Annotated in this window: 49 protein-coding genes and 1 tRNA gene (1 of these 50 running past the window's edge); 29 read left to right on the forward strand and 21 right to left on the reverse strand. The window is 63.2% G+C overall.

The features are described 5' to 3' along the window. The 3 genes in view from ACQRAG_RS08020 to ACQRAG_RS08030 are tightly spaced (at most 26 nt apart) and all read right to left on the reverse strand, a layout consistent with a single transcriptional unit that may run on beyond the window. A protein-coding gene (locus tag ACQRAG_RS08020; RefSeq protein ID WP_427804084.1) for a hypothetical protein crosses the window boundary here: on the reverse strand, positions 1-119 show its 5' portion. Its footprint begins 652 nt before the window's first position; 119 of the gene's 771 nt are visible here — the first part of the coding sequence; its start codon is at positions 117-119; its stop codon lies beyond the left edge, outside the window. 10 nt (positions 120-129) lie between these two features. Next, positions 130-444, reverse strand: a complete 315-nt coding sequence (locus ACQRAG_RS08025) for a hypothetical protein (RefSeq protein ID WP_427804085.1) — start codon at positions 442-444, stop codon at positions 130-132. Positions 445-470: 26 nt separating this feature from the next. Next, positions 471-1016 (reverse strand): hypothetical protein, encoded by a 546-nt coding sequence (locus ACQRAG_RS08030; protein WP_302556673.1) that lies wholly within the window; start codon positions 1014-1016, stop codon positions 471-473. 100 nt (positions 1017-1116) lie between these two features. Here ACQRAG_RS08030 and ACQRAG_RS08035 point away from each other — a divergent pair, with 100 nt between their 5' ends. The 9 genes from ACQRAG_RS08035 to ACQRAG_RS08075 all read left to right on the forward strand — a co-directional run bounded on the left by ACQRAG_RS08035 (position 1117) and on the right by ACQRAG_RS08075 (position 5224). Further along, positions 1117-1380 carry an XRE family transcriptional regulator gene (locus tag ACQRAG_RS08035; RefSeq protein WP_297231046.1) on the forward strand — a complete coding sequence of 88 codons (264 nt, stop codon included), beginning with the start codon at positions 1117-1119 and terminating at the stop codon, positions 1378-1380. 69 nt (positions 1381-1449) lie between these two features. Next, positions 1450-1926 (forward strand): phage regulatory CII family protein, encoded by a 477-nt coding sequence (locus ACQRAG_RS08040; protein WP_427804086.1) that lies wholly within the window; start codon positions 1450-1452, stop codon positions 1924-1926. A gap of 60 nt (positions 1927-1986) precedes the next feature. Then, a complete protein-coding gene (locus ACQRAG_RS08045) occupies positions 1987-2148 on the forward strand; it encodes a hypothetical protein (protein WP_204626380.1) in 162 nt (53 codons plus the stop codon). Between the two features lie 8 nt (positions 2149-2156). After that, entirely contained in the window at positions 2157-2672 is a 516-nt protein-coding gene (locus ACQRAG_RS08050) for a hypothetical protein (RefSeq protein ID WP_297231050.1), read from the forward strand. A gap of 2 nt (positions 2673-2674) precedes the next feature. Beyond that, a complete protein-coding gene (locus ACQRAG_RS08055) occupies positions 2675-2953 on the forward strand; it encodes a hypothetical protein (protein WP_329967881.1) in 279 nt (92 codons plus the stop codon). Between the two features lie 33 nt (positions 2954-2986). Continuing rightward, complete coding sequence (locus ACQRAG_RS08060; protein ID WP_329967883.1) at positions 2987-4162, forward strand: DNA cytosine methyltransferase; 1176 nt, start codon at positions 2987-2989, stop codon at positions 4160-4162. Between the two features lie 62 nt (positions 4163-4224). Further along, positions 4225-4533: a hypothetical protein gene (locus tag ACQRAG_RS08065; protein ID WP_297231051.1), complete on the forward strand. Its 309-nt coding sequence runs from the start codon at positions 4225-4227 to the stop codon at positions 4531-4533. After that, the gene (locus tag ACQRAG_RS08070) at positions 4530-4958 is read left to right on the forward strand and encodes a hypothetical protein (protein ID WP_297231054.1); all 429 of its coding nucleotides are present in this window, start codon (positions 4530-4532) and stop codon (positions 4956-4958) included. Before ACQRAG_RS08065 ends, ACQRAG_RS08070 begins: the two co-directional genes overlap by 4 nt. Next, positions 4955-5224 carry a hypothetical protein gene (locus tag ACQRAG_RS08075; protein ID WP_303898559.1) on the forward strand — a complete coding sequence of 90 codons (270 nt, stop codon included), beginning with the start codon at positions 4955-4957 and terminating at the stop codon, positions 5222-5224. The genes ACQRAG_RS08070 and ACQRAG_RS08075 overlap by 4 nt, the downstream gene beginning before the upstream one ends. Here ACQRAG_RS08075 and ACQRAG_RS08080 read toward each other — a convergent pair. Next, entirely contained in the window at positions 5202-6545 is a 1344-nt protein-coding gene (locus tag ACQRAG_RS08080; protein ID WP_418735640.1) for a tyrosine-type recombinase/integrase, read from the reverse strand. The two genes, ACQRAG_RS08075 and ACQRAG_RS08080, sit on opposite strands and share 23 nt — an antisense overlap. 896 nt (positions 6546-7441) lie before the next feature. Here ACQRAG_RS08080 and ACQRAG_RS08085 point away from each other — a divergent pair. Together ACQRAG_RS08085 and ACQRAG_RS08090 are read left to right on the forward strand one after the other, a co-directional pair. Beyond that, positions 7442-8455, forward strand: a complete 1014-nt coding sequence (locus tag ACQRAG_RS08085; protein ID WP_427804087.1) for a hypothetical protein — start codon at positions 7442-7444, stop codon at positions 8453-8455. A gap of 16 nt (positions 8456-8471) precedes the next feature. Beyond that, complete coding sequence (locus tag ACQRAG_RS08090; RefSeq protein ID WP_427804088.1) at positions 8472-10076, forward strand: hypothetical protein; 1605 nt, start codon at positions 8472-8474, stop codon at positions 10074-10076. 150 nt (positions 10077-10226) lie between these two features. On the opposite strand, the gene ACQRAG_RS08095 is transcribed toward ACQRAG_RS08090, so the two are convergent. Then, positions 10227-10673, reverse strand: a complete 447-nt coding sequence (locus ACQRAG_RS08095; RefSeq protein ID WP_302261929.1) for a hypothetical protein — start codon at positions 10671-10673, stop codon at positions 10227-10229. A gap of 232 nt (positions 10674-10905) precedes the next feature. Between ACQRAG_RS08095 and ACQRAG_RS08100 the strand changes: the two genes are divergently transcribed. The 3 genes from ACQRAG_RS08100 to ACQRAG_RS08110 all read left to right on the forward strand — a co-directional run bounded on the left by ACQRAG_RS08100 (position 10906) and on the right by ACQRAG_RS08110 (position 15151). After that, positions 10906-12189 carry a bifunctional folylpolyglutamate synthase/dihydrofolate synthase gene (locus ACQRAG_RS08100; protein ID WP_297160429.1) on the forward strand — a complete coding sequence of 428 codons (1284 nt, stop codon included), beginning with the start codon at positions 10906-10908 and terminating at the stop codon, positions 12187-12189. Then, positions 12186-13586, forward strand: a complete 1401-nt coding sequence (gene selA / locus ACQRAG_RS08105; RefSeq protein WP_204674831.1) for an L-seryl-tRNA(Sec) selenium transferase — start codon at positions 12186-12188, stop codon at positions 13584-13586. The genes ACQRAG_RS08100 and selA overlap by 4 nt, the downstream gene beginning before the upstream one ends. Before the next feature lie 167 nt (positions 13587-13753). Further along, the gene (locus ACQRAG_RS08110) at positions 13754-15151 is read left to right on the forward strand and encodes an aminopeptidase (protein WP_204626266.1); all 1398 of its coding nucleotides are present in this window, start codon (positions 13754-13756) and stop codon (positions 15149-15151) included. 619 nt (positions 15152-15770) lie between these two features. Here the strand turns inward: ACQRAG_RS08110 and ACQRAG_RS08115 are convergent. Then, the gene (locus tag ACQRAG_RS08115; RefSeq protein WP_168935674.1) at positions 15771-16922 is read right to left on the reverse strand and encodes an MltA domain-containing protein; all 1152 of its coding nucleotides are present in this window, start codon (positions 16920-16922) and stop codon (positions 15771-15773) included. On the opposite strand from ACQRAG_RS08115, the gene ACQRAG_RS08120 reads away from it, so the two are divergent. The 3 genes from ACQRAG_RS08120 (at position 16917) to ACQRAG_RS08130 (ending at position 19779) form a co-directional block, all read left to right on the forward strand. Next, positions 16917-17339, forward strand: coding sequence for an acyl-CoA thioesterase (locus ACQRAG_RS08120; RefSeq protein ID WP_168935673.1), 423 nt, complete (start codon positions 16917-16919; stop codon positions 17337-17339). The two genes, ACQRAG_RS08115 and ACQRAG_RS08120, sit on opposite strands and share 6 nt — an antisense overlap. Positions 17340-17392: 53 nt before the next feature. Further along, positions 17393-17644, forward strand: a complete 252-nt coding sequence (locus ACQRAG_RS08125) for a hypothetical protein (RefSeq protein ID WP_168935672.1) — start codon at positions 17393-17395, stop codon at positions 17642-17644. 71 nt (positions 17645-17715) lie between these two features. Next, the gene (locus tag ACQRAG_RS08130) at positions 17716-19779 is read left to right on the forward strand and encodes an elongation factor G (RefSeq protein ID WP_204626176.1); all 2064 of its coding nucleotides are present in this window, start codon (positions 17716-17718) and stop codon (positions 19777-19779) included. A 477-nt stretch (positions 19780-20256) separates the two neighbouring features. Here ACQRAG_RS08130 and ACQRAG_RS08135 read toward each other — a convergent pair whose 3' ends face one another. From ACQRAG_RS08135 to ftsH, 7 genes are all read right to left on the reverse strand, one after another. After that, complete coding sequence (locus ACQRAG_RS08135; RefSeq protein ID WP_168935670.1) at positions 20257-21789, reverse strand: DnaA ATPase domain-containing protein; 1533 nt, start codon at positions 21787-21789, stop codon at positions 20257-20259. A gap of 345 nt (positions 21790-22134) precedes the next feature. After that, entirely contained in the window at positions 22135-23007 is an 873-nt protein-coding gene (gene galU, locus ACQRAG_RS08140; RefSeq protein WP_168935669.1) for a UTP--glucose-1-phosphate uridylyltransferase GalU, read from the reverse strand. A gap of 126 nt (positions 23008-23133) precedes the next feature. Further along, a complete protein-coding gene (glmM, locus tag ACQRAG_RS08145; RefSeq protein ID WP_168935668.1) occupies positions 23134-24486 on the reverse strand; it encodes a phosphoglucosamine mutase in 1353 nt (450 codons plus the stop codon). 32 nt (positions 24487-24518) lie between these two features. After that, on the reverse strand, positions 24519-25448 hold the full coding sequence (locus ACQRAG_RS08150) for a CdaR family protein (RefSeq protein WP_006006470.1): 930 nt from the start codon (positions 25446-25448) through the stop codon (positions 24519-24521). Then, entirely contained in the window at positions 25435-26169 is a 735-nt protein-coding gene (cdaA, locus tag ACQRAG_RS08155; protein ID WP_168935667.1) for a diadenylate cyclase CdaA, read from the reverse strand. The genes ACQRAG_RS08150 and cdaA overlap by 14 nt, the downstream gene beginning before the upstream one ends. 162 nt (positions 26170-26331) lie before the next feature. Continuing rightward, complete coding sequence (gene folP / locus ACQRAG_RS08160; protein WP_427804170.1) at positions 26332-27216, reverse strand: dihydropteroate synthase; 885 nt, start codon at positions 27214-27216, stop codon at positions 26332-26334. Between the two features lie 4 nt (positions 27217-27220). Next, positions 27221-29191: an ATP-dependent zinc metalloprotease FtsH gene (ftsH, locus tag ACQRAG_RS08165; protein ID WP_304025723.1), complete on the reverse strand. Its 1971-nt coding sequence runs from the start codon at positions 29189-29191 to the stop codon at positions 27221-27223. Positions 29192-29483: 292 nt separating this feature from the next. Here ftsH and ACQRAG_RS08170 point away from each other — a divergent pair. The 12 genes from ACQRAG_RS08170 (at position 29484) to ACQRAG_RS08225 (ending at position 40538) form a co-directional block, all read left to right on the forward strand. Then, positions 29484-29577, forward strand: a tRNA-Sec gene (locus tag ACQRAG_RS08170). A 171-nt stretch (positions 29578-29748) separates the two neighbouring features. Further along, a complete protein-coding gene (locus ACQRAG_RS08175) occupies positions 29749-30483 on the forward strand; it encodes a 4'-phosphopantetheinyl transferase family protein (RefSeq protein WP_427804169.1) in 735 nt (244 codons plus the stop codon). A gap of 111 nt (positions 30484-30594) precedes the next feature. After that, positions 30595-31890, forward strand: coding sequence for a tRNA (guanosine(37)-N1)-methyltransferase TrmD (gene trmD, locus ACQRAG_RS08180; protein WP_204626173.1), 1296 nt, complete (start codon positions 30595-30597; stop codon positions 31888-31890). 61 nt (positions 31891-31951) lie between these two features. Further along, positions 31952-32299 (forward strand): 50S ribosomal protein L19, encoded by a 348-nt coding sequence (gene rplS / locus ACQRAG_RS08185; RefSeq protein ID WP_006006452.1) that lies wholly within the window; start codon positions 31952-31954, stop codon positions 32297-32299. Between the two features lie 135 nt (positions 32300-32434). Then, positions 32435-33154 (forward strand): ribonuclease HII, encoded by a 720-nt coding sequence (locus ACQRAG_RS08190; protein WP_414600848.1) that lies wholly within the window; start codon positions 32435-32437, stop codon positions 33152-33154. A 23-nt stretch (positions 33155-33177) separates the two neighbouring features. Continuing rightward, complete coding sequence (locus tag ACQRAG_RS08195) at positions 33178-33633, forward strand: YraN family protein (RefSeq protein ID WP_297138108.1); 456 nt, start codon at positions 33178-33180, stop codon at positions 33631-33633. After that, positions 33566-34414 (forward strand): 16S rRNA (cytidine(1402)-2'-O)-methyltransferase, encoded by an 849-nt coding sequence (gene rsmI / locus ACQRAG_RS08200; RefSeq protein WP_040369578.1) that lies wholly within the window; start codon positions 33566-33568, stop codon positions 34412-34414. The genes ACQRAG_RS08195 and rsmI overlap by 68 nt, the downstream gene beginning before the upstream one ends. A 46-nt stretch (positions 34415-34460) precedes the next feature. Continuing rightward, complete coding sequence (locus ACQRAG_RS08205; RefSeq protein WP_168935663.1) at positions 34461-35210, forward strand: PTS system mannose/fructose/sorbose family transporter subunit IID; 750 nt, start codon at positions 34461-34463, stop codon at positions 35208-35210. A gap of 195 nt (positions 35211-35405) precedes the next feature. Next, on the forward strand, positions 35406-35693 hold the full coding sequence (locus tag ACQRAG_RS08210; protein WP_168935662.1) for an HPr family phosphocarrier protein: 288 nt from the start codon (positions 35406-35408) through the stop codon (positions 35691-35693). Position 35694: 1 nt separating this feature from the next. Continuing rightward, a complete protein-coding gene (ptsP, locus tag ACQRAG_RS08215; protein ID WP_300645395.1) occupies positions 35695-37458 on the forward strand; it encodes a phosphoenolpyruvate--protein phosphotransferase in 1764 nt (587 codons plus the stop codon). 4 nt (positions 37459-37462) lie between these two features. Beyond that, positions 37463-37918, forward strand: coding sequence for an SsrA-binding protein SmpB (gene smpB / locus ACQRAG_RS08220; RefSeq protein WP_006006439.1), 456 nt, complete (start codon positions 37463-37465; stop codon positions 37916-37918). Between the two features lie 4 nt (positions 37919-37922). Then, entirely contained in the window at positions 37923-40538 is a 2616-nt protein-coding gene (locus ACQRAG_RS08225) for a ComEC/Rec2 family competence protein (protein ID WP_427804168.1), read from the forward strand. A gap of 516 nt (positions 40539-41054) precedes the next feature. On the opposite strand, the gene mutM is transcribed toward ACQRAG_RS08225, so the two are convergent. From mutM to priA, 8 genes are all read right to left on the reverse strand, one after another. Beyond that, entirely contained in the window at positions 41055-41903 is an 849-nt protein-coding gene (mutM, locus tag ACQRAG_RS08230; protein WP_337391975.1) for a bifunctional DNA-formamidopyrimidine glycosylase/DNA-(apurinic or apyrimidinic site) lyase, read from the reverse strand. A gap of 197 nt (positions 41904-42100) precedes the next feature. Beyond that, the gene (rimM, locus tag ACQRAG_RS08235; protein ID WP_168935658.1) at positions 42101-42634 is read right to left on the reverse strand and encodes a ribosome maturation factor RimM; all 534 of its coding nucleotides are present in this window, start codon (positions 42632-42634) and stop codon (positions 42101-42103) included. 6 nt (positions 42635-42640) lie between these two features. Further along, positions 42641-42871, reverse strand: a complete 231-nt coding sequence (locus ACQRAG_RS08240) for a KH domain-containing protein (protein WP_006006428.1) — start codon at positions 42869-42871, stop codon at positions 42641-42643. Between the two features lie 217 nt (positions 42872-43088). Next, positions 43089-43325 carry a 30S ribosomal protein S16 gene (rpsP, locus tag ACQRAG_RS08245; protein ID WP_072337376.1) on the reverse strand — a complete coding sequence of 79 codons (237 nt, stop codon included), beginning with the start codon at positions 43323-43325 and terminating at the stop codon, positions 43089-43091. Positions 43326-43527: 202 nt separating this feature from the next. Further along, on the reverse strand, positions 43528-45036 hold the full coding sequence (ffh, locus tag ACQRAG_RS08250; protein ID WP_427804167.1) for a signal recognition particle protein: 1509 nt from the start codon (positions 45034-45036) through the stop codon (positions 43528-43530). 292 nt (positions 45037-45328) lie between these two features. Further along, a complete protein-coding gene (locus tag ACQRAG_RS08255; protein ID WP_168935656.1) occupies positions 45329-45985 on the reverse strand; it encodes an outer membrane protein in 657 nt (218 codons plus the stop codon). A gap of 179 nt (positions 45986-46164) precedes the next feature. After that, positions 46165-47433 carry an OmpP1/FadL family transporter gene (locus ACQRAG_RS08260; protein WP_427804166.1) on the reverse strand — a complete coding sequence of 423 codons (1269 nt, stop codon included), beginning with the start codon at positions 47431-47433 and terminating at the stop codon, positions 46165-46167. 194 nt (positions 47434-47627) lie between these two features. After that, positions 47628-49964, reverse strand: a complete 2337-nt coding sequence (gene priA, locus ACQRAG_RS08265; protein WP_427805311.1) for a replication restart helicase PriA — start codon at positions 49962-49964, stop codon at positions 47628-47630. Between the last annotated feature and the right edge of the window lie 283 nt (positions 49965-50247).

A 50247-nucleotide genomic window follows, 5' to 3' on the forward strand; every position in this document is an offset into this window, starting at 1 on the left:
TGCTCCACGGCGGCTGCCATCTTTTGCATAAGCTGCTGGCCGTCGGTCTGGGCATGGCCAAGGCAGGGGAATAACAACAAAGAGACAGCCAACGCACAAATTTTCTTGAGCCTCATCATTTTCCCTCCCTTACTTGGAACGCAGGTACTGCAAGATGGCAGGCATGCCGAGAATCACGTCGCCCCAGACCCACAGCTTCAGCCCTGCTTCAAAAAGGATACGATTCTGCCTGCCCAGCTCGGGATGATCCCATGAGTTAATCATCGGCCCTATGTTGAAAAGAGCGTACAGCAGCATGAGGGCATTGAACAAAACGAACAGAAACCAGAACAGCTTCGCCCAGAAACGGCTCCGGGATGAGGTGATATGATAGCCACAGCGGGGACAGGTTCCTGCCTCGCTGCTGATCTCCCGCTTGCATTCCGGACAAAGGACAAGCGCCATTTTCCTCCCCTCCTACTGCCGCCACCCTACAAATGGGCAGCACTGTCGCCAATGCGGGCAGGCGCGGCCTTGGGGGCGCCTGCGTGCCCTTCCTTCTGCCTGGTCAGCAGCTCATCCTGCAACTGGATGATCTTTGCCTGCGCCGCCAGCAGCTTTTCCTGCAACTCCTGGATCTGGCGGCTGTCGGCCACCGGCTCCCGCTTCTCCCCTTCCGCCCGTGCGGCATCCACGATGTAGGTCAGCACATCGCCCCAGGTCCCGCCCGCTTCGGCGGCCATGGCTTCGGCCGCGGCCGCGATCTCCTGCAGGGGCACCGGCCTGTCCAGGGGCGTGCCGTGCCCGATAAGCATGGGGCCTTCGCCAAAATACAGCCATTGCCGCGACAGGCGCGGAAAGGCCTCCAGCATGGTGGGCAGCAGCGGCCACAGGTTGTGCTGGCGCTTGGCGCTCAGGTAGGCGTGGAAGGTGCGGTACTGGACCCCGATCATCTCCGCGAATGCGGGCAGGCCGCCGAAAAATTTTCCCGCCGCCGTAACACGCTCGTATAATTCAGAATTATTTGTTCTGTTCATTTTCATCTCTGAATCTGCGTTGACAAATATGTATGAATCATACATATTTTCCCCACATACATACACATTCAATATCCCCGCCGAACAAAAAGAGGATTTTATGCAGCAGTTTATCTTAACCCCCACAGGCAGGCAAGAGCAGCGCTTCCTCAAGCTCAAGGTCTGGATGCTGGAGCACGGCATCACCTTCGAATCTATTGGAAAATTCCTCGGCATATCTGGCCGTTCCGTCAGCAAGAGCTTGCGCAACGAGCGCATGCCCGTGCGGCATCACCGTGTCCTGCGCTACCGGCTGGACATCCCCGTGGAGCTCCTGCCCAGGGCCGAGGATGTGCCCACCGGCCCCAAGCCCCGCACGCGCTGATCCGCGTCATTGTCTCCGCATATCGCATTTTCGATGAATGAACCACGCAAACAATAACGAGATTTTCGCATGAACCGTCCTCCCTATCCTTCGCTGACGGCCGTAGTCCATGGCATGGTCAAGGCGGCCCCCTCTGGCCTGGATGCCCGCACTGTGGCGGACCTGGTGGGCAAGCCCTACCCCACCCTGATGAGCGAGCTCTCGCAGCAGCCCGGCCACAAGCTGGGTGCGGAGCTGCTCCTGCCGCTCATGGACGTCTGCGAGAGCGATCTGCCGCTGGTCTTCCTGGCCAGGCAGCGCGGCGGTGCATTCGTGTCCCTGCGCCTCCCGGATGACGGGCCGGTGCAGCTTGTCACGGGCCTGAGCGTCAGCATCCGCGAGTTCGGGGAATTCGCCGTGGCGGCGGCGGAGCAGATCGCGGACGGCAAGATCACGGCGGAAGAGCTGCAGGAGATGCGCCGCCTGAGCCACGAGGCCGTGGAGGCCATCATGCAGCTGGTGACGCTGGCGGGCGAGGTCCATGACCGCCAGCTATCCCCCGAATAACAAAAAAGGCCCCGGGCGCTGGTACCGCCCGAGGCCTGAACCCTCACAAAGGAGAGTGCTATGTCCCAAGAACTGTATGCAAAGCCCGCGGCCTCTGTCAAGACAGCCAGCTATCTGGTGCGCCTGCGTGGCCTGCCGCCCCAGCGCCTGAGCATGACCCATCGTGCCCTGCTGGCATTCCTGCAGCAGGCTGGACAGCGCCGGGCAGCAGCCGTGGCGTAGGAGGAAGTATGGGCGCTCTGTCTCCTGAAGAACGGGCAAAGCTGCGGGCCGTGGCGGATATGATCCCCGACCTGCCGGAACTGCGCCAGGCACAAAAGTGCAAGGTGGCCATCTCTGTCCTGTTCCATGTCCTGCGCCTCTGGAAGCCGATTTTTGAAAAGGCCGCTCCGGAGCAATACACCAAGATCTGCAAGTGGCTGGCAGTTGTGGCCACGGGGTACGCTGCCCGCGTCAAGAGGCGGCGCGAGGTCGAGTACGCGCTGGAAAAAATGGAGAACCGCCTGCGCCCCTACCTCAAAAAAACAGGGCTGCCGCCTGAGCGCCGAGCTTTTCTGGCCTGCGCCATGCTGGCGGCGGCCCTGACCCTTATGGACGATGCCAGAGCCACCTGTCCGCTCTATGCCCGCACGGGCGCATGGCGCTATGCCTGCCAGACAACGGACACACTGGTGACGGCTCTGATGCGTGCCTTCCCGGGCTGCGATGAGCGCGGGACGGAAATATATTTTGACCTTACGAGGTGAGTATGGACGACGATATCTCCCCCTTCATCGGCCAGAAACGCGCCGATATCCTGCGCGGCGTCAAGGAGTTCATGGATCGGGGCAAGCAGGAAGGCGCCCGCGGGATGATCTGCGTGATGATCGCCTTCGGGGATGCTGCAGGATCGCACCTGAGCTTCCGCTCCGCGTCCGGAGCGCTTTGTATGTCCGAGGTGGCGGAGTTCGGCGCGCTGGCCCTGGGCGAGATCGTGGCGCATCTCAAAAAAGCCCCTCTCGCCGACGATATCCTTCCCCGGCAGTAGGACTGCACAGTAAAGGCGTGGAGGAAGTCTGGCATGCGCTATCTCTCGCTATGTTCGGGCGTCGAGGCCGCAAGTGTGGCTTGGAAGGGTCTTGGCTGGACCCCGGTGGCATTCTCCGAGGTCGCGCCCTTCCCTTGCTCAGTCCTCAAGCATCATTTCCCAGATGTACCGAATCTGGGCGACATGACAAGAATAAGGGGGGAAGTTTGCCGTGGATCAGTTGACCTTCTGGTCGGTGGGACTCCTTGCCAAGGATTCTCCATCGCCGGGAAAAGAGGCGGACTGGCCGACATCCGCAGCGGACTGGCCATGCACTTTGTACGGCTTGTGGCAGAGATTAAGCCTAAGTGGTTTCTATGGGAAAACGTCCCCGGAGCTTTTTTCACTGCGGCTGGACGGGACTTCGGGACATTCATCCGGGCGCTGGATGGTGTCGGGTATCATCTCGCATGGAGAGTGCTTGACGCTCAATTCTTCGGAGTGCCCCAGCGCCGCCGTCGAGTCTTCCTTGTCGGACATTCTTCAGACTGGAGACATCCCGCAGCGGTTCTTTTTGAGCCCGGCTGCCTGCGCCGGGATTCTCCGACGGGCGGAAAAAAGAGGCAGGACGTTACCCAGGCCCTTACTGGATGCCTTGGAGCAGGTGGCGCTGACGATAACAGGGCACAAGCCGGATTCTATGTCCCGGAGATAGTAGGTCAGGCAATGAGCTGCAAATGGGCAAAAGGAACAAGCGGGCCAGCGGGGGACGAGTATCACAATCTCGTTTGTGTCCCGCTGACGACAAAGCCCTATGCTGACAACGACGCTCAGGAATCAAAGCTCGTAATTTCTCAGTATGGAGACAAGGCAGGGGCGCTGACGAGCGAAGGATATGATGCCTCTCCCTGTCCTGACAGAGGGCCGACCATAATCATGCGCCTGAGAGAGAGGAAACCAGGAGGGGGGAAAGGCCCTCTGCTATCCCAAGACAAAAGCCTCCCCCTGGCAACCTCGAATGACCAGACTCTGTTCTATGAGATGAAGGTGCGCCGCCTCACTCCGCTTGAATGCGAACGCCTTCAGGGATTCCCCGATGGCTGGACGGACGTTCCCCACAATGGGAAGCCTGCTTCTGATTCAGCGAGATACAAATCCCTCGGAAACAGCATGGCTGTGCCAGTCATGCGATGGATAGGGGAACGTATCCGGCAGGTGGAGGGGGCATGATGCGCAGAATGAACATGCAACGTATCGCCGGCGATACCCTTCCCCGGCAGTAGGAGGTCCGTATGTCTACCCTGTTGATGGATGCATCCCTCGCCAGGCAGGCCGTGCGCCATTTTGGTCTGGATGCCCAGCTGCAGATCCTGCAGGAAGAACTGGCCGAGGCCATCGTGGCCATCAGCCACCTGCGCCGCGGCCGCTGCGGCTCCCGTGAGGACCTGGTGGATGCCATCGGCGACGTGCTGGTGATGATCGACCAGTTGCGCACCGAGCCCTTCATGGCCGATGAACTCGACGCCAGCGTCGCGCTCAAGTGCGAACGGCTGCGCGCCCTTCTGCCAGCGGAGCCCGTCTCCGGAGAGGATCCGGCATGAACAGCGCTCCGGTGACCTGCCCCCGTCTGGGGCGCGTCATCAGCTCCGGGGAGTGCTGTGGCATCATCTGCAGCACTCCCTCCCGACAGGAGCTGGGGCTCTGCCTGGCCTGCCCCGTGGGGCAACGTCTGGCCATGACATGCCCCTTTTACACCAAGATGCACGCCGTCCCTGACCAGGGAGCGACCCGTCCTGCCGAGGCGGCCCTGCGCGAGGTTTTGCGCTTCGTCCTCCCCCGTTACAAGACGGATCGCAGCTTCGGTTTCAAGTTTTTGTCTGTTGTCGCCCAGGCACAGTTCCACTGGCACGGCCGCCCCGAAGATCTGGAGGGGGCCGCCCGCGACGCCGGGCTTACCATGCGCAAGCGCCCGTGGGGCATCGCCCGCGATGCGGCGCTGACGCGCTTTGTGGAGGTCAGATCATGAGTAATGTCACCCGGATTCCCGATCCACCCCAGCTTAAGGTGCTGGGTTGCTTCCTGGACCAGCTTCCTCCCATGATCGCCAGGAAGGAGGTCAAGTATTTCACCGGCGGTGCCATCAGCTCCAAGAGTGTCTCTAACGATGACTATCTGGGGAATGGCCCCAAGTTCCGCATGAAGATGGGCGACGCTGTCGTCTACCCGACGGCCTTCTTCCTCGCTTATCTCGAAGCCAAAGGAGTGACGCTCATTGTTCCCCCGTCCCTGTAACCAGCTTTTGCCGGGCCAGCTCTGCCTTGGCCAGAGCGGCCCGGCGCTTGTCCATGTCGCAGATATGGAGATAGATCTCCGTGGTCGTGACGCTGGCGTGGCCCATGAGCGTCTTCAGGGCATAAATGTCCAGCCCGGCCTCCAGCATCCGTGTGGCGAACGTGTGCCGCAGGGTATGCCAGACCACCCGGTTGCGCGGATCGGTGACACCATCGTTAAAGCCGAGCTTGTCCATGATGCGATGCATTGCACGCGGCAGGCTGAACGGAGAACGCACATGCCCGTCTGGACCAGGAAAAAGATAACCCGAAGGGATACGCTGCAGGCGTTCGCGCAGCATGGAGAGCGCCTCGGGGAAAAGACGCCCCGCATGGAGGATGCGTGTTTTTCCGCCTTTTGTGGACCGAGCGCTATCTTTTGCTCCGGTAAGCACGCGAATGGCTCCGGTCTCAGGATCGCAGCTTTCGCAGCGCAAGTTGAGAAGCTCCCCGGCGCGCAATCCCGTATCCAGGGAGAGCAAAATCATGTCGTGGATCTCCACGGACTCCCCACGTCGCCCCCTGTAACTAAGCAGCTCCGTGATCTCTGTATCGCTCAGGACGCGGAGTCGGCGGCTGTCCATTTTGGGGAGCATGATAGCGCGATTGCGGCGGCTCAAAATCGCCGGATTCGCGCCGCTGAACAGCATGATGCCTGGAGCGCCTGGGGCTGGCGTCTCCAATGCGTAATTGTAGACCTCCCGAACGGTTTTGAGGATGTGCAAAACCGTCTGGGGAGAAAGCCCGGCTGCGGGATTGTTTTTATTCCGTCCAGAAAGAGGCCGCTTGGCAGCGACAACTCGGCCAAGATCAGCCACGTCCTGCGGCGTGATCTCTCGTGCGAGACGATCTCCAAGGATGGGCAGGATATGAGTTGCCAGCAACTGGACGACCTTGGTATGACTGGCACGATGCGCTTGAGTCCACATGGTGTAATGCTCTGCCAGCTCTCGGAAGGTCAAATCGGCTATCTGTGCTCTACGGGCAAGCTGGGTCTCGCGCTGCTTCTGCTCCTCAGCCATGGATCGCATCTCGCGCAGGCTCTGCGGACGCTTTCCCGTGCGGATATTTTCCTTCAGCTCGCGCAGCAAGGCGACGGCTTTGGCGACCGTCCAGCCTTCGCTGGTCCAGCCCAGCGACTCATGGACACGCTTGCCCTCTCCAACCCTGTAACGGATCGAGAGGCAACGGTCAGGTCCACGGCCATGCTTCCGCGTGGGATGCTCGCGATACAGCACCCCCTCTTTCCCCGGCAACGTATGCCATCGCTGTTTGTCACCCATTTGTCACCCACCTTTTTAGATTCCATGGGCAGTTATGGGTATCTGCTATCACCCGCAAGACTTGAAAATCAAGGGGATAAGTGCTTAAAGGCACTCATGGGCACTACCGTCAGTATTCTTCTAAGCTCTTGGCCGGGGGTTCGAATCCTCCCGGGCGCGCCACCAGAAAAGTAAGACGGTCACGGGACTTCCTGTGACCGTCTTTTTCTTTTTCGTCCTCTGCTCATCCCGTCGACAGGCGTAAGCACCTTTTCCTGTGCCCAGCTTTTGAGAGTGCTCCATACCTCCCCCAATTGGAGATGATTCATACATACGGAAAAAGTCGCATAGGCTGCCATATTTTTCCATGTTATGGAACATCGATTTGCCATATCGCAATATCTGCAATGAACACACAACTATAATCATAGCACTATATTATCCATCATGCCCCATCAACTTGCTTGATTTCCAGAAAGCAATTATATAATTTATGAACAAGGATAATTATTTTTATATCCAACTTAAATAACAGTGCAAATTACATCAATATATACCAGTATGCCTAATTTCGAATGTACCCGTTGCGGTGCCTGTTGCAGCCATCTCAGAGCATTTGGCGACCTTTATTCTGACCTCGATAACGGACGAGGAGTTTGCAGATTTTATGATCAAAAGAGTCATCTTTGTTTATGCTATGAACATCGACCTCTCAAATGCCGCGTTCGTGAAGGCTATGTTTTCTTTAGCAAAACCATGTCGTTCGAGGAGTATATCCTCAAAACACGGCAAGGCTGCCTGTATCTGAGGGAATTATCAGGGCAGCTTCCCAGTGACCTTGAGAAGCATGAAGTCGACGACAGCATTTTTTCATCAAGCTGCATAACAGACGAAAACTATCAATAAGGAGGTACGCCATGCCACTGCCCCTCATTCCTGTTCTCATTGGTGGAGCCGCGCTGCTCGCCGGGGGATATGGTGTCAAAAAAGGGCTCGATGCCAAGGAAAACTTTGACCGGGCGAAGGATATCTCGGCAGATGCCCAAAGGATCTATGATGATGCCGTGGAGCGTCTGGAAGATGTCCGGGAAGAAACGCAGGCCAGTCTAGAGGACCTGGGGAGAAAGAAGATCTCCATCCATAAAAAATTCTTGCTGCCATTTATCGAAACGGCTCAAAAAATAAAGAATATCGAGCATAACGACGACTTTGATTTTGATACCGAAATTTGTATTACGGCAGACTTAGCAGAGATCCAGCAAATCTCTCTCGAGATTTCTAGTGTTCTTGCAAGCGGCGCTGCGGCGCTTTCAAGCGGTGCCCTAGCTGGCTTTGGTGCCTTTGGTGCAGCTGGCGCTTTAGCTTCGGCCTCTACAGGTACGGCAATCAGCGCTCTTAGCGGTGTTGCGGCAACTAATGCCACCTTGGCATGGTTCGGCGGTGGCGCGTTGGCTGCCGGAGGCCTGGGAATGGCGGGAGGGACTGTTGTCCTTGGCGGGATAGTGGCTGCTCCAGTTCTGGCTGTAGGAGGACTCGTCCTGGCGTCCAAATCGGAGGAAGCCATCGAAGACGCCCGTTCCAACCTCAGCAAGGCCAAGGCTGCGGCCGAATCCATGCGTGCTGCCTGCACAGGAGCCCAGGCCATCATGGATGCTGCCGATGAGCTGCGGGACGTCATCGAAGAACTGACCCCCTATTGCTATGCATTCAATCGCAAACTCCAGGCAGTAGTGAACGAGGAAATAAACTACAGCATTATTAAAGAGGATCCCCAGAACAGGTTTGTGGTAAAAACATCCTTCGAGCTGGCCAAAACGGTCTCGAACATCCTCAAAACCCCTCTCTTTGATGATTCTGGTGCTGTCACGCGGGAACTCCGCACGCTTCTGAGAAAAAATACATCGTTTTTGCGACAGCTTGCTTTGATGTAACTCGAGGAGGATCCTTGTGAGCTCTGTAGTCCATCTGCTAGACCCCCCGGACATCCTTGAAGCTCCCTCACAGCAAATGGCGCTTCCCAAAGGGGTACTTCAAGACGTGGCTGATGAGGTCGGGAAACAGTTACTCCGGCGTTTCATGTCTGCCTTTGGCAGCAAGCTGGCCCTTGCTGACGGTGTGGCACTGTATTCCAATCAGGTTTCTGCCTGCCGATCCGTATACAATGTCACCCACAACAAGGATGGCTCCCCTAACAAAAATCCTGTCGTACATGGCTTCATCTTTGAATCCTTAGCAGTGGGAGAGCAGAACCGCGATGCGATCATCGAAAACACAGGCGTGAACTACGACCGTGTGGATGATCTGTATTACAAAAAATGCAAAGATGGAGAAGAATTGCCGCATAAGGATCTGGATTCTCTTGCGACGTTCAACAATGCCTATACGGATGTCGTTGGCTATGATGAAAACGGAATCCAGCAAAAACAGCAACTCAAAGTCATAAAAGATACGCGGGGGTTGCTGGAAGAGCGTTATACCACTTCCCAAGATGCACAGGCACCGGATGTGATCCTTGTGCCTGCGGATGATTACGAACACCACAAGGCCGAACTGGAGCGCATGGCGTGCAGCCCGGATGAAGAGCTGGCAGCTCGGGCCAAGGCGGCTCTTGCCAAATTGCGTAAAAGCTCCCTGACCCGTGACCAGATTAAGACGCAACAGGCTGCCTATACCCATGTGGCGATGCAGACGGTAAAGGACGGGGTCTGCCGGGCCGGCGAAAGGTCCATGCAAGGCATACTGGCCGAAGCGGGCATGCTGGTCATCGGTGGGGCTGTCTGGGAATTGCGGGATGCGGCGACGAATCCTTCAGAGCTCACCATCTGGCAGCGTTTTGAGCGTTTCCTAGGCATCTTCTGGAAAAAGCTGATCTCAAGTGCTGTGTTACGTGCCGGCAAGGAGTTCGCTCTTGAGGCTTTGCACCTCCTCTTTGGCGTATTGCGAAGTGTCTTCAAATCTGCAGGGGCTCTGCTCTCCACCCTCGCCAAGGGCATCTCGACGGTTTGGGAATCCATATATGACTACCTTACCGGCAAAATAGAAAGCTTTTCCCAGCTAGTCTCAATCATCCTGAAGACACTGACGACTATAGGTATAGGCACACTTGCCTTCACGCTGGAACAACAGCTGACAGCCTTTGGCATCCCCGGGATGCTGAGCGGTCTGATGGCAGCAGCACTGGCAGGCGTCGCTATCGTCTTTGCCAATCACTCCATCGACGCGACGATTTTCACGCTGACGAACCTCTTTTCCCGTGCCGATGCCTCCCGGCTCCGCCGGGAACAGATAGAAACTGTCTGCCGCGAAGCCATTCCCCGCTTGCGCATGCAGAGAAGGGCCCTAGAAGCTTCCTTGCAGAAGTATTATGCTGAACGGGCGCGTCTGTTCAGATCTAACTTCACTGACCTGCGAGAAGCCCTGGCTTCCCGGGACAGCATGCGGACCTGCATGGCACTAGAATCCCTCAATCAGGCCTTCGGCTGTACGCTTGGCTGGAAGACCGACAAGGAATTCGATGAAATGATGGAGAGCGACGCCCCGCTCATCCTCTGACTTCTTCCACGAAATCCGAGCCTCCCGGCATGTTTCTCCAAAAGAAAGGCGGTCACATGGTTCGCATGTGACCGCCTTTCTGAATATCCCTTTGCGATCCCGCTCCCGTTTTTCGAGCACAAGAGCCGCTGACGTACTATAACAACTTCTTCACACAGCCTCTTTCTCCAGCCGGTACAGGGTCAGGCCGTGCGGCAGGGGCGTCTCTTCACTGACGGTATAGCCCAGCCACAGCAGGGGCCGCAGATCCGCGGCATCCCGTGCCGGGAACAGCAGTTCGCGCCGGGCCTCGGGCAGCAGGCTTTCCATCTGCAACAGCAGCATGGTCTCCACATACTGTCCCTGCCATTGCGGATGCACCAGCAGCTGGGCCAAATGCTGTCCGCCGTCCACTTCTCGCCCGCCTACGGCACCCACCATGGTGTCGTCTTCCATCAGGGCCCGCAACACCACGCCGTGAGCAAAAAAATCCTCCAGCGAATCTCCGGCCGTCTCGGGCAAAGGCTGCCCTTCCGGCAGCAGACGCGCCCGCACCATTTCCTGCAACTGTACAAGAGCAGCCAGATCTTCCCGGCCGGCCTTTTCAAGACGGATCATGCATAGCCTCCTTTTCGGAATCCAGCCTAGCAAGGGAATGGGACTGCCGCAAGCAGCCCTGTCTGCAACAGGCATCACTATGCTGCCCGATCCCCCGGCCACCAATTGCAGTCAGTACGCGGCAGCAGCCACAGGCATAAAATATTTTTTTCGTACGGCCATCCTGCGATGGAACGTTTTTCCCCTTGGCGCAAGCGCTGACAAGGACAGGGAATTGTGGCATGGTCGCGGCATGAAGACTGCAAAGCATTTCACGACCATCGACCAGATCTGGGAACACCTGGACGGTCTTGGTTTCTTCCACATGGACCTGAGCCTGACGCGCATGGAGACCGCCCTCTCCCGCCTGGGCCTTTCCCGCCCGCCCTTTGTGGTGGCCCAGATCGTGGGCACCAACGGCAAGGGCTCCACGTCCGCCTTTCTGGACAGCCTGTCCCGCGCCCACGGCTGCCGCACCGGACTCTATACCTCGCCGCACTTCCTTTCCCCCTGCGAGCGCATCCGCATCGACGGCGTCCCTCTGCAAGAAGACCTGTGGCCCGGGCTGGCTACGGAAGTCTACGCGGCGCGACCGGACCTGACCTATTTCGAATTCCTGACCGTGCTGGCCATACTGGCCTTTGCCCGTCAGGGCGTGCAGCTGGCCGTCATGGAGGCCGGGCTGGGCGGCGCCCATGACGCCACCACGGCCCTGGCCAGCGACCTGACCTGCTTCGCGCCCGTGGCCATGGATCATGCCGCCATCCTGGGCCCCACCCTGCGAGACATCGCCCTGGACAAGTGCGGCGCCATCCGCCCCCGCGTGCCGGTGGTCAGCGCGCCCCAGTTCCCGGCTGCCGAAGAGGTCCTGCGCCGTCAGGCCGAACGGCTGGCCGCTCCCCTGCACATCGTCGAGCCCCTGCCGGGCAACATGCCGCTGGGGCTGGCCGGGCCGCACCAGCGCATCAATGCCGCCGTGGCCCTGCACGCCTGGCAGGCCCTGGCCCCGCGCCTGCATGTGACGCCGCGGCCCGATGCCGTGGCGCGGGGACTGGCCCGGGCCTTCGTGCCCGGCCGTTTGCAGTCCGTGCCCGCCACGGACCAGCATCCGCCCCTGCTGTTGGACGGCGCCCACAATGCCCACGGCATGGCCGCCCTGCTGGCCCATGTGCGCCAGTCCGGCCTGCGCCCGCGTGCGGCCATCTATTCCTGCCTGGGAGACAAGGACTGGCACCCGGCCCTGATGCTGCTCAAGCGGGCCCTGGGTGACGCACCGCTCTTCATCCCGGCCCTGCACAACGAGCGCGCCGCCGACGCCGCCCAGGTGGTGGCCGCCGCCAACGCTGCGGCCCCGGCCCATGCCACCCTGCTGCCCGACGTGCGCAACGCCCTGGATGCCGTGCGCGACCTGCCCGGCGACGACAGGGCTCCGGTCATCATCAGCGGGTCCCTGTACATGCTGGCGGAATTTTACGGCCTCTACCCCCACCTGCTGGAACAGCCCGCCTCCGCCCGGGGCGCCAAGGAGGACGCATGAACCACCTTTTCCGTGCCCTGCCGTCCATGGACGCCAGTCTGGATGCCCTGCTGACGGCGGACAAGGCCCTGCACGACCTGCCCCGCCCCCTGCTGCGCGAGGCCGTCACGGATTTCTGGAACAGCCGCCGCGACGACATCCGCGCCGGTCGCGTACAGGATGCCGCCGAACTGGCCCTGGAGGCCTGCCTGCCCGAGCTGCTGGCCTTCGTCCGCCGCAAGACGGCGCCGCGCCTGCGTAATGTCATCAACGGCACCGGCGTGGTCATCCATACCAACATGGGACGTTCCGTGCTGGCCCGGAGTGCCCAGGAGGCCGTGCGCCGGGTCATCTCCGGCTACTGCAACCTGGAGCTCGACCTGCACAGCGGCGGACGCGGCAGCCGCTACGTCATCATCGACGAGCTGCTCCAGCGCCTGACCGGCGCCGAGGCCGCCATGGTGGTCAACAACAACGCCGCCGCCGTCCTGCTGGTGCTGGATACCTTCTGCAAGGGCGGCGAGGTCATCGTCTCGCGCGGGGAACTGGTGGAGATCGGCGGCAGCTTCCGCATCCCGGAAGTGATGGAAAAAAGCGGTGCCCGCCTGCGCGAAGTGGGCGCCACCAACCGCTGCCACCTGCACGACTACGCCGCGGCCATCAACGAAGACACCCGTGCCCTCATGCGCGTGCATACCTCCAACTACCGCATCGTGGGCTTCCATTCCGCCGTGCCCCTGCCCGATCTGGCGGCCCTGGCCCGGGAACACGGCCTGCCCGTCATCGAGGATCTGGGCAGCGGTTCCTTCATGGACTTTTCTTCCGTGGGCCTGCCCAACGAACCTACGGTGCCCGAAGTGGTGGCCGGAGGCGCCGACGTGGTGACCTTCTCCGGCGACAAGGTGCTGGGGGGCCCGCAATGCGGCCTCATCGTGGGCAGCCGGGAGCGCATCGAGGCCCTGAAAAAGAATCCCCTCACCCGCGCCCTGCGCTGCGACAAGCTGACCATGGCCGCGCTGGAAGCCACCCTGCGCCTTTATTGCGAGCCCGAACGCGCCCGCCGCGAGATCCCGACCCTGCGCGACATCTGCCGGGACCCCAAAGACCTGGCCCGTGCCGCCCGCTCGCTGGCCGCCCGGCTGCGCCGCGCCCTGGGCCCCGCCTGCCGCATCAGCCTGCGCCCGGATGTTTCCCGCGTGGGCGGCGGCGCCTTCCCGGAACGCGACCTGCCCACCACCCTGGTCTGCCTGGAGCCCGCCGCCATGAGCGCCACGGCCCTCAAGCAGGCCCTGCTGGATACCACGCCGCCGGTGCTGGGCCGTCTGGAAGAAAGGAGCTTCTGCCTCGACCCGCGCACGCTCCTGCCCGAAGACCTGCCGCGCCTGACGGCCCTGCTCAAACAGCTGCTGGCCGGCTAGAACATATTTCCGCCCGCACCCCGCTCCACAGCGCCATGCGGGCCATGCTTCCCGGCCATGCACCGGCCGGAGCATCACGCCCTGCCGCGGCTGCCGGACCTCCGGCCAGTCGGGCACCGGCTCCATGAAAAGGCAGCCGCAGTACCGCTGCCTAAAGGATACTGGATATGAAAAAAGCAGAAACGCCTTCCCTCACCTACAGTCCCCGCAATGCCTGGGACGTGTACACCACCGCCACCCAGAAGCGCCAGATGGACGCTCTGGTCAAGCGGTACATGGATTTCCTCAGCAATTGCAAGACCGAGCGCGAGACCGTGGCCTATGTGCAGAAACGCCTGCAGGAAGCCGGGTTCAGCGAGGACTTCAAAAAGAACACCGTGTTCCGCAACCTGCGCGGCAAGGCCATCTTTGCCGCCCGCAAGGGCAAGATCCCGCTGCAGAAGGGCGTGCACCTCATCGCCGCCCATGCCGACAGCCCCCGTCTGGACTTCAAGCAGCGTCCGCTGGTCGAGCAGCCCGGTGTGGCCCAGGCCAAGACCCACTATTACGGCGGCATCCGCAAGTACCAGTGGCTGGCCCGGCCTCTGGCTCTGCACGGCGTGGTGGTGCTGGAAAACGGCAAGAGCATCAGCGTGGCCATCGGTGAAAAAGCCGGAGAGCCCGTCTTCACCATCGCCGACCTGCTGCCCCATCTGGCCCGCAAGCAAAACAGCCAGACCCTGGCCGAAGTCTTTGACGGCGAAAAGCTGAACATCATCCTCGGCCACAGCCCGGCCCCCACCGCCGCCAAGAACAAGGACATCAAGGAGCCCATCAAGCAGCACGTGCTGGAGCTGCTCAACGCCAAGTACGGCATCCGCGAGGAAGACCTCGTCACCGCCGAGCTCCAGGTCGTGCCCGCGGGCCCCGCCACCTATGTGGGCTTCGACAAGGGGCTGGTGGGCGGCTACGGCCAGGATGACCGCATCTGCGTCTTCACCGCCCTGGAGGCCCTGCTCAACGCCAAGAACACCAACCGCCTCTGCCCCAACATGGCCGTCATGTTCTGGGACAAGGAAGAGATCGGTTCCGACGGTGCCACCGGCGCGGCCTCCCGCTTCCTGCAGTACTGCTTCGAAGACCTGGCCCGCGCCTGGGCCCCGGGCATCCCTGTCTCGCAGGTACTGCTCAATACCCGCGCCCTGTCCGCCGACGTGGACGCCGCCTTCGACCCCGACTTCCCCGAAGTGCACGAAAAGCAGAACGCCGCCCAGCTGGGCCACGGCCCCGTCTGCTCCAAATACTCCGGCTCCGGCGGCAAATACGGTGCCAGCGACGCCGATGCCGAGTTTTACGGCTATGTGCGCGGCCTGTTCAACGCCCGCAACATCCCCTGGCAGCCCGCCGAACTGGGCAAGGTGGACGTGGGCGGCGGCGGCACCGTGGCCCTCTTCCTGGCCGCCTACGGCATGCAGGTCATCGACTGCGGCCCGGCCCTCCTCTCCATGCACAGCCCCTTCGAGCTGGCCAGCTGCGTGGACATCCTTGCCACGGCCGAAGCCTACAAAGCCTTCCTCGAAGGTTAGCCCGCCGCTGCTGAAGCGGCATCATTGAGAGGGGGCGGGGACGTTTTTTGTAAAAACTGTCCCCGCCCCCTCTCAAACTCTCCCCCCCCCCCTGAAAAAACGTCCCTCTGGTCGGCATGGAAGGTCTCCGTCGCCGTCTGGCGGGAGAGACTTCCAGCCCCTGACCGGAGAAAAGACAGTCTGTCATGCCGCCATGTCTGTTGCCTGATCGAAGGGATTCTTGCGGCATGCCCGGCGGAAAGTAACGCGCCGTCGTACATCGCCATATCCGGCAGTACGCTTTTTCTTGCATCTCGCACGCCTGCCTCGCGGCGTAGCAAGACTATCCGCCCTGTATTTTCTGTTTTCCGCCACCGGAAACCCACTGACTAACGCCGCAAAAAACGAAAAGCGGACATCCTGAGGATGTCCGCTTTTCCATTGCCCGCCGGTCAACGACGGGACTTTCCAGAAAGATCATGTGAGCGTTTTTGGGGGAGGGGTGGGGAGCTCGATTTTTCCCGTCGGGAGCGACCGAAGGCGGCCCGCAGGGCCGTGCCCGCTGCGACGGAGGAAGCTACGGGCATCGACAGCAACGCAAAGGAGTTCCCCTCCCCTCGAAGCAGCCTTTCCCCGCTCCCTACCGGGCCACCAGCACCCAGGCAGGGCCGGGGGCATCCAGATGGCTGGCCACGTAATTGGCGCGTTCGGAACCGCCGCAGAACAGGTCGATGCGCCGCTGCTTGATGGCGCCGCCCACGTCCTGGGCAAAGCCGATGCCGCGCAGAGGCAGACTGCCGTATTTCTCATCCGGCACGTTGACGCCAAAGGCCACCACGGCCCCCAGCGGGATATAGCTGCGGTCCACGGCCAGGGAGAGCCATTCGTCCACCACATGGCCCATGGCGCCGGTGGGACCGCGGCTGCCGTAGCGGAAAAAGACGTAGCTGGGGTTCTCGTTGAGGATCTCGCGCACGCGCTGGGGATTGTCCTTGAACCACTGACGCTGCTCGAAGATGTCGCCGCGCTTGAGCAGGCCCTTCTCGCGCATGATGCGGCCCGAGCTCTTGTATTTGTGGCCGTTCTGGCCCGCATAGTTGATGAAGGCCTCGGTACCGTCATCGAAGACCAGACGGCCGGAGCCCTGGATCTCCAGGAAGAAGACGTCCACGGGGTCAGCGGCCCAGGCCAGTTCCAGCCCCCGACCGGCCAGCAGCTGCTGCTCTTCGATCTGGCGGCGGGTATAGTAACGCCCCTTGTGGCGGCGCTTGTACTGCTTCATGTCCGGCGGCAGGGCGTAGATGGCCTGCTCGTAGCCGGGCTTGCGGGTACGGCTGGCCTTGACGCGGGGCTCATAGTAACCGGAATAGGCGATACCGGAGGGGACCTCCACCCACTGGAAGTTCTGGAGGAAGAGCTGCGGTTCGGCATCCAGACGGGGCAGCAGCTCCTGCAGGCGCAGCAGGGTGCGTTCCATGTCGCCCCAGGTCAGGCGCAGGCCGGGACGGTCGATGGCCACGGCCCCGGCGGGCTTGCTCTTGACATAGCGCAGGGATTTCCGCACCGTAGGCGCCATCTCGCGCCACGACTGCAGGTCCTGGTTCCGGGGCGCAAGATGCTCCGTGAAGAATTCGGGCGATTCGAAGCCCACGGCGGGCCCTTTGGGGATCAGGTATTCCTCGTGCGTCTGCCGCGACCCGCAGCCGGACAGCGCCAGGGCGGCCAGCAGCACGGCGCACAGCGCCAGACGCGGGAGCCCCTTCCCCACACGCAAAGGAGTTTTCTGATGCATGACGATTTTCCTTCCCCGGCCATCTGGTTCACCCACCGGATCTCCTACGGTGAAACAGATACCATGGGCGTTCTGTATTATGCGGAGTATCTCCACATCTTCGAGAGGGCGCGCAGCGAATTCATCCGCGCCTGCGGCATGAGCTACCGTGATGTGGAGGAAAAGGACATCATCCTGCCCGTCCGCGAGGCCCAGTGCCGTTACCGTTCCCCGGCCCGCTATGACGATCTGGTGCAGGTCCACACGGCCATCAGCGAATGGGGCCGCGCGTCCATGCGCTTTGTATACGAGATGTGGAACGAGGACAAGACGCGCCTGCTGGCCACGGGCAGCACCCAGCACGCCCTGGTGAACCGTCAGGGCCGTCCTGTGGCCGTGCCGGACTGGCTGCGCGATCTTCTGGGCAACCTGAAATAACGGCGGCCTGACAGCCGAACACGAAAAAAGCCGGGGACATCCCGGCTTTTTTTATGGCATTGGAAAAATTTTTCACAACATTTTTTATTATTTTCTGCCGTGTGCCCATCCGCACGCCACGGCAGGGACGCGGAGGACTCGTACCGGGCACGGATTTTCAGGCTCCCGGGGAGGTGCCTGTCCCCATTCTTGCACAAGCAGCCATCTATTTTGTCTTTCCGGGCGCAGATGTCAAGTTGAGCAAAAAAGTTGGGGCACTTCCCTTTTTGGCCATGTCGGGCTATGGTTTTATTACTACCGTGTGAAAGGTCGCACGTTGCCCTCGTAAATCCGGCGGCCCCGGGCTCGCCATATCGCTTACTAAGGGAGTTTTAGCATGTCCAACCCCGTGGATACCCAACGTACTTACGCACTTGTAGGCACCGGCGGCTGCGGCAAAACGTCGCTGGCCGAGATGCTCCTCTTCAATAGCGGCGCTCTGACCCGCATGGGCGCCATCGAAGACGGTACCACCTGCCTCGACTATGAACCGGAAGAAGTACGTCGTCGCGGCTCCATCCAGCCTGCGGTGGCTACCTGCCTCTGGAACAAGAATCGCCACTTCATGCTTGATATCCCGGGTGACGGAAACTTTACCGGCGACATGGAATGCCTGCTCAAGGGCGTGGACGGCGTCGTCTTCGTGCTGGACGCCGTGGATGGCGTGCGCCCCCTGACCAAAAAATTCTGGAACCTCACCCGCGCCGAAAACCTGCCCGCCATCTTCGTCATCAACAAGATGGATCGCGACCGCGCCGACTTCCAGATGGCCTTCGACGGCCTGTCCACCCTGGGTGTCAAGGCTGTGGCGCTGCAGGTGCCCATCCGTGAAGGCGAGGCCTTTACCGGCTATGTGGACGTGCTGACCGGCAAGGCCTACACCTTTGGCGCTGACGGCGCTGTCAGCGAATGCGATGTGCCCGCCGATGTGGCCGACGACGTGAGCCTGCTCCACGACCTGACCGTGGAAAACATCGCCGAAAGCGATGAAGAGCTCATGGAAAAATACCTGGAAGAAGGCAGCCTGTCTCTGGAAGACCTGCAGATCGGTCTGCGCAAGGGTACCGTGGCCGGTGAGCTCTGCCCCGTGCTGGTCTGCTCCTCCCTGGAAAACAAGGGTGGCGTGGCCGTGCTGGAAGCCATCCAGGCCCTGCTGCCCGCCGCTTCCGAGCGCCCCGCCTTCGTGGACGCCCTGGGCCAGGAACGCAAGCCCGATCCCGACGCCCCCGTGGCCGGTTTCGTCTTCAAGACCCTGGCCGACCCCTTCTCCGGCCAGCTTTCGCTGGTGCGCATCCTCTCCGGCACCATCAATGGTGATGCCACCCTCAAGAACATGCGCAGCGGTGAAAACGAACGCCTGGGCAGCCTGCTCTTCCTGACCGGCAAGACCCAGACCCCCTGCAAGGAACCCGTGGGCCCCGGCGCCATCGTGGCCGTGGCCAAACTGAAGAACACCCGCACCGGCGACAGCCTGTGCGACGAAAAGCAGCCCTTTGCCCTGCCCATGCCCAAGCTGCCGCCGCAGCTCATCACCTACGCGCTGGCTCCCAAGGAAAAGGGCGATGAAGACAAGGTCTACTCCGCCATCCAGCGTCTGCTGGACGAAGACGTCACCCTGCGTCTGGCCCGCGACGAAGAAAACGGCGACATCCTGCTTTCCGGTATGGGCCAGCTGCACATCGAACTTTCGGTGGAAAAGGCAAAACGCCGCTTCAAGGTGGACATCATCCTCAAGACGCCCAAGGTGCCCTATCGTGAGACCGTGCGCGGCAAGGTGCAGGTGCAGGGCCGTCACAAGAAGCAGTCCGGCGGCCGCGGCCAGTTCGGTGACTGCTGGATCGAGATGGAAGGCCTGCCCCGCGGTTCCGGCTATGTCTTCGAAGACGCCATCGTGGGCGGCGTGATCCCCCGCCAGTACATCCCCGCCATCGACAAGGGCATCCAGGAAGCGGCCGCCCGCGGTTTCCTGGCCGGTTGTCAGGTGGTGGACTTCCGCGTCAAGGTCTACGACGGCAGCTACCACACCGTGGACTCCTCGGAAATGGCCTTCAAGGTGGCCGGCTCCCTGGCCTTCAAGAAAGCCATGGAAAGCCTCAAGCCCGTGCTGCTGGAACCCATCGTGCTGCTGACCGTCTCCGTGCCTGACGAATGCATGGGCGACGTCATCGGCGACCTTTCCTCGCGTCGCGGCAAGGTGCTGGGCTCCGACTCCGCCGCCGGTGTCACCGAGATCAAGGCCCACGTGCCCATGAGCGAAGTGCTGCGCTACGCTCCCGACCTGCGCTCCATGACGGCCGGTCAGGGCTTCTTCACCATGGAATTCGCCCACTATGAAGAAGCTCCCCAGCCTGTGGCCGACAAGGTCATCGCCGAACACCAGAAGGCCGTGGCCGGCGAATAAGCCCCAGCCTCTCTCCTGTTGATCAAGGGCCACCTGCTCCGTGCGGGTGGCCCTTTTTGTTTACGGGCGTTCTTCCACAGGTCCCCTGCAGCGCACCGAGGAATGCAAGAAAGGGGAAACATTCCCCGGAGTGGACGGAAGAGGAATGCAACAAAGGGACATCGCCCCAGAACGGAGGACGCAGCCACAGCGCTGTCTGAACAGCAAAAATGCGAAAAGAGCCACGCCATCCAGGCAGGATTCCTGCCCGTTCCAGAGCCGAAAACATCGTGACACAGCCCCGGGAGCGATGACCGCACCGTGTCCGGCAAAGCGCCCTCGGCATCCCCCCTGCCCTTCCCCGTATCAGGTGAGCCAGAGCCGCAGCAGCGATGGGCAGGGATAGAGCCTGACGGCACCGGCTGCCCCTTCCCGCAGGCAACAAAAAAGGGAGGACATCCGCGGATGTCCTCCCTTCGCAAAAATCAGGCGTATCGTTTACAGGGAAAGCAGGCTGGGGGCCGCATGACGGGCCGCAGGGACCTTGCCTGCCAGGCTCATCTCGGGCCGGATGCCCGCATTGCGTTCGATGAGCTCCACAGCACGGGAGATCTGGCGGCCGACCCTGGACTCATTGGCGATCTCGCGTTCCAGGGATGTGATGCCCTTGATGACCGTGGAGTGACGGCGGTTGAAGCGCTCGCCGATCTCCTTGAGGGACATGTCCGTATGCTTGCGGGCCAGATAATAGATGGTATTGCGGGCCAGCACGTACTGCTGTTTGTGCGAACGGGATGCCAGCTGGCGTTCGTTGAGGCCGTAGCTCTCGCAGACCAGGCGCACGATGGAGGCGAAGTCCGGACCACAGTCCACGGTGGCGTACTGCTGCAGCACTTCCAGCGCCAGCTCGGGATTGAGCCCGCAATTGAGCATGCGCGCCTTGAACACCAGACTTTTGAGGCAGGATTCCAGCTGGCGCACGTCGCCCTGCAGGCGCCCGGCCAGCAGATCACAGACCTCGTCAGGCAGCAGCACCTGAAAGCTCTTGGCTTTGCGCTCCAGGATATGGCGGCACATTTCCGTATCGGGCCGCTCCAGAGGCGACACGATGCCGGAGCAGAAATGGGAGACCAGCTGGCTGTCCAGTTTTTCCAGCTCGCGCGGAGAAAAGCTGCTGGTGAAGATGGCGCGGCCGCCGCGATCCTGCAGGCTCTTGATGACGGTCAGGACCATGTCCTGCATCTTTTCCTTGCCCTGGAGGAAATGCACGTCTTCCAGCAGAAGCACGTCCAGATCGCGCAGACGGGCACGAAAGCTCTCCACATCGTTGCTGCGCAGGGCAGCCACATAGCGCGACGCCAAATCCTCGGCGGAAAGGTAGGCCAGACGGGCCTGACCGCCCTGCTCCTGCACGGCACGGCCCACGGACTGCATGATGTGGGTCTTGCCCAGGCCGGAGGCCGAGCTGACGAACAGCGTCTCCACACAGCCGCCGTCATGGCAGATGTCCTTGGCCGCAGCCACGGCCATGGCGTTGCAGGGGCCGACCACGAAATCGTCGAAACTGAAGCGCCAGCGCTGACGGGTACGGGGGCGCAACGTGGGGGCAGGCAGAGGCAGGGAACACTGGCTGGGCTGCCAGAGGGGCTGGGACGGACGGGAAGGCGCCGTATGGAGAGGCGTTGCGGGCGCCTCATGCACGGGCTGCGCCACGGGCGCGGCGAGAGGAGCCGCAGCAACGGCGGCAGGGGCAGCGGGCGCGGCAGGAGCGGGAGCAGCACCCTGACAGGAGATACGGATATCGATGTTCTCCGGCGCCACCTGCAACACGGGCGCGGCAGCGGAGCGCAACGTATCCTGCATGCGGTCACGCAGCCAGCGGGCCACATATTCGCTAGGTGCGGCAAGGCACAGGCTGTTCCCCTCGATATGGGCATCCAGGGGATGGATCCACACCTTGAAGATGCCGGGATTGAGGACACCCCTCAAATTTTCAGAGATCTTCTGCCACTGCTCTTGCATGCCTGTCATTGCCCGCCCATGAAAAATGCCGGTACGCGGGTCATGGTCAGCCATGCCCGCTCAAAAATGTCTCGCCCCGTTGGTGCTGTTGCGATGTCGCCGTCCGTCTTTCGGCGAAGCGCCCGCAAGGATGTAGTTTTTTCGCGTTGTTCTGTCAACATATGGCGAACGGGAAGACCAGGCCTTTCGCGCCTGCTGCCGCCATGCGGGCATCCCTGCCCTCTATCCTCTGTGGACGCTTGTGAGATTCTGCCCTTTTTTTCCCCATACTGCAAGCCGGAAGAGCCGCCATGAAAAAGAAAGGTCGTTGCCACCGGAATGACAACGACCTTGGGATCTTGCAGATATCGATGTTTACTTGAACTGCACGAAATTCTTGAGCAGCCCCAGCAGTTCGTAACGCAGGGATTCATCCTGCAGGGCGAAGTAGATGTTGGCGCTCAGGAACTCGGCCCAGTCACCGGCGTCGAAACGCATGCCGGCCATACGCACGGCCATCATGCCGCGGTCCTTGGCCATGGCCTGCAGGGCGTCGGTGAGCTGGATCTCGCCGCCGTGGCCCGGTTTGACCTTTTCCAGATAGTCGAAGATGTCCGGGGTCAGCACATAGCGCCCCACGATGGCCATGCGGGAAGGCGCGTCCTCGCGCTTGGGTTTTTCCACCATGTCCCGCACGCGGTACACGCCGGGGGCCACTTCCTCGCCATCGATGATACCGTAACGGCTCACCTTTTCCCACGGCACTTCCATGACGCCGATGACGGGCATCTTTTCGGCCATGGCCACTTCGATGAGCTGGCCGATGCCGGGCACGCCGCTGAACATCAGGTCGTCGCCCACCATGACGGCAAAGGGCTCGTCGCCCACCAGTTCACGCGCGCACAGCACGGCATGGCCCAGGCCCAGCTGGCGCTTCTGGCGCACGGAAAGGATGTTGACCATCTCCGCCACGCGGCGCACTTCTTCCAGCTTGTCCAGCTTGCCGGAACGCTCCAGCAGGTCCTCGAGCTGAAGGTTGTGGTCGAAATGGTCTTCGATGACGTTCTTGTCGCGGTTGGTGACGAAGATCACGTCCTTGATATGGGCACGCTGGGCCTCTTCCACAACGTACTGGATGACAGGCTTGTTGTAGATGGGCAGCATTTCCTTGGGAATATTCTTGGTTGCGGGCAAGGAACGGGTCCCCCAGCCGGCCACAGGGATAACAACCTTACGAATATCCTTCATGTTCTCCTCCATCATGGCACGCCCGTCACGGGCCGTACCTGGGACATGGTTCTTGACGAAAGTATGTCGCGGGTCTGCCGCGGCAGCTCCCGGAACGAATCAGCTCCTCCGGGGAGAGGACAAAAACTAGCGAAGTTCGCGGCTCACCACATCGGCCAGATCGCGCGCGTAGCGGACGACCTTGTCTTCATCTTCGGCCTCGACCATGACGCGGCACAGGGCCTCGGTGCCGGAGTAACGCAGCAGCACGCGGCCGCGACCGGCCAGGGCCTTTTCCACATCGGCCACGGCCTTGCCGATGGCGGGGCGCTCCTCGAAGGGCAGCTTCTTTTCCACCCGCACGTTGATGAGCTTCTGGGGGAAGAGGTGCAGCAGGCCCGCCAGCTCGGACAGGGGCTTTTCCTTCTCGCGCACGATGCGCAGCAGCTGCAGGGCCGCCAGCAGACCGTCACCGGTGGTGCTGTACTGGCGGTAGATGAGATGCCCGGACTGCTCGCCGCCCAGCATGGCGCCGGTCTTGCGCATGGCTTCCATGACGTAACGGTCGCCCACCTTGGTGCGCAGCAGCGTACCGGCGCGTTCCTTCATGAAGATCTCCAGCGCCAGGTTGCTCATGGCCGTAGCCACCAGCATGTTGCCGGGCAGTTCGCCCCGCTCCATCATGGCCTGGGCCCCCAGGGCCATGAGCTGGTCGCCGTCCAGGACGTTGCCCTTTTCATCCACCACGATGAGGCGGTCGGCGTCGCCGTCCAGGGCCAGGCCCACGTCTGCGCGCACTTCGCGTACCTTGGCGGCCAGGGTCTCGGGATGCAGGGAACCGCAGTGGTCGTTGATATTGGTCCCGTTGGGGCTGGTCCCCAGGCGGAAGACTTCCGCCCCCAGTTCTTCCAGGGCCAGCGGGGCCACCTTATAGGCCGCACCGTTGGCGCAGTCGATGACGATACGCAGGCCGGACAGGGTCAGATGGGCCGGGAAACAGCTCTTGGTGTACACGATGTAGCGGCCGCCGGCGTCTTCGATCTTGCTGGCGCGGCCGACCCGGTTGGAATCGGGATAGGGCCAGCGCATGTCGGGATCGAGCACCATGGCCGAGATCTCGTTCTCCACCTCGTCAGGCAGCTTGAAGCCGTCGGCGTCGAAGAATTTGATGCCGTTGTCCGAATAGGGGTTGTGCGAGGCGGAGATGACCACGCCCAGATCCGCCCGCATGTTGCGGGTCAGGAAAGAGATGGCGGGCGTGGGCAGCGGGCCGGTCATGATGACGTGCATGCCGGCGGCGCACAGGCCCGCCGTGAGGGCGGACTCGAACATGTAGCCGGACAGGCGGGTATCCTTGCCGATGACCACGCGGTGCTGGTGCGAGCCTTTGCGGAAGCGCACCCCGGCGGCCAGGCCCAGACGCAGGGCCACATCCACGGTCATGGGATAGATATTGACAGGGCCACGCAGGCCATCAGTGCCGAAAAGACGTTCTGCCATGTGTTCTCCTTGCCGGTGCCATGCGCCGGAGGCTACTTCTTACGGGTAATGGTAACGCTGTCGAATGAGGGATTCAAGATGGTCATGCCTTCCGGCAGCTGGATGCGCGGCTCTGCCGTGCCCTTCTGCCCCGGCTCCAGCGCCGGCGGGACGACCATCACTTCCAGTCGTTTGAGATAGGACGAATTGCGGGCCAGGGCTTCGGGCACCTCCACCATGACTTCCACATGGGAGGGCTCCACCGTGAACTGCGAGGCGTTCTGGGCCTCCACCGAGATCTTGCACCGGCGGGAGACCACGGTGCGGCCGCTGGTGATGGTGTACTGCACCTTCACCGAGGCGGGGTTGGAGGTGACCAGGCTGGGGGTATCCAGCAGCAGGGTCTGCTCCACAGTGGTGCCGGCGGCCTTGGGATCCAGCCGGATGCCCAGCGGCAGGTTGTTGATGGACGAGATGACGCCTTCCGGCCCGCGCAGGGTGACGGATGCCGGGGACACGGTCACGTTCTCCACGGTCAGGGCCCCGCTGCGCAGGGGGGATTCCAGCACGGCCCGGATGGGCACGCTGCGCTCGGCCAGGGTATCGGCCGTGATGACGATGCGGGGCGGCTGCACGTCCACCAGCTCGAAGGCCCGCAGACTGGGGCCCATGTTGTCCGAGGTCAGGGGGACGATGGTCGTGCCCTTTTTGATATTGGAAAGATTGATGGCTTCCGTCAGGCTGCGCGACGAAATGGAGCGCAACAGGATCTCCGGCCCGCGCAGACGCACCTGCACCTTGCTGACAAGACCGTCCGTCACCACCAGCCCGGAGGGGATGCCGTTGTATTCGATGCCCACTTCCAGCTGGACTTCCAGACGGTCGCGCACGCTGACCACATACCACATGCCCACGGCCACGGCAAAGGCCACGAGCAGGGAAAGGAGATGGGGGGCCTTGCGGCTGTTCTTAGAGAATATCATTGAGCACCTGCCTCAAGCGTGTGGCATCGAGACTGCGGACGAGCTCGCCCTTCATGGCCACGGAGATCTCGCCGCGTTCTTCCGAGACCACGACCACCACGGCATCACATTCCTGCGTCATGCCCAGGGCGGCGCGGTGGCGCGTGCCGAACGACTGCCCCTTGGCCTCGGCCAGGGGGAGGATGCAGGCGGCGGCCGTGATGCGCCCCTTGCTGATGAGCACGGCACCGTCATGCAGCGGCGCCTTGGGATAGAAGATGTTCATGAGCAGCTGGCGTGACAGCAGGGCGTCCACCCGCACGCCTTCGCGCTTGATCATGTCGTCCAGCCGGGTGCCCCGCTCGATGACGATGAGGGCCCCCACACGCAGGCGGGCCATCTCCACACAGGCCATGACCACTTCTTCCACGGCCGAATGCTGCAGCGCACGCTTGCGGAAAAGGTTGTTGGTCCCTATCTCGCCCAGTGCCTGCCGGATGTCGCTCTGGAAAATGACCACGATGAGCAGGAACAGGGAGCTGAAGACATGCTGCAGCAACCAGGTCAGGGTATACAGCGCCATGCTGCGCGAGATGAAATACAGCAGGGTCAGCAGCCCAAGACCGGTCAGCACCGTCAGGGCACGCGATCCCCGCAACAGCTGGATGACCTGGTAGAGCAGGAATGCTACCAGCAGGATGTCCAGCGCGTCACGCCATTCAAAAACCACATGTTCCAGCACGGTCCCTATCCTTGGGCATCAGAAAATCCCCTTCCACGCCATGGGATGGCGTCCCCCCTTGCCGTCTGCCGCATCACGGATGCCGGGCAGCCGGCGCGCAGTATAAAAACAAGCGCACGCCGGCGCAACAGACAAATATCCCCCGTGCGGCCGGGCCGGGCATCAGTCCCCGCAGGCCCCGGCGGGATCACGGAAGGCCGCGGCCAGCGTGAGCGTCTGGCGCGTGGCGGCCACATCGTGCACACGATGCCAGAACAGGCCCTTTTCCCAGAGCATGGCCGTAGCCACCTGGGTGGCGCAGCCCCGTTCCTGGGTGGTGAGGCCCAGCAGCTGCCCGAACATGGACTTCATGGACAGGCCCATGAGCACGGGCCGTCCGAAGGCGAGCCAGTCTTCCGCATGGGCCAGCAGCTCCAGATTATGGCGCAGGGTCTTGCCGAAACCGATGCCGGGATCCAGCACGATGTGCTCTTCCGGCAGACCGGCGGCGGTCAGACGGTGCAGCTCGCGCTCGAAAAAGGCCATGACCTCGGAACGCACGTCCGTATAGCGGGGATCCTTCTGCATGACGTCCGGTCTGCCCTGGCTGTGCATGAGCACATAACCCGGCTTGTACTGGACGAGCACGTCCAGCAGGCCGGGATCGAAGGCGCAGGCCGAAATGTCGTTGATGATCTGCACGCCCTCTTCAAGCACGGCAGCCGCCGTGGCCGCATGGTAGGTATCCACGGAGAGCATGACGCCGGGGATCTCCCGCCGCAGTTCGCGCAGCACGGGCATGAGACGCAGCAGCTCCTGCTCAGGCGTCAGGGCCTGTGCGCCGGGCCGGGAAGATTCCGCCCCCAGATCGAGGATGTCGGCCCCTTCCGCATGCAGGCGCATGGCGTGGGCCAGCCCCAGATCCGCGGAATCGTGCGTGCCGCCGTCATAGAAGGAGTCCGGCGTCAGGTTGACGATGCCCATAACGCCAAAGGGGGCAGAGGTCGTCACCGCCCCGCCCCCAAGACACAGCCAGGAGCCGCCCCAGCGGGACGGCTCCTCAGACATATGGTTATTGCTTGCGCTGTTCGTTTTCATCGTTGTCCTGCGTTCTGTTGCCCGTATCGACATCGCCCTGCTCCGCCTTTTCGGGAGCGGATTCAGCAGCCTTGTCCGCCTCGGGCGCCGCGGCGTCCGTGTCGGCCGGATCCGGCTCCAGCACGAAATCCCCGGCAGGAGCGGCCTTCACCGGCTTGCCGTTGGCGTCCAGCGGCAGCAGGGGCTTGTTCTCCATGAGCAGGTCCAGCTCTTCGCCGCTGATGGTCTCACGTTCCAGCAGCGCCTGCGCGATGCGGTCCAGGGCCGCACGGTTGTCTTGCAGCAGCTTGACGCAGCGGGCGTGGGCCTCTTCCACGATGCGCTTGACTTCGGCGTCCACCAGGCGGGCGGTCTCTTCGCTGTAGTTCTTGTTCTGCACCCATTCGCGGCCGATGAAGACTTCTTCACCGGTCTCACCGATGGACAGGGTGCCGATGGCATCGCTCATGCCCCACTCACAGACCATCTTGCGGGCCATGCGGGTCACGCGTTCGATGTCGTTGGAAGCGCCGGTGGTGATGTCGTCAAAGACGATCTCTTCCGCCACACGGCCGCCCAGCAGCACCACCAGGTTGTTGCGCAGGTAATTGCGCGAGTAGCCGTGGCGGTCTTCCTCGGGCAGCTGCATGGTCAGGCCCAGGGCGCGACCGCGGGGGATGATGGTGACCTTGTGCACGGGATCGGAACCGGGCAGCAGGCGGGCCGCCAGGGCATGGCCGCCTTCGTGGTAGGCCGTGATGCGCTTTTCCTCATCGGAAAGGATCAGGCTGCGGCGTTCGCGGCCCATGAGCACCTTGTCCTTGGCGTATTCGAAGTCGTGCATGTCCACCTTGGTGGCATTGAGCTTGGCGGCCTGCAGGGCGGCTTCGTTGACCAGGTTCTCCAGATCGGCGCCGGAGAAACCCGGCGTACCGCGAGCCAGGGTATCCAGATCCACATCGGGATCCAGAGGCGTACGCTTGGTGTGGACCTCGAGGATACGGCGGCGGCCGCGCAGGTCAGGCGTGGGCACCACCACCTGACGGTCGAAACGGCCGGGACGCAGCAGGGCCGGGTCCAGAACGTCGGGACGGTTGGTGGCGGCCAGCAGGATGACGCCCTCGTTGCTCTCGAAGCCGTCCATTTCCACCAGCAGCTGGTTCAGGGTCTGTTCGCGTTCGTCATGGCCACCGCCCAGACCGGCGCCACGCTTGCGGCCCACGGCGTCGATCTCGTCGATGAAGATGAGGCAGGGGGCGTTCTTCTTGCCCTGCACGAACAGGTCGCGCACACGGGAGGCACCCACGCCCACGAACATCTCCACGAAGTCCGAACCGGAGATGGAGAAGAAGGGCACGCCGGCCTCACCGGCCACGGCGCGGGCCAGCAGGGTCTTACCGGTACCTGGAGGGCCCACCAGCAGCACGCCCTTGGGGATGCGGCCGCCCAGACGGGTGAACTTTTTGGGGTTGGACAGGAATTCCACCACTTCGGACAGTTCGTCCTTGGCTTCATCCACACCGGCCACGTCCTCAAAGGTCACACGGGCCGAGTCCTGGTTGAGCAGGCGCGCGCGGGAACGGCCAAAGCTCATGGCCTTGCCGCCGCCACCCTGCATCTGGCGCATGAAGAAGATCCAGACACCGATGAGCAGCAGCATGGGGAACCACGACACCAGCAGGGTCATGTACCAGGGCTGTTCTTCCGGCGGCTGGGCCTTGACTTCCACCTTCTTGTCCAGCAGGCGGGACACCAGCTCATTGTCACGCGGGGCATAGGTCTGGACGGAGGCACCGTCCGGTCCGCGCCCGATGAGGGTGTTGCCCTGGATCTCCACAGAGCTGATCTGCCCGCCGTCCACACGGCCGATGAAATCCGTGTAGGACACCTTCTGGGCCGAGCTTTGCGGCTGCTGGAACATATTGAAAAGCATGACCATCGCAAGGACTATGGCAGCCCAGAGCATCAGGTTGCGACTAAACTGATTCAATTCGGCCTCCACTACAGAGCGGTAAAGCGTTGTGCTGATGGCGCACCGGTCTGCGCCAAGCAGTCAAGGTACTCTGACCGGCGGCAGGGTGTCAATCGACACCGGTCAGGGATCAGGAACAAGATAAGTCTCTTTTCCCGCCTGGCAATGGGCAGCGCCGGAGAGACGGGAAAATCGCTCTTCCCGCATCATGCTCCGGCCCCAGCGCCTTGCCGCAGGGCGGACTTGCTTTCCCCCGGGCTTTGTGTCACATATATGGCTGTTGTGTGGAGGCGTGTCGTCACCGGTGTGGCGCCCGGTCTTCAAAACCGGTGGCAGGCTTAACCGTCTGCGGTAGGTTCGACTCCTATACGCCTCCGCCATCCCGTCAACAGTCCGTCCGCAAGCCTTGTGCCTGCGGACTTTTTTTGTATCAGCCCCGTTTCGGAGCGCCGGGGCAGGCAGCCGCAAGGGTGTCCCTGCCTGTAGCAGACGGCGCGTCGGGATACCGTCAGCGCATTGCCTTTTGCCTGTCTGACGGGCATCATCACAGCATGTCCCGGCTTACATCTTCCTCTCCCTTGCCGCCCATGCTGCTGGCGGCCTGCCCTTTGCCGTCCTTCTCCGGTCAGTTTTCGCTCATGTCACTGCCGGAGTTGCCGGAGGGCCTGCCGGCGGCGGAAGACCGGGCCCATATGGCGGCTTTCCGCCTTCCGGCCGAGCGTGAAAAACGCCATCTGGCACGCCTGCTGCTGGCGGTGCTGCTGCATCGCGCCGCTGTTGCCGGTCTGTCCGCCCTCCCCTCTTTGAGCTGGCATCCCCTGCCGCTGCTATTCCACCGCATGCGGGAGGCCCGGCTTTTCTTCGCCCGCCATGCCTGTCCCCGTCTGCATCGCCTGCCTTCAGGCCGTCCGTGCCTGGAAGGCTTTTCCGTCAGCTTCAGCTACAGCGAACAGGCGGCCTTCTGCCTGCTGGCCGGGCCCGATACCAGCCCCGGCGTGGATGCCGAGGCCCTGACGAGCCCGGCGCCGCCCGCATCGGCCTTCTCGCCCCAAGAGCTTTTCCCCGGTCTTTCTCCATCAGCCCGGCAGCGTGACTGCCTGCGCCGCTGGACCATCAAGGAAGCCGTCTTCAAGGCCGCCGGTACGGGCTGCGACCGACCGCCGCGCCTGCTGGACAGCGGCCGCAGCGGCCGGCGCACAGGCGACCTCAGGCTGGATGCCGCCCGTTACCGCTGGCAGATGCTGCCCTGTCCCGGCCACTGGCTCTGCGTGGCGGTGCGGGGGTAAGGCTTCCATTCTTTCCGCGCACCAGGTCGCCCCGGCCATTTTGTGTCCCCTCGCAGCTGCCATATACAAACATTACTTGCCTTATGCCCGCTTTTGGGTCACTGTGCGCCCATGCTTCGCTTTCATCTGGTCAGCCTTTTCCCGGAGTTTTTCCGCTCGCCCCTTGAGACGGCACTGCTGGGTCGCGCCCGCGAGGCCGGCATCGTGGACTTTTCTTTCCACGATCCCCGCAGCTTCAGCACCAGCCGCCACCATCATGTGGACGACCGCCCCTACGGCGGCGGTCCCGGCATGGTCATGCAGGGCGAACCGGTGGCCGCGGCGCTGCGCTCCATCGAGAAGCCGGGACGCATGATCCTGCTGGCTCCCAGCGGGCGTCCCCTCAATGATGCGCTGGCCCGCGAGCTGGCCCGGGAAGAAGACCTGACCCTGATCTGCGGCCGTTACGAAGGACTGGATGCCCGCCTGCTGGACATCTTTCCTCTGGAGCCCGTGAGCGTGGGCGAAGCCGTGCTCAATGGCGGCGAGACGGCGGCCCTGGCCGTCATCGAGTCCGTGGCGCGGCTGGTGCCCGGCTTCATGGGCAAGGAGGAGTCCGGGGACGACGAAAGTTTTTCCAACGGCCTGCTGGAGTACCCCCATTACACGCGGCCCGAAGTCCTGGAAGGCCGCGAAGTGCCGGAGGTACTGCGGGGCGGGGACCACGGTGCCGTAGCGCGCTGGCGGCGGCAGCAGTCGCTGGCCACCACGCTGCGGGTACGGCCCGACCTGCTGGACAGCGCGCCCCTGGTGGCGGAAGATGCCCGCCATCTGGCCACGCTGCCCCGGACAAGGGCCGGAAGGAACCTTTCTTTCTGCCTCGTGCACTATCCCGTGCTGCTGGGCCGGAAAAATTCCGGCGTTTCCTCTTTGACAAATTTGGATATTCACGATATAGCCCGGATTTCCCGCAGCTATGCGATGGGACCGTTCTATGCCGTGACCCCGCTGGAGGACCAGCAGCGTCTGCTACAGGCCATAGTCCGGCACTGGACGCAAGGCGCGGGAAGCAGGGGCAACCCGGACCGGGCCCAGGCGCTCGCCACGGTTTGTCCTGCCGAATCCGTGGATGCCGCTGTGGAACATCTCACGGAGCGCACGGGCATGCGGCCCAGAGTGGTGGCAAGTTCCGCCTCCTGGCCCGCTCACAAGCACGCGCCCCCGCCGCTTTGTCCGGCGGATGTGTGCCGCATGTGCGAAGAAGGTCCTGTGCTGCTGTTGCTGGGTACGGCCCAGGGGCTGGCCCCTGAGGTGCTCGCCCGGTGTGACGGGGTGCTCAGACCCATACGGTATCTGGGCTACAACCACCTTTCGGTGCGGAGCGCGGCCGCTATCCTGGCCGACAGAATTTTGGGCGATTACAAGTAAGCGCCACAGTTTTTCTTCACGACGACAGCCGTCCCAAGGCTGCGTATTTAAGGAGTAGGGCATGGATATCATTAAGAAAATTGAACGTGAAAACATGCGTATGGATATGCCCGTGTTTCGCTCCGGCGACACGGTGAAAGTGCATCTGCGCATTGTGGAAGGCGAAAAAGAGCGTATTCAGGTGTTCCAGGGCAACGTGATCCGCATCCAGCGCGGCACCACCGACGCCACCTTCACCGTGCGCAAGATCTCTGACGGCGTGGGCGTGGAACGCATCTTCCCCCTGCACTCCCCCTTCATCGACCATGTGGAAGTGGTGAGCCAGGGCCGCGTGCGTCGCAGCCGTCTGTACTACCTGCGCGCCCTCAAGGGCAAAGCCGCTCGCATCAAGCCCCGCGGCCGCTTCTGATTCGCAGCCCAGCGGAATGTCCATGGCGGCCTGAGGGTCCTGTGAACATGCCCGGGCAGAATACGAACGGAATGAACCTCACCCTGCCTTGCGCGGGGTGAGGTCTTTGGCGTTTTAGCAACCGAGTGAAACACGATGCCCCCTCGCCGCAAAAGATCCTCCGCCGCACCGGCCCCGGAACAGGGCCTGCTCTGCGCCCTGCCCTCCCGTCCCCTGCTCATGGCGGGCATCGATGAGGCGGGCCGCGGCTGTCTGGCCGGTCCCGTCGTGGCGGCGGCCGTCATCCTGCCGGAAGAATACGACCTGCCGGGCCTCACGGATTCCAAGGCCCTGAGCGCCGCCCAGCGGGAACATCTGGCCCCCCTGATCCGCCAGTGCGCCCTGGCCTGGGGGCTGGGCGTGATCTGGCCCGCCACCATCGACCGCATCAACATCCTGCAGGCCACCTTCGAAGCCATGAGCCGCGCCGTGGCCGGCCTCAAGCGCAGGCCCGGCCTTTTGCTGGTGGACGGCAACAAGACCGTGCCCGAGCCCGTCCTGCTGCCGCACTGGCGCAAGCGTCATGCCGACGCCCCCGACCTGCCCCGCCAGAATGCCGTGGTGGGCGGGGACAGCTCCGTGCCCGCCATCTCCGCTGCCTCCGTCCTGGCCAAGACCTACCGGGACATGCTCATGGAGCATCTGGAGCGCCGCCATCCCGGCTATGGTTTCGCCCGGCACAAGGGCTACGGCACGGCCGACCATTACGAGGCCCTGCACCGTCTTGGCCCCTGCCGCCAGCACCGGCTGACGTTTCGCGGCGTGCTGCCCGACAGGGACGAAGGCCCCGGTACCCGGCAGGGGAGCCTGCTGTGAGTTTTCTTTCCCGCCTGCGCCGCCTGGCCGGTCCTTCCGGGCCACCGGCAGGGGACGACCGTGCGGGCGGGGACCACAAGGCCGCCCTGGGCCGTGCCGGGGAAGACGCCGCCGCCACCCTGCTGCATGCGCGCGGCATGCGCATCCTGGCCCGCAACTGGCGCAGCGGCCCGCTGGAACTTGACCTTGTCTGCCGGGAAGGCGACACTCTTGTTTTCGTGGAAGTCAAAACGCGCGGTCCGGGCAGTCTGGGCAGCGCCCTGGACGCGGTGGGGCCGCGCAAGCGGCAGACCCTGATCCGGGCCGCACGGGCCTGGCTGGCCGCGCATGACCAGTGGCACCTGCCCTGCCGCTTTGACCTCGTCTGTATCGAACCGGGGCCCACGGGCCCGCACATGGAGCACATCCGCCATGCTTTCGACCTCTCCGGCTCCGGGCCATCTGTGGATAGTGGCCACGCCTCTTGGCAACCCTGGTGACCTTTCTCCCCGCGCCCGCGAAGTCCTCGCCGGCGCCGACCTCATCCTGGCCGAAGACACCCGTCGCGCCGGGCTGCTGTGCAGCCAGTGCAACATCCCGGCCCGCCGCTTCCTGAGTTTCCATGACCACAACGAGAGCGAACGGCAGGAAGAGGTCCTGCGCCTGCTGCGCCAGGGACAGAACTTGGCCCTGGTCTCGGATGCGGGCACGCCCCTGCTGGCCGATCCCGGCTACCGTCTGGTGCGCGCCTGCCGGGCCGAAGGCCTGCCCGTCTCGCCCGTGCCCGGCCCTTCGGCGCCGGTGACGGCCCTTTCCGCCGCGGGCATCCCGCCCCTGCCCTACACCTTTTTGGGCTTTTTGCCGCGTGATGCCGCGGGCCGCCGCGCCACGCTCTCGGCCTTTGCCCGCACGCCGGGCTCGCTCATCTTCTTCGAACGCAAGGACCGCCTGCGCGAGAGCCTGGCCCAGGCCGCGGAGCTGCTGGGCCCCCGGGCCGTGGCCGTGTGCCGGGAATTGACCAAGACACATGAGGAATTTATACTTGGCCGTCTGGAGAAATGGCAGGAGCTGCCCGAAGAACTGCTGGGCGAGATCACGGTCATCATCGGCCCGCCGGAACAGAAGGAACGCGCCGATGAAGCCGAAGCCCGCCGGGCCCTGGAAGCTGTCATGGCCGCTGCGGACGAGCGTCTCAAGCCCAAGGAAGTGGCCCGCCGGGCCCAGGAGATGGCCCCCGGCTGGAGCGCCAAGGAGCTTTACGAACTGCTGACCCGCGCCTGAGCCTTTCTCCGCCACGGAACCGACCGCCCAACCAAGCGAGCCCGTCATGTTGCCCACCCGGACAGCCCTTTCCTGCCTTGCGCGAAGCTGCTGCATCAACGCCGCCGTCACGGCACGCGGCATGCAGCAGCTGGGATTGCTGTTCGCCCTGGAACCGGCACTGCGCCATCTGTATCCCGAGGCCGAAGCACGGGCACAGGCGGCGGCCCACTACAGCGCCCACAGCAACACCCATCCCTACATGCTGCCCTTCTACATGGGCCTGTTGCTGAACATCGAAGAACAGGTGGCCGAAGGCAAACTGCCCTCCAACGCGCTGGACACGGTGCGCCGCACGCTGGGCACTACGCTTTCCGCCGTGGGGGACGGTTTTTTTGAAGGGGGCGTCTTCCCCTGCTGGGCGTTGTGCTGCATCTGCTTCCTGCTGGCCGGGCACACGCTGCCCGTCATCCTGCTGACGGTCCTGCTGGCCGTGGCCCTGCTGGCCTTCAGGACAGGCACGTTTTTCTTTGCCCTGCGCTACGGGCTGGCTGCCCTGGCCTGGCTCAAGCGTCTGGGGCTCATCAACTGGACCGGCCGCATCAAGGTCGTCAATGCCTGCCTGCTGACCGTGGCGGCCGCTATGCTGCTGCCCTACAGCGGGGACAGGCATACGCTCCTCTGGTGTATGGGCGGCGGCGCTGCCGTTCTGGCCGCCGCCTGGATCATCGGGCGCCTGCATTTGCCGCGCATCGTGCTCTGGCTGATCCTGCTGACCTTTCTCGTGCTCATGGACACGGGGCTGGTCGGCCTGTAAAGGCCCTTGCCGCCACGGCAGGGAAACATCCGGCCACACCGGACGGGAAAGGCGCGCTCCGCAGGGCCTGCGGCCGCCTCAGACGACAGGGACGCATACGGCATGGCATCCTTGCCGCAAGGCCCCCGATGCGGTGCGGGGGACCGTCAGGAACAGATCGTACAGGTCGCCCCGGGCGACCAGGGAGAATATATCATGGCAGAAGTTCAGGAAACACCCGAAGGCCTCGTCCTCCCCGTCACGCTGCATACGCGTGGCGGGCTGCACGCACGGCCTGCTGCCCGTCTGGCGCAGGAGGCCCAGAATTTTTCCTCCGACATCCAGATCCAGAGCGACAACGGTACCGCCGATGCCAAAAGCATGCTGGATATCCTCTCCCTCGCCATCTCCACAGGCTGCACGCTGACCCTGCTGGCCCGGGGCGATGACGCCCGCGAAGCCCTGACGGCCCTGGCCGATTATCTGGAAAATCTGCAGGACTGATATGGCACGCTCTCTTCTTTTCGGTACGTCCGTCTCTCCCGGCATCGCCATCGGGGTGCTGCGCTTCGCCCACAATGTCCAGACCGTGGAGATGCGCCGCATCAGCCCGCGCGAAGTGGAAGGCGAGCAGGAACAGCTGCGCGCCGCCGTGACCAATGTGCGCGCCGCCCTGCAGGAAGCCATGGCCAAGGTCCCGGAAGACCTTTCCGAATACCGTGAGGTCATCGCCGCCCAGATCGAACTGGCCCGCGATCCCAAACTGGTGGGCAGCGCCCTTTCCCGCATCGAGAAGGAACTGGTCTGCGCCGCCTGGGCCCTGGACAGCACGGTGGAACAGCTGTGCAGCATCTTCCGCAACATGGACGACCCCTATCTGCGCGACCGTGCGCAGGACATCCGGGCCGTGGGCCTGCGCCTGCGCGAATGCCTGGCCGGCAGCTGCGCCCTGCCCGCCGCGTCCGGTGCCGGTATCCTGGCCGCCCAGGATCTTTCGCCCGCCGACGTCATGGACATGGATTTCAAGGACGTGCGGGCCGTCATCACGGCAGAGGGCGGGCCCACGTCGCACACGGCCATTTTGTCGCGCGGCCTGCACATCCCGGCCCTGGTGGGCGTCACCGGCCTGCTGGAGACCGGCAAGCCCGGTGAAAAGGTCATCGTGGACGGCCTCAACGGCTGCCTGCTGCTGGACCCCGATGCCGACGACCTGGCCACCTATGAAGAGCGCCAGCGCGAGTATCAGGAGTGGGAGGCCCGCACCCGCAGCGAGTCCCACTGGCCCGCCGAGATGCGCGACGGCGTGCGCGTGAGCGTCCATGCCAACCTGGAACGGCTGGAAGAGATGGACGAACTGCAGGCCAGCGGCGCCGAAGGCGTGGGCCTGTACCGTACGGAATTCTCCTTCCTGCGGGAGCATCTGCCCAGCGAGGAAGAGCTCTATGCCGAATACAGCGCCGTAGCCCGCAAGGCCGCGCCCGCACATGTGGTCTTCCGTACCCTGGACGCCGGTGCTGACAAGATGCTCCGCGCCCAGGAGGCCCTCAAGGAACCCAACCCGGCCCTGGGCCTGCGCGGCATCCGCTTCTGCCTGCGGCACCAGAAGATCTTCCGCAGCCAGCTGCGCGCCCTCATGCGCGCCGGGGTGGAAGGCAATATCTCCCTGCTGCTGCCCATGATCTCCGGCCTGGCCGAGGTGCAGAGCGTGCGCCGCATCATGCAGGAACTGCAGCAGGAGCTGCAGGCCGCCGGTCTGCCCCACGCCGCCGATCTGCCCCTGGGCATCATGGTGGAGACCCCGGCGGCCGTGCTCATCGCCGATGCCCTGGCCCGCGAATGCGACTTTTTCAGCATCGGCACCAATGACCTTATCCATTACCTCATGGCCATCGACCGCAACAACCTGCATGTGGGCTACCTCAACGAGGCCCTGCATCCGGCCGTGGTCCGCTCCCTGAAGCGCATCATCGACTCCGCCCACCGCGAGGGCATCGGGGTCTCCGTCTGCGGCGAGCTGGCCGCCGACCCCTACGGTCTGGCCCTGCTGCTGGGCATGGGCGTGGACACGCTCTCGGCCTCGCCGCGCTTCGTACCGGGCATGAAGCACATGATCCGCCGCCTGGACGCCCAGACCTGCATGGATATGGCCCACAGCGTGCTCATGAGCACCGACGTGACGGCCTCGCAGCGCATGCTGCGCGAACGCCTGCAGGAGAGCCTGGGCTCGGAGCTGGCCTTCCATACCACAAGCATCATGACGAACAGTTAGGAATATGAGCAAAAAACCATCCCCGTCCACCATCGCCGTCAACAAGAAGGCCCGCCACCTGTACGAACTCTCCGACTTCGTGGAAGCGGGCATCAGCCTGACCGGCCCTGAAGTCAAAAGCATCCGGGCCGGAAAGATCAACTTTCTGGACAGCTATGTGGATTTCCGTGACGGCGAGGCCTTCGTGCTTTCGCTGCATATCGCCCCGTACGACAATGCCGGTTATGTGCCCCAGGATCCCGACCGCCCGCGCCGCCTGCTGCTGCACGCCGCCGAGATCCGCCAGATGGCGGCCCGCGTGGAACAGAAAGGCCTGACCGTGGTGCCCGTGCGCATGTACTTCAAGCAGGGCAAGGTCAAGATGGAGATCGCCCTGGGTCGCGGCAAGAAGCTCTTCGACCATCGCGAGACCCTCAAACGCAGGGCCGAAGAACGCGACGCCGCCCGCGATCTGGCCTGATATCATGTGGCGTCCGCCGCTGGCCCCGGGCCTTCTCTGGCAAAGCTGGCTCTTATGCTGGCTGCTGGGCCTGCTGGCGGCACGCTGGCCCGGACCCGCGCTTTGCGCGGGTCTTTGCGTCCTGGTGGCGGACAGCCGTTTGTGGCGTCTCCCCCGCCTGCTGGTGGGCTGTGCCGTCGCCCTGCTGGGCTGTGTCACGGCCCAGGCCCTGCTGCCCGCTTTTCCCGTGCCTCCCGTGCTGGAACAGCTGTACGAGGAACGCACCCCGCCCCGCCACTGGCCTGTGCTGGAAGCCAGGGTGAGCGATGTACGCACCCTGCCGGAACAGCGCCTGCGCATCAGCCTGACCGACCTGCATCTGCAACAGCCTGACGATCAGACGTTGACCCGCCTGCCCGGCAACCTTGCCTGGACATGGGAGCAGGCCGCCGTCTTCCCGCTGCCGGGCCAGACCGTACGCCTGCAACGCAAGCTGTTGCCCGTGGATACCCAGCGCAACTTCGGCCTCACCGATTGGGGCTTCTGGTGGCACAGCCACGGTACCGGCTGGCGCATCTGGAGCCGGGGCACGGGCGGTCAGCCCGCCGTCGAAGGCGCCCCCTCCCCCTTTGCCCGGCAGCGTCTGGAACTCATTCGAAAGTTCCTTGCCGTGCTCCTGCCGGGCAGGGACGATCTTTTGCCGCCCGCCGCCGCTTCTCCCTCCGGTCTGACGGCCGCAGCCCCTCCCCAGCTCCCTGCCGCCGCGCCTTCCACGCCTTCCGCGGCACCGGTGCCCCAGGGCAAGGCCATCCTGCTGGCCCTGCTCTTCGGGGAACGTTTCCTGCTGGAGACGCCCACCGTGAAAGCCTTCAATGCCGGCAACCTTTCCCACAGTCTGGCCCTTTCCGGGCAACATCTGCTCGTGGCCGGTCTGGCGGGGATGCTCCTGGTCTGGCTGGCGGCCCGTATGCATCCGGGTCTCTATCTCTGGCGCCCCCGTACCGTCCTCATCCCGCTGGCGGCCTGCCCGGCGGCCCTGGCCTATCTCTGGCTGGGCAATGCGCCGCCTTCGCTGCTGCGGGCGGCCGGGATGCTCCTGTTGCTGGCCACGGCCATGGCCCTGGCCCACCTGCGCTGCATGCCGCTGCCCCAGACGCTCCGGGAGCGCCTCCCTTCCAGCGGGCTGGATGTCCTGTGCTGCACGCTGCTCTGCATCACCGTCATCTCCCCCCTGTCCGTCTTCGATACCGGTCTGCAACTTTCCGCCCTGTGCGTGTCCGTCATCTGCTGCGCCACGCCGCTCATGGGGCAGCTGTTGCGCCGTATCCCGCGGACGTCCCCCGGGCAGCGCCTGCTCCGTTCACTGGCCAGCATTTTGCTGGTCTCCTTCTTCATCCAGCTGGCCCTGCTGCCCCTTTCCCTGCTGCTGTTCAACAACAGCGGGCTGTGGTTCCTGCTCAATGTTTTCTGGCTGCCCGTCCTGGGCACCCTTGTCCTGCCGGGGGCCTTCCTGGGACTGGGGCTCAGCCTGTGCGGCCTTGGCCCGGCAGCCGCTCTGGTGCTGGATGTGGTGGCCCTGCCCTGCCAGTGGCTGGTGGATGGTCTGCTTTTCCTCCAGACGCAGGGCTGGCTCAGCATCCCCCCCATCCTGCGGCCCCACTGGACGGCCCTGCCCGCCATGGCCTGCCTTTTTCTGGCACTGGCCCTGCGGGCCGGACGCCCCGGCTTGCCGCCGGCGGGAAAACGCCTGCTCATCTGCGGTCTGCTGCTGGCCTGTGTGGGCCCGGCCCTGCGTCTGCACCACAGTCTGGTGCCCCGGCTGGAGCTTTCCGTCCCTGACGTGGGACAGGCTCAGGCCGTCCTGCTGCGTCTGCCGCATGGCCAGACCCTGCTCGTGGACGCCGCAGGCAGCATGTCCCGCTCCTGGAACCCGGGACGCGAACTCCTCCTTCCCCTGCTGGCCTGCAATGCCCGCCCCGGTCTGGACGCCATCATCAACAGCCATCCCGACATCGATCACGCGGGCGGCATCCCTCCCCTGCTGGCGGCCTTTCCCGAAGCGCTCCTGCTGCACAACGGCCAGCCGGGCAGCGGTCAGATGGGGCATATCTGGCAGGCCACCCTGCAAAAACGGAAGAACACCCCCCTCCATGCCGGAGATACCCTGCAACTGGGCGATCCCGAAGACGGGCTGGCTCTGCATGTGCTGCATCCGCCCCGGCCAGCCCCGGGCGCCTATGTCTGGGAAGGCAACAGTGCCTCCCTGGTCCTGCGCCTGGTCCACAATGGGCACGGCCTGGCCCTTTTCCCCGGTGATGCCGACGGGGCCGCCCTGCGCCACCTGCTGGCCAGTGGCCGGGACGTACAGGCCGATGTCCTGCTGGCACCGCACCACGGCTCGGACAGTTCTTTTTTGCCTGAATTCCTGACGGCTGTGCGCCCCCGGCTGGTGGTGGCCTCCTGCGGCGCCTTCAACCGCTTCGGCCATCCCGGGAAACAGCTCAGACAATGGCTGGAAGAACAGCATATCCCCCTGCTGCAGACAGGCCGCCACGGGCATGTCCGTGTGACCTGGCCCCTGTCAGGCGACACGGACGTCCCTCGTCTGGACTGGGACACCGCCCGGCCGGTACGGCCCTGAAGACAGACGAGAAAGAAAATCCTCCCTACTGCTACCGCTGCCTGCCGGACGCGGGACGACTTTGCCGCAGGACGTGTGGGGCCTCGTCGACGAGCGCATGCCTGCAAGACGGCGGCAGGGTGGAGAGTCCTCCGGATAAAAAATTGCTGTCGTCCTCCGCAACGTACGGTATTCGCTCGGCTGACGCGATGACAGTGGCAGCAGTGCGGTGGTTGTCCGGCGACCTTTGTGCGCAGCCTGCACCACATGGATACAGGCTGCGCATCACTCTACAGCCTGCGGCCTCAAGCTCTGGAAAAAAGGATACCCTTGCGCACACTCTCCTCTTTGTACGGCGCCGGATACGGACAACGGGCCGCTCCCCGCAGGGAACGGCCCGTTGCTCATCACGGCTGCACATCAGCCATACACAACTGTTTGTCAGGCTGACGGCCCGAAATGCCCGCCAGACCGAGGTCTCCTGAGAGAGGGGAAGGGAGCTTTACCGCAAAGCTCCCTTCCCCAAAAGATCGCCCGCTACTTCTGGCACTGCGGACAAAATACCGTGGCCCGGCCGGCGATGCGCCCTTTTTCCAGCTCCGTGCCGCAGCGGCGGCAAAGCTGTCCGCCACGGCCATAGACAAAAAAGGTATTCTGGAAAGCGCCCACATTGCCGTTGGCATCCCGATAGTCACGGATTGAGCTGCCGCACTGGGCGATGGATTCCCGCAAGACCTCCTGCAAAGCGCAGCGGAGACGTTCCGCTTCTGCCTCCGAAAGCTCCCCGGCAGGCCGGTGGGGATCGATACCGGCCCGGAACAGGGACTCGTCCGCATAGATATTGCCGATACCGGCCAGTACGGTCTGATCCAGCAGGGCTGCCTTGATGGCCCGGCGTCCGTGCAGACGCGGCCCCAGAGAACCGGGCCCCATGTCCAGCGGTTCCGGCCCCAGCGAACGCCAGAAATCCCAGCGCCCCAGCAGCTCCGGCGTGGCGGCAAAGACCAGGCCGAAGGAGCGCACATCATCGAAAAAGAGCTGCGCCCGGCTCCCGTCAGGCCGCTGCAAATGGAAGATGATGCGCGTGTGCTTCAAAGGGGCGGCCCCTTCCGGGTGGACCATGAAGCGCCCCGTCATGCGCAGATGCACGGCCAGAATCGACGGCACAGGCAGAGCAGCGGCCACGGCGGGCGGCTCCAGATCCAGCAGGGCCAGCTTGCCCCGGCGACGGGCAGCGCTGATGCGCGTCCCCGCCAGTCGCTCCACAGGAAGGCTCAGGGGATGCAGGGAGCGCTCGCGCAGCACCTCCACCCGCTCGATGCAGCATTCCAGTACCTGCGGCCGCAGAGTACGGACGACGGTCTCCACTTCCGGCAATTCGGGCATGATCCACCTCATACGAAAAGACCTGCCGAGGGCAGGTCCAAAACAGCAGGGCCGGAACCATCCGGCCAGGAAAAAGACAGCCCGTGTTGCGGACAGCACGGGCAGCAAAAAAGACAGGCAAAAAACAGGGAACAGGACAGTCGTATGGACGGTCCGAAATGCCCGCCGCAATCCGGCGGCAAAACCGACTCCACAGGCTAGGCCTGTTCGTCACCGCCCAGATAGATGTCCAGCAGGCCTTCCGGCGGCGCGATGTGGATGCACTCCCCTTCCAGGTCGAAGCCTTCGATGAACGAGGCTTCCGCAGGGAACAGGACTTCCTTGCCGTCATCGGTCACGATGCTCCAGACCTCCAGACCGGCAGGATATTCCACATGATCCAGCACGCCCAGGCGGGAGCCGTCAGGCAGGATGACGGCAAAGCCCAACACGTCCTCCACGTAGACTTCGTCTTCGTCCACAGGGGGCAGCAGGTCGCGGTCCACAAGAATCTTCTGGCCGCGCAGGGCTTCGATGTCGTTACGGTCGGTCACCCCCTCCAGCAGGAGCAGGGGACGACCTTTGTGCATGCGCCACGAACGGGCCCGGGCAGGACGCGGCGGGGCATCGCCCGCCTGCAACCAGAAAGGACCGTCCAGCAGCGAAGGGGAGTCTGCGTACCAGTCGACGCAGATCTCCCCCTTGATACCGTGCGGGCGCGCGAGCGTGCCCATATGGATGCGTCGTGCCATGAGGAACTATTCCAGGATCTCGAGTACGACGCGTTTTTTGGCCTTGGTGGACGCGGCGCTGAGCAGGGTGCGCATGGCGCGTGCCGTGCGGCCCTGCTTGCCGATCACCTTACCGAGATCTTCCTTGGCGACCTTCAATTCCAGCACAGTGGTCTGTTCGCCTTCCACTTCAGTGACCTGTACCTGATCAGGCGCGTCCACGAGCGAACGGGCGATAAATTCAATCAAAGCTTTCATTGCTGGCCTCCCGCAAGTCCTGCCGTGACAAGACTGTTGGTGTGAGCGGGCGCTGCATCTCCGCGGGAAAAGCCCGCGGGAAAAGCGCCATGCGCCTGCGGTGCGGTACATCCATCAGGCAGCCCCCTCAGGGCTCTGCCGCGTCAGTACCGCACACCGGAAGAACATCGGGCCAGTACCGGAAAGACCGGTACGATGGTATCCTGCAAAGATACCCTTAGGCCATCTTCTTGAGCAGAGCGCGGACGGTGTCGGTGGGTTCGGCACCGCGATCCAGCCAAGCCTTCACCTTTTCGGCGTCCAGCTTCACTTCGGCGGGATCGGTCATGGGGTTGTAGTAACCCAGGAATTCCAGCGGACGGCCATCACGACGGGTTTCGTCGTTGGCGGCCACGACGCGGTAGAAAGGATGCTTCTTGCTGCCCAGACGGGTCAATTTCAGCTTAACAGCCATGATTATCTCCTGTTTGTGCTATGGTAGCGTTGCGGGGGCAAAAGAGCAAGTTTGCCCTCCCCCCATTATATCAATGACCAGTGCGCCGCAACGATTTTTTTATCGCGTCTCCGGCATCGCCGCAGCCGTCTGGCGATGAGGTTTCGCCGTGCTCTGCCGGGGAACGGACGCTGATCCGTGCGGACAGACCGCACGGACGGGCCTATTTCTTTTTGCGCTTGGCAGGCCGTTCGCGCTTCTTGCGCTTTTTGGCCGCCGCCGACTTGCCGTGTCCGGCATCCGGCAGCCCCATGGGCGGCATACCGGGCATGCTACCCATCCCCGGCATCATGCCGGGCATCCCGCCCATGCCGCCGGGCATGCTCATGCCCCGGGGCATCCTGGGCATGGCGGGCATCCCCTTGGCCTTGCCGCCCATCATCCCCTTCATCATCTGGCGCATCTGCTCGAACTGGCGCACCAGCTGGTTGACCTGCTGCACCGTGACCCCGGCGCCCTTGGCGATACGCGCCCGGCGGCTGCCGTTGAGGATATCGGGGTTGCGGCGCTCGGCCATGGTCATGGAGTTGATGATGGCTTCGGTACGGGCCATTTCCTTTTCAGGCATGGCCCCGTTGGCTTCGACCAGCTTTTCGCGCAGGCCGCCCATACCGGGGATCATCTTCAAAATACTGTCCAGAGAGCCGAGCTTCTTGATCCGGCGCATCTGGGTACGGAAATCTTCCAGGTCGAAGCTGGCCTTGCGCATCTTTTTGGCAAGGGCTTCGGCCTCGTCGGCGTCGATGGTGGCCTGGGCCTTTTCCACCAGGGTGAGCACGTCGCCCATGCCCAGGATGCGGCCCGCGATGCGGTCAGGATGGAAGACCTCCATCTCGGACAGCTTTTCGCCCATACCCACGAACTTCACCGGGGCACCGGTCACCGCCCGGATGGACAGGGCCGCACCACCGCGGGCATCGCCATCCATCTTGGTCAGCACCACACCGGTCAGGCCCAGACGTTCGTTGAAGGACTCCGCCACGGTCACGGCATCCTGACCGGTCATGGCGTCGGCCACGAACAGGATCTCCTGCGGGTTCACCGCCGCCTTGATGGCGGCCAGTTCCTGCATCAGGGGCTCGTCCACATGCAGACGGCCGGCGGTGTCCAGCAGGACCACCGTGGCCTGCTGCTCACGGGCGGCTTCCATGGCCTGACGGGCGATGTCCACGGGATTCATGTCCACCGTGGACGGGAAGCAGGGCATGTCCAGCTGCTTGGCCAGCACGGTCAGCTGATCGATAGCCGCGGGACGGTACACGTCGGCAGGCACCAGATAGGGACGCATCTTCTGCTTGCGCAGCAGATTGGCGATCTTGCCCGCCGAGGTGGTCTTACCGGAGCCCTGCAGGCCCACCAGCATGATGACGGCTGGTTCCTGGCCCTGAAGGTTCAGCCCCGCTGTCTCACCACCAAGCAGCCCCACCAGCTCTTCATGGACGATCTTGACGACCTGCTGCGCCGGACTGACGCCCTTGATGAGTTCCTGTCCCAGGCACTTCTGGCGGACGTTCTCCACAAAGTCCTTGACGACCTTGAAGTTGACGTCGGCCTCCAGAAGGGCAAGACGCACCTCGCGCAGGCCGGCCTGGATATTTTCTTCCGTCAGCTGGCCGCGTCCGCTGAAGGAGCGGAACACACCGGAAAGGCGATCGGAAAGACTTTCAAACATGGGAACCCCGCTATCAAGTTACACTGAAAGGCCCTGCCCTCCCTGCCGCAGGACATGGCGGCAGATCACGCGGGCCCGGCCAGCGCATACAGAATTGTGATTCATAGGCTGTTTACGCCGTTTCGTCAAGAAAAGACCGCAGTGGCGGCCATCACGGCTTTTTACCAGGCCGTCCCGGCCTGTCTGTGGCTCACGGATCCCGGGGGACATGCCCCTCACGCCGCCCCTGCCTGCCAAAAAACAAAAAGACCGCCCCGAGGGAGCGGCCTTTTCAAATCGCGGATAATGCGCTTTAGAAAGCGAAGCGCAGGCCCAGCATGAATTCGTGGTTGTAAGGACGGCTGCCCACCTTGATCTGGTCGCCGTTCAGGGAACCGCTGGCTTCGGTGTAGCCCAGGTCCACATAGCGGTAGGCGGCGTCGATGTACAGGGCGTCGTTCACGTTGTAAGCCACACCGGCGCCCACGTTCCAGGCGAAATTGGTGGTGTGTTCGTCACGGGAAACGGCGCTGCCGCCACGGTGCAGGTCGAAGCCCAGGTAGTTGAAGGACATACCGATACCGGCGCCGATGTAGGGCACGAAGGCGCTGTCGTTGCGGAAGTCATAGTACAGGTTGGCGAACAGGGTGGAGCTGTTCCAGGTGCAGTCCACGCTGCCCCAGTTGCTGCCCCAGCTCTTTTCGCTGTTGCCGCGCAGGGCGTATTCCAGTTCCACACGCAGGGGCACCAGATACTGGGGCCAGAAGTCGTAACCGGCAGCCAGAGCGCCGCCCAGGGTGAACTGGGAGTATTCGTCCACGCCGCCCATACCGGAGCGTTCGATGGTGCCGGTTTCCTGAATGGTCATCAGGAACTTGGGAGCCAGGTACATACCGGTACCTTCGGCCTTGGCCATGCCGGGCAGGACCAGAGCCACCAGCAGAGCCAGTGCAAGGATGGTGCGTTTCATTGCTCTCCTCCAAAGAGATGTTTCCTGCAAAGCAGGGCCTGTTCAGGCGGTAAAAGTTTAGACTTTCTCAAACGGGACTATAGAGATTTTCCAGCCCGCGGTCAAATGCTCTGTGCCGCAAGACGCAAAAAAAGGCGTCGCCCCAAGGACGACGCCCCTGAAATCTGCCGGAAAGCAGCCTAGAACTTGTAGCCGAAGCTCAGCATATAGATGTTGGCCACGGTGTCCTTGGAATTGCCGCCGGTGATACCGGATGCCAGACCGGGGGTACGAATACCACTTGCATCAGTGTCATCATAGTTGGTCGGATTGATCCACATATGGCAGTAGGCGAAGTCAACAGTGAAGTCATTCCACTCCACGCCGGTACCCAGGGTCAGGGCCGTACGACCGTTGGAAGGCACCATGAAGTCGGAGTGATCTTCGTTGATGACAGGGGTCTCATACCAGAAACCGGCACGCAGGCTCCACCAGTCCAGAGGCTTGTATTCCACGCTGGCATTGAAATTCCAGCCGTCGTTCCAGTTCTTGTGGCTGATGGACTGATTGCCGTTGTCCATGTAGATGTTCAGGGAGTTATAGGTAGACCAGCGGGTCCAGACAGCGCCCACTTCGAAGCTCAGGTTGTCCAGAGGCTTGTAGGCCACACCCAGAGCCAGGGAGTCGGGCAGCTGCACGGTACCGTGGGCATCACAATTTGTAAGCTCAGGAGTTTTGCCAGCAAGTTTGCCGTCATGCTTGGCATCACCATAGGCATTGACCGTGACCTGGGTCTTGTAGGCCAGCCCCACAGACCATTCGTCGTTCAGGCGGGCATGCAGGCCGAAGTGACCGCCCACGCCCCAGCCCGAGGCCTGGACTTCAATGTCCTGATCTCCCGCGCGCAAGGCAGCTATTACAGGTGAAGTCAGCTTCTGTTCGGTGGTCAGGTTGACATTCATGATCTCCAGACCGGCGGACACGGAGAGGATGTCATTGATCTTCCAGGCCAGGGTGGGCACGGCGGACACGGTCTGCAGGTTGACGCTGTACAGGTTATAACGGCCGGTCCAGTTCTGGTCATAGCTGTTGCCCAGACCAAAGCGCGAGAACACGCCCAGGCCAAGCCACAGGCTGTCGTTGAGCTGCCAGCTGGCGTAAGCGTGCGGCGCGGCCCACACAGCGGGCTTGGTGGTGGTTTCCTGCTTGCCGTGGGTCGTATCCAGCGACAAAGTCCCCATAGGGGCGATAAGCCCCATACCACCCATGACCTGGACGCCGGGCAGCTGGGTAATGCCGGCCGCGTTGTAGGCAATGGCCGACACGTCGTCGGCGCGGCCCACCATGCCGCTGGCCAGCCCCAGACCGCGTGCGCTCCACTCGGTCAGCGCAAAACCTTCAGCCATGGCGGACGACGCCACTCCCAGAACCAGGGCCACCCACAGGCCCACCACACGCAAAGCTTTCATTCTTCCTCCCTTGACCATGAAGCACCGGACAAGCTCCTTCCTCCCGGTACCGGCTCCCGCCCTGCCGTGCCCGGCCATGGCACATGCCGGACGCTCCGGCATCAGGGCCGGTCAAAGGCCGCAAAAATGCCGGGGCAGGCACCGCGGAGCTTTCCCCAGTAAAATCCCGCTTGCGGGAAAAATAAACCGGAAGATTAGAGCATATTGACAGGGTCAAGGTCAAGGAAAAGCCGCAAGCGGCTGGCGCACTGCTGCCGCAAAGCTTCATGGTACAGCACCCTGACCTCCTGCCAGCCGGCACTTTTGATGAGGCAGGAAAAACGCCTGCGGCCCCGCAGCATGGCCAGGGGCGCCGGGATAGGCCCCAGCAGGCGCACGCCCAGCTCACGGGCCCTGGTTTGCAGCAAACGGGCCAGCTCCCCCAGCGCCGCGGCACCGCCGGGATCTTCCGCAGGGAAGGAGATGCGCAGCAACGCCAGACGCACGAAAGGCGGATAACCGTGTTGTCGCCTCCGGGCCAGCTCGGCGGCATAAAAACCTTCATAATCACCGCTCTGGACATACTGCCAGCAGTAGTGATTGGTATTGCGGGTCTGGATCAGTACCCGCCCGGGTTTGTCGCCACGTCCTGCCCGGCCTGCGGACTGGACCAGCAGCTGGAAGGACCGCTCCGCAGCCCTGTAGTCCGGCAGATTGAGCCCCAGATCCCCGTCCGCCACGATGGCCAGGGTCACATCAGGGAAGTGGTGGCCCTTGGAGAGCATCTGCGTACCTACAAGGATGGGGGACTCGTGCCGGGCAAAAGCCGCCAGTATCTCTTCCATGCGTCCGGGCCGCCGGGTGCTGTCACGGTCGAGGCGCAGGACAGGCTGCCCGGCCAGCGTGGACAAATATTCTTCCAGCCTTTCGGTCCCCTCCCCCATGGGCAGGAAGTTCATGCTCCTGCACTGCGGGCAGGGACTGGGAAAGGGAACGGCATAGCCGCAGTAATGGCAAACGAGCCGCCCCCGCCCTTTATGGTAGGTCAGGGCGATGTGGCAATGCGGACAGCTGACGGTCTCCTTGCAGTCCAGGCAGTACAGCAGGGGCGCGTAGCCGCGCCGGTTGAGCAGGACAACGGCCTGCTCCCCGCGTTGCAGCACTTCGCGCAGGGCCTGCTCGCTGCGGGCAGCCAGCAGCCCTTCCCCGGCCAGGCCACTGGTATCCACCAGCTCCACCGGCGGCAAAGGCCGCCCTCCTACCCTCTCCGGCAGGCGAAGAAGATCTATCTGCCCCTGACTGGCCGCATGGAAGGTCTTGATGTCCGGCGTGGCCGAGCCCAGCACCAGCAGGCCGCGCTGCCGTGCGATGCGCGACCAGGCCAGCTCCTTGGCCTGATAGGGCAAAGACTCGTCCTGCTTGAACGAGCTGTCATGCTCTTCGTCCAGGATGACGCAGCCCAGCTGCGGTACAGGCAGGAAGAGCGCCGAACGCGTCCCCACCACGAGGCAGGGCTCCTGCCGGGTGGCCAGACGGCGGAAGATCTCCTCCCGTCGTGCCGGGGGCTGGTAGCCATGATAGAAAAACAGGGGCACATGGGGCAGGACGCAGGCCGCATCCCGACGCAGCTTGCAGGCAAGAGCCACTTCGGGAGCCAGCAGGAGGACGCTCCTGCCCTGCTCCATGCAATGCCGGATCAGCTCCAGATAGACAGCCGTCTTGCCGCTGCCGGTCACCCCAAACAGCAGGACCGATGCGGGCCGCTCCGTCTCCAGCGCAGCACGCAGGGCCTCCAGGGCCCGCTGCTGGTCTGCATTGAGCTCAAAGGCCCGGGGCGCGGGCGGAAGCAGCTCGTCAGCGGGCTCATCGGCCTCCGCGTGGCGCAAAGCCACGAAGCCGGCCTGCAGCAAAGATCGCAGGGCCGGAGCACTGCCGGCTCCCAGATTCCGAGTCAGCTGGCGACGGCTGACCTGTCCCCGTTCATGCAGATAGTCCAGTATCTCGCGCTGCCGTGCGGCCTGCGGCCGTACCGGCCAGGGAGGATCCACCCGCAGCACACAGAATTCCTCCCCGGCGGCATCCCGGCCCGGAGCGACAAGGCGGGCCTCCCCCCGACACAGAGCCACGGCCAGGGCCTGACGCAGATCCGGTTCCAGTTTCGTGACCTGCTTCACCGTACAGGAAAAATCCCTGTCCGCCGCCAGCCAGCGGATACGCAGATCCACCTGGCGCAAGCCCTGCGGCAGGACATGCCCGAACACACAGCCCGGCTCCAGTCCCTGCCGGATGGCCAGATCCCGTGCCAGCGCCCTGATCTCCTCCGAAAGCAGGGGGGCGGTCTCCAGCGGCCAGGCCACCTCCTTGCAGGTGACGCCGTCAGGAAGATCGCTGTGCTCCAGCCGCTCCATCAGGATGCCTGCCCGCAACGCACCACGGCCCAGGGGGATGGCCACGCGCAGGCCTTCCTGCCAGAACTCTTCGGGAAAGATGTCGGGCAAGGCGTACGTCAGGGTGCTGTAAGGAGCGGAAAGCAGAGCGATACGGGCAAACATGGGACCTCGTGACAAGAGGGGAATCTGTCGGGCCTGCCAGGCTGCACGGACACAGCGGCAGAAAGTTGCATCGCTCCCGCCAAAAGAGAGCTATGCATCCGAAGGATGCCGCAGCATAGACGCAGGAGACAGGCAAGGCAAGGACGTCTGATACGGCTGCCTCAAAAACGGAAAAGGGGGGCTTGCGCCCCCCCCTGAAACATCCCGGTCGGGAAAGACTAGATAGTGTCGTCAAATTATGTTTGCCCACAAAGATATGCATCTGATTTGAACGGCGGCAAGG

The sequence above is a fragment of the Desulfovibrio sp. SGI.230 genome, assembly GCF_050313065.1.
Taxonomy (GTDB): domain Bacteria; phylum Desulfobacterota; class Desulfovibrionia; order Desulfovibrionales; family Desulfovibrionaceae; genus Desulfovibrio.

Coding starts and splice junctions, on each gene's coding strand:
- ftsH (WP_304025723.1), bottom strand. CDS start 29,191: ATGCTCTGGGCTGCCATAGTCCTTGCGATGGTCATGCTTTTCAATATG.
- ACQRAG_RS08225 (WP_427804168.1), top strand. CDS start 37,923: ATGTGGCGTCCGCCGCTGGCCCCGGGCCTTCTCTGGCAAAGCTGGCTC.
- ACQRAG_RS08080 (WP_418735640.1), bottom strand. CDS start 6,545: ATGGGTGACAAACAGCGATGGCATACGTTGCCGGGGAAAGAGGGGGTG.
- rpsP (WP_072337376.1), bottom strand. CDS start 43,325: ATGGCTGTTAAGCTGAAATTGACCCGTCTGGGCAGCAAGAAGCATCCT.
- ACQRAG_RS08260 (WP_427804166.1), bottom strand. CDS start 47,433: ATGAAAGCTTTGCGTGTGGTGGGCCTGTGGGTGGCCCTGGTTCTGGGA.
- ACQRAG_RS08135 (WP_168935670.1), bottom strand. CDS start 21,789: ATGACAGGCATGCAAGAGCAGTGGCAGAAGATCTCTGAAAATTTGAGG.
- mutM (WP_337391975.1), bottom strand. CDS start 41,903: ATGCCCGAATTGCCGGAAGTGGAGACCGTCGTCCGTACTCTGCGGCCG.
- rsmI (WP_040369578.1), top strand. CDS start 33,566: ATGCTTTCGACCTCTCCGGCTCCGGGCCATCTGTGGATAGTGGCCACG.
- ACQRAG_RS08025 (WP_427804085.1), bottom strand. CDS start 444: ATGGCGCTTGTCCTTTGTCCGGAATGCAAGCGGGAGATCAGCAGCGAG.
- ACQRAG_RS08095 (WP_302261929.1), bottom strand. CDS start 10,673: ATGATCCGTCTTGAAAAGGCCGGCCGGGAAGATCTGGCTGCTCTTGTA.
- ACQRAG_RS08110 (WP_204626266.1), top strand. CDS start 13,754: ATGAAAAAAGCAGAAACGCCTTCCCTCACCTACAGTCCCCGCAATGCC.
- smpB (WP_006006439.1), top strand. CDS start 37,463: ATGAGCAAAAAACCATCCCCGTCCACCATCGCCGTCAACAAGAAGGCC.
- galU (WP_168935669.1), bottom strand. CDS start 23,007: ATGAAGGATATTCGTAAGGTTGTTATCCCTGTGGCCGGCTGGGGGACC.
- ACQRAG_RS08255 (WP_168935656.1), bottom strand. CDS start 45,985: ATGAAACGCACCATCCTTGCACTGGCTCTGCTGGTGGCTCTGGTCCTG.
- ACQRAG_RS08070 (WP_297231054.1), top strand. CDS start 4,530: ATGAACAGCGCTCCGGTGACCTGCCCCCGTCTGGGGCGCGTCATCAGC.
- rimM (WP_168935658.1), bottom strand. CDS start 42,634: ATGGCACGACGCATCCATATGGGCACGCTCGCGCGCCCGCACGGTATC.
- ACQRAG_RS08190 (WP_414600848.1), top strand. CDS start 32,435: ATGCCCCCTCGCCGCAAAAGATCCTCCGCCGCACCGGCCCCGGAACAG.
- selA (WP_204674831.1), top strand. CDS start 12,186: ATGAACCACCTTTTCCGTGCCCTGCCGTCCATGGACGCCAGTCTGGAT.
- ACQRAG_RS08045 (WP_204626380.1), top strand. CDS start 1,987: ATGTCCCAAGAACTGTATGCAAAGCCCGCGGCCTCTGTCAAGACAGCC.
- ACQRAG_RS08115 (WP_168935674.1), bottom strand. CDS start 16,922: ATGCATCAGAAAACTCCTTTGCGTGTGGGGAAGGGGCTCCCGCGTCTG.
- ACQRAG_RS08150 (WP_006006470.1), bottom strand. CDS start 25,448: ATGATATTCTCTAAGAACAGCCGCAAGGCCCCCCATCTCCTTTCCCTG.
- folP (WP_427804170.1), bottom strand. CDS start 27,216: ATGTCTGAGGAGCCGTCCCGCTGGGGCGGCTCCTGGCTGTGTCTTGGG.
- ptsP (WP_300645395.1), top strand. CDS start 35,695: ATGGCACGCTCTCTTCTTTTCGGTACGTCCGTCTCTCCCGGCATCGCC.
- ACQRAG_RS08100 (WP_297160429.1), top strand. CDS start 10,906: ATGAAGACTGCAAAGCATTTCACGACCATCGACCAGATCTGGGAACAC.
- ACQRAG_RS08130 (WP_204626176.1), top strand. CDS start 17,716: ATGTCCAACCCCGTGGATACCCAACGTACTTACGCACTTGTAGGCACC.
- ACQRAG_RS08030 (WP_302556673.1), bottom strand. CDS start 1,016: ATGAACAGAACAAATAATTCTGAATTATACGAGCGTGTTACGGCGGCG.
- ACQRAG_RS08205 (WP_168935663.1), top strand. CDS start 34,461: ATGTTGCCCACCCGGACAGCCCTTTCCTGCCTTGCGCGAAGCTGCTGC.
- ACQRAG_RS08065 (WP_297231051.1), top strand. CDS start 4,225: ATGTCTACCCTGTTGATGGATGCATCCCTCGCCAGGCAGGCCGTGCGC.
- ACQRAG_RS08075 (WP_303898559.1), top strand. CDS start 4,955: ATGAGTAATGTCACCCGGATTCCCGATCCACCCCAGCTTAAGGTGCTG.
- ACQRAG_RS08210 (WP_168935662.1), top strand. CDS start 35,406: ATGGCAGAAGTTCAGGAAACACCCGAAGGCCTCGTCCTCCCCGTCACG.
- ACQRAG_RS08125 (WP_168935672.1), top strand. CDS start 17,393: ATGGCATTGGAAAAATTTTTCACAACATTTTTTATTATTTTCTGCCGT.
- priA (WP_427805311.1), bottom strand. CDS start 49,964: ATGTTTGCCCGTATCGCTCTGCTTTCCGCTCCTTACAGCACCCTGACG.
- ACQRAG_RS08055 (WP_329967881.1), top strand. CDS start 2,675: ATGGACGACGATATCTCCCCCTTCATCGGCCAGAAACGCGCCGATATC.
- ACQRAG_RS08240 (WP_006006428.1), bottom strand. CDS start 42,871: ATGAAAGCTTTGATTGAATTTATCGCCCGTTCGCTCGTGGACGCGCCT.
- glmM (WP_168935668.1), bottom strand. CDS start 24,486: ATGGCAGAACGTCTTTTCGGCACTGATGGCCTGCGTGGCCCTGTCAAT.
- ACQRAG_RS08175 (WP_427804169.1), top strand. CDS start 29,749: ATGTCCCGGCTTACATCTTCCTCTCCCTTGCCGCCCATGCTGCTGGCG.
- ACQRAG_RS08085 (WP_427804087.1), top strand. CDS start 7,442: ATGCCACTGCCCCTCATTCCTGTTCTCATTGGTGGAGCCGCGCTGCTC.
- ACQRAG_RS08120 (WP_168935673.1), top strand. CDS start 16,917: ATGCATGACGATTTTCCTTCCCCGGCCATCTGGTTCACCCACCGGATC.
- ACQRAG_RS08050 (WP_297231050.1), top strand. CDS start 2,157: ATGGGCGCTCTGTCTCCTGAAGAACGGGCAAAGCTGCGGGCCGTGGCG.
- ACQRAG_RS08040 (WP_427804086.1), top strand. CDS start 1,450: ATGAACCGTCCTCCCTATCCTTCGCTGACGGCCGTAGTCCATGGCATG.
- ACQRAG_RS08060 (WP_329967883.1), top strand. CDS start 2,987: ATGCGCTATCTCTCGCTATGTTCGGGCGTCGAGGCCGCAAGTGTGGCT.
- trmD (WP_204626173.1), top strand. CDS start 30,595: ATGCTTCGCTTTCATCTGGTCAGCCTTTTCCCGGAGTTTTTCCGCTCG.
- ffh (WP_427804167.1), bottom strand. CDS start 45,036: ATGTTTGAAAGTCTTTCCGATCGCCTTTCCGGTGTGTTCCGCTCCTTC.
- ACQRAG_RS08035 (WP_297231046.1), top strand. CDS start 1,117: ATGCAGCAGTTTATCTTAACCCCCACAGGCAGGCAAGAGCAGCGCTTC.
- rplS (WP_006006452.1), top strand. CDS start 31,952: ATGGATATCATTAAGAAAATTGAACGTGAAAACATGCGTATGGATATG.